The 57,243-nt window shown below is 63.5% G+C and carries 45 protein-coding genes and 3 tRNA genes; 32 read left to right on the top strand and 16 right to left on the bottom strand.

What is annotated here, in order from left to right; translation table 11 throughout:
- Nucleotides 1–107: 107 nt before the first annotated feature.
- Both RQH14_RS20650 and RQH14_RS20645 read right to left on the bottom strand, forming a co-directional pair.
- A tRNA-Ser gene (locus tag RQH14_RS20650) sits at nt 108–195 on the bottom strand.
- Nucleotides 196–348: 153 nt separating this feature from the next.
- Nucleotides 349–2,616: a prolyl oligopeptidase family serine peptidase gene (locus RQH14_RS20645; RefSeq protein WP_311214993.1), complete on the bottom strand. Its 2,268-nt coding sequence runs from the start codon at nt 2,614–2,616 to the stop codon at nt 349–351.
- A gap of 60 nt (nt 2,617–2,676) precedes the next feature.
- On the opposite strand from RQH14_RS20645, the gene RQH14_RS20640 reads away from it, so the two are divergent.
- Nucleotides 2,677–4,704 (top strand): FAD/NAD(P)-binding protein, encoded by a 2,028-nt coding sequence (locus tag RQH14_RS20640; protein WP_311214992.1) that lies wholly within the window; start codon nt 2,677–2,679, stop codon nt 4,702–4,704.
- Nucleotides 4,705–4,818: 114 nt separating this feature from the next.
- Here the strand turns inward: RQH14_RS20640 and RQH14_RS20635 are convergent, their stop codons facing one another.
- From RQH14_RS20635 to RQH14_RS20620, 4 genes are all read right to left on the bottom strand, one after another.
- Nucleotides 4,819–9,354, bottom strand: coding sequence for an ExeM/NucH family extracellular endonuclease (locus tag RQH14_RS20635; RefSeq protein WP_311214991.1), 4,536 nt, complete (start codon nt 9,352–9,354; stop codon nt 4,819–4,821).
- Nucleotides 9,355–9,536: 182 nt separating this feature from the next.
- Entirely contained in the window at nt 9,537–10,028 is a 492-nt protein-coding gene (locus RQH14_RS20630) for a septum formation family protein (protein WP_311214990.1), read from the bottom strand.
- A gap of 163 nt (nt 10,029–10,191) precedes the next feature.
- Complete coding sequence (locus tag RQH14_RS20625) at nt 10,192–10,977, bottom strand: VOC family protein (RefSeq protein ID WP_311214989.1); 786 nt, start codon at nt 10,975–10,977, stop codon at nt 10,192–10,194.
- A 202-nt stretch (nt 10,978–11,179) separates the two neighbouring features.
- A tRNA-Ser gene (locus RQH14_RS20620) sits at nt 11,180–11,270 on the bottom strand.
- A 102-nt stretch (nt 11,271–11,372) separates the two neighbouring features.
- Between RQH14_RS20620 and RQH14_RS20615 the strand changes: the two genes are divergently transcribed.
- The 8 genes from RQH14_RS20615 to RQH14_RS20580 all read left to right on the top strand — a co-directional run bounded on the left by RQH14_RS20615 (nt 11,373) and on the right by RQH14_RS20580 (nt 18,824).
- Nucleotides 11,373–12,356 carry an NAD(P)H-quinone oxidoreductase gene (locus tag RQH14_RS20615; protein ID WP_311214988.1) on the top strand — a complete coding sequence of 328 codons (984 nt, stop codon included), beginning with the start codon at nt 11,373–11,375 and terminating at the stop codon, nt 12,354–12,356.
- 30 nt (nt 12,357–12,386) lie between these two features.
- Nucleotides 12,387–12,929 (top strand): PadR family transcriptional regulator, encoded by a 543-nt coding sequence (locus RQH14_RS20610; RefSeq protein ID WP_311214987.1) that lies wholly within the window; start codon nt 12,387–12,389, stop codon nt 12,927–12,929.
- Between the two features lie 153 nt (nt 12,930–13,082).
- Nucleotides 13,083–15,368, top strand: a complete 2,286-nt coding sequence (locus RQH14_RS20605; protein ID WP_311214986.1) for a carbon starvation CstA family protein — start codon at nt 13,083–13,085, stop codon at nt 15,366–15,368.
- Nucleotides 15,368–15,559: a YbdD/YjiX family protein gene (locus tag RQH14_RS20600; protein ID WP_311214985.1), complete on the top strand. Its 192-nt coding sequence runs from the start codon at nt 15,368–15,370 to the stop codon at nt 15,557–15,559. The genes RQH14_RS20605 and RQH14_RS20600 overlap by 1 nt, the downstream gene beginning before the upstream one ends.
- Before the next feature lie 84 nt (nt 15,560–15,643).
- Nucleotides 15,644–16,297: a bacterial proteasome activator family protein gene (locus RQH14_RS20595; protein WP_311214984.1), complete on the top strand. Its 654-nt coding sequence runs from the start codon at nt 15,644–15,646 to the stop codon at nt 16,295–16,297.
- A gap of 8 nt (nt 16,298–16,305) precedes the next feature.
- Entirely contained in the window at nt 16,306–16,746 is a 441-nt protein-coding gene (locus RQH14_RS20590) for a hypothetical protein (RefSeq protein ID WP_089593773.1), read from the top strand.
- A 135-nt stretch (nt 16,747–16,881) separates the two neighbouring features.
- Nucleotides 16,882–17,721 carry an aldo/keto reductase gene (locus RQH14_RS20585; RefSeq protein WP_311214983.1) on the top strand — a complete coding sequence of 280 codons (840 nt, stop codon included), beginning with the start codon at nt 16,882–16,884 and terminating at the stop codon, nt 17,719–17,721.
- A gap of 149 nt (nt 17,722–17,870) precedes the next feature.
- Nucleotides 17,871–18,824 carry an AsnC family transcriptional regulator gene (locus RQH14_RS20580; RefSeq protein ID WP_311214982.1) on the top strand — a complete coding sequence of 318 codons (954 nt, stop codon included), beginning with the start codon at nt 17,871–17,873 and terminating at the stop codon, nt 18,822–18,824.
- On the opposite strand, the gene RQH14_RS20575 is transcribed toward RQH14_RS20580, so the two are convergent.
- Nucleotides 18,808–20,256 carry an amidase gene (locus tag RQH14_RS20575; protein ID WP_311214981.1) on the bottom strand — a complete coding sequence of 483 codons (1,449 nt, stop codon included), beginning with the start codon at nt 20,254–20,256 and terminating at the stop codon, nt 18,808–18,810. The genes RQH14_RS20580 and RQH14_RS20575 overlap by 17 nt on opposite strands.
- A 266-nt stretch (nt 20,257–20,522) precedes the next feature.
- Between RQH14_RS20575 and RQH14_RS20570 the strand changes: the two genes are divergently transcribed.
- From RQH14_RS20570 to RQH14_RS20555, 4 genes are all read left to right on the top strand, one after another.
- Entirely contained in the window at nt 20,523–21,272 is a 750-nt protein-coding gene (locus tag RQH14_RS20570; protein WP_311214980.1) for a DUF5058 family protein, read from the top strand.
- A 46-nt stretch (nt 21,273–21,318) separates the two neighbouring features.
- Entirely contained in the window at nt 21,319–22,059 is a 741-nt protein-coding gene (locus RQH14_RS20565) for a hypothetical protein (protein ID WP_311214979.1), read from the top strand.
- Between the two features lie 49 nt (nt 22,060–22,108).
- Nucleotides 22,109–23,347, top strand: coding sequence for an amidohydrolase (locus RQH14_RS20560; protein WP_311214978.1), 1,239 nt, complete (start codon nt 22,109–22,111; stop codon nt 23,345–23,347).
- A 75-nt stretch (nt 23,348–23,422) separates the two neighbouring features.
- The gene (locus RQH14_RS20555) at nt 23,423–23,854 is read left to right on the top strand and encodes a DUF3592 domain-containing protein (RefSeq protein WP_311214977.1); all 432 of its coding nucleotides are present in this window, start codon (nt 23,423–23,425) and stop codon (nt 23,852–23,854) included.
- 54 nt (nt 23,855–23,908) lie between these two features.
- On the opposite strand, the gene RQH14_RS20550 is transcribed toward RQH14_RS20555, so the two are convergent.
- Nucleotides 23,909–23,981, bottom strand: a tRNA-Thr gene (locus RQH14_RS20550).
- A gap of 216 nt (nt 23,982–24,197) precedes the next feature.
- Between RQH14_RS20550 and RQH14_RS20545 the strand changes: the two genes are divergently transcribed.
- Nucleotides 24,198–24,929, top strand: a complete 732-nt coding sequence (locus RQH14_RS20545; RefSeq protein ID WP_311214976.1) for an HAD family hydrolase — start codon at nt 24,198–24,200, stop codon at nt 24,927–24,929.
- Here RQH14_RS20545 and RQH14_RS20540 read toward each other — a convergent pair.
- Genes RQH14_RS20540 through tmk form a run of 3 tightly spaced genes read right to left on the bottom strand, consistent with a single transcriptional unit; the run spans nt 24,926 to nt 28,337 of the window.
- Complete coding sequence (locus RQH14_RS20540; protein WP_311214975.1) at nt 24,926–26,521, bottom strand: alpha/beta hydrolase; 1,596 nt, start codon at nt 26,519–26,521, stop codon at nt 24,926–24,928. The genes RQH14_RS20545 and RQH14_RS20540 overlap by 4 nt on opposite strands.
- Nucleotides 26,522–26,529: 8 nt before the next feature.
- Nucleotides 26,530–27,681 carry a DNA polymerase III subunit delta' gene (locus RQH14_RS20535; protein ID WP_311214974.1) on the bottom strand — a complete coding sequence of 384 codons (1,152 nt, stop codon included), beginning with the start codon at nt 27,679–27,681 and terminating at the stop codon, nt 26,530–26,532.
- On the bottom strand, nt 27,678–28,337 hold the full coding sequence (gene tmk, locus RQH14_RS20530) for a dTMP kinase (RefSeq protein ID WP_311214973.1): 660 nt from the start codon (nt 28,335–28,337) through the stop codon (nt 27,678–27,680). Before tmk ends, RQH14_RS20535 begins: the two co-directional genes overlap by 4 nt.
- Before the next feature lie 82 nt (nt 28,338–28,419).
- Between tmk and RQH14_RS20525 the strand changes: the two genes are divergently transcribed.
- Together RQH14_RS20525 and RQH14_RS20520 are read left to right on the top strand one after the other, a co-directional pair.
- On the top strand, nt 28,420–29,604 hold the full coding sequence (locus RQH14_RS20525) for an aminotransferase class I/II-fold pyridoxal phosphate-dependent enzyme (protein ID WP_311214972.1): 1,185 nt from the start codon (nt 28,420–28,422) through the stop codon (nt 29,602–29,604).
- 10 nt (nt 29,605–29,614) lie between these two features.
- Entirely contained in the window at nt 29,615–29,956 is a 342-nt protein-coding gene (locus RQH14_RS20520) for a DUF2516 family protein (RefSeq protein ID WP_311214971.1), read from the top strand.
- A gap of 32 nt (nt 29,957–29,988) precedes the next feature.
- Here the strand turns inward: RQH14_RS20520 and RQH14_RS20515 are convergent, their stop codons facing one another.
- On the bottom strand, nt 29,989–30,810 hold the full coding sequence (locus tag RQH14_RS20515; RefSeq protein WP_311214997.1) for a class I SAM-dependent methyltransferase: 822 nt from the start codon (nt 30,808–30,810) through the stop codon (nt 29,989–29,991).
- Between the two features lie 70 nt (nt 30,811–30,880).
- Between RQH14_RS20515 and RQH14_RS20510 the strand changes: the two genes are divergently transcribed.
- Nucleotides 30,881–31,627, top strand: a complete 747-nt coding sequence (locus RQH14_RS20510) for a phosphoglyceromutase (RefSeq protein WP_311214970.1) — start codon at nt 30,881–30,883, stop codon at nt 31,625–31,627.
- A gap of 79 nt (nt 31,628–31,706) precedes the next feature.
- Here RQH14_RS20510 and phoU read toward each other — a convergent pair whose 3' ends face one another.
- Nucleotides 31,707–32,360 (bottom strand): phosphate signaling complex protein PhoU, encoded by a 654-nt coding sequence (phoU, locus tag RQH14_RS20505; protein WP_026548399.1) that lies wholly within the window; start codon nt 32,358–32,360, stop codon nt 31,707–31,709.
- A 199-nt stretch (nt 32,361–32,559) separates the two neighbouring features.
- Here phoU and RQH14_RS20500 point away from each other — a divergent pair, with 199 nt between their 5' ends.
- Nucleotides 32,560–33,885 (top strand): ATP-binding protein, encoded by a 1,326-nt coding sequence (locus RQH14_RS20500; RefSeq protein ID WP_311214996.1) that lies wholly within the window; start codon nt 32,560–32,562, stop codon nt 33,883–33,885.
- The gene (locus tag RQH14_RS20495) at nt 33,882–34,562 is read left to right on the top strand and encodes a response regulator transcription factor (RefSeq protein ID WP_020608526.1); all 681 of its coding nucleotides are present in this window, start codon (nt 33,882–33,884) and stop codon (nt 34,560–34,562) included. Before RQH14_RS20500 ends, RQH14_RS20495 begins: the two co-directional genes overlap by 4 nt.
- A gap of 93 nt (nt 34,563–34,655) precedes the next feature.
- Here RQH14_RS20495 and RQH14_RS20490 read toward each other — a convergent pair whose 3' ends face one another.
- Entirely contained in the window at nt 34,656–35,192 is a 537-nt protein-coding gene (locus RQH14_RS20490; RefSeq protein ID WP_311214995.1) for a hypothetical protein, read from the bottom strand.
- A gap of 293 nt (nt 35,193–35,485) precedes the next feature.
- Between RQH14_RS20490 and RQH14_RS20485 the strand changes: the two genes are divergently transcribed.
- The 6 genes from RQH14_RS20485 to rlmB all read left to right on the top strand — a co-directional run bounded on the left by RQH14_RS20485 (nt 35,486) and on the right by rlmB (nt 40,334).
- Complete coding sequence (locus RQH14_RS20485; protein ID WP_011690592.1) at nt 35,486–35,968, top strand: CarD family transcriptional regulator; 483 nt, start codon at nt 35,486–35,488, stop codon at nt 35,966–35,968.
- Between the two features lie 111 nt (nt 35,969–36,079).
- The gene (gene ispD / locus RQH14_RS20480) at nt 36,080–36,862 is read left to right on the top strand and encodes a 2-C-methyl-D-erythritol 4-phosphate cytidylyltransferase (protein ID WP_311214968.1); all 783 of its coding nucleotides are present in this window, start codon (nt 36,080–36,082) and stop codon (nt 36,860–36,862) included.
- Nucleotides 36,862–37,419, top strand: coding sequence for a 2-C-methyl-D-erythritol 2,4-cyclodiphosphate synthase (gene ispF / locus RQH14_RS20475; protein ID WP_311214967.1), 558 nt, complete (start codon nt 36,862–36,864; stop codon nt 37,417–37,419). The genes ispD and ispF overlap by 1 nt, the downstream gene beginning before the upstream one ends.
- Nucleotides 37,412–37,768 (top strand): hypothetical protein, encoded by a 357-nt coding sequence (locus tag RQH14_RS20470; protein WP_311214966.1) that lies wholly within the window; start codon nt 37,412–37,414, stop codon nt 37,766–37,768. Before ispF ends, RQH14_RS20470 begins: the two co-directional genes overlap by 8 nt.
- 35 nt (nt 37,769–37,803) lie before the next feature.
- Entirely contained in the window at nt 37,804–39,261 is a 1,458-nt protein-coding gene (cysS, locus tag RQH14_RS20465) for a cysteine--tRNA ligase (RefSeq protein WP_311214965.1), read from the top strand.
- A gap of 80 nt (nt 39,262–39,341) precedes the next feature.
- A complete protein-coding gene (gene rlmB / locus RQH14_RS20460) occupies nt 39,342–40,334 on the top strand; it encodes a 23S rRNA (guanosine(2251)-2'-O)-methyltransferase RlmB (RefSeq protein ID WP_311214964.1) in 993 nt (330 codons plus the stop codon).
- 799 nt (nt 40,335–41,133) lie between these two features.
- On the opposite strand, the gene RQH14_RS20455 is transcribed toward rlmB, so the two are convergent.
- Nucleotides 41,134–41,943 carry a carbon-nitrogen hydrolase family protein gene (locus RQH14_RS20455; protein WP_311214963.1) on the bottom strand — a complete coding sequence of 270 codons (810 nt, stop codon included), beginning with the start codon at nt 41,941–41,943 and terminating at the stop codon, nt 41,134–41,136.
- A gap of 238 nt (nt 41,944–42,181) precedes the next feature.
- Here RQH14_RS20455 and glgX point away from each other — a divergent pair, with 238 nt between their 5' ends.
- The 4 genes from glgX (at nt 42,182) to RQH14_RS20435 (ending at nt 46,313) form a co-directional block, all read left to right on the top strand.
- Complete coding sequence (gene glgX, locus RQH14_RS20450; protein ID WP_311214962.1) at nt 42,182–44,296, top strand: glycogen debranching protein GlgX; 2,115 nt, start codon at nt 42,182–42,184, stop codon at nt 44,294–44,296.
- A 26-nt stretch (nt 44,297–44,322) separates the two neighbouring features.
- A complete protein-coding gene (locus tag RQH14_RS20445; protein WP_311214961.1) occupies nt 44,323–44,769 on the top strand; it encodes a ribonuclease domain-containing protein in 447 nt (148 codons plus the stop codon).
- A 6-nt stretch (nt 44,770–44,775) separates the two neighbouring features.
- A complete protein-coding gene (locus RQH14_RS20440; RefSeq protein WP_311214960.1) occupies nt 44,776–45,135 on the top strand; it encodes a barstar family protein in 360 nt (119 codons plus the stop codon).
- 329 nt (nt 45,136–45,464) lie between these two features.
- Complete coding sequence (locus RQH14_RS20435) at nt 45,465–46,313, top strand: hypothetical protein (RefSeq protein WP_311214959.1); 849 nt, start codon at nt 45,465–45,467, stop codon at nt 46,311–46,313.
- Nucleotides 46,314–46,585: 272 nt separating this feature from the next.
- Here RQH14_RS20435 and glgP read toward each other — a convergent pair whose 3' ends face one another.
- A complete protein-coding gene (gene glgP / locus RQH14_RS20430; protein ID WP_311214958.1) occupies nt 46,586–49,210 on the bottom strand; it encodes an alpha-glucan family phosphorylase in 2,625 nt (874 codons plus the stop codon).
- A gap of 125 nt (nt 49,211–49,335) precedes the next feature.
- Here glgP and RQH14_RS20425 point away from each other — a divergent pair, with 125 nt between their 5' ends.
- From RQH14_RS20425 to RQH14_RS20415, 3 genes are read left to right on the top strand one after another with little or no spacing between them, the layout of a single operon-like run.
- Nucleotides 49,336–51,420 (top strand): alpha-1,4-glucan--maltose-1-phosphate maltosyltransferase, encoded by a 2,085-nt coding sequence (locus RQH14_RS20425; protein ID WP_311214994.1) that lies wholly within the window; start codon nt 49,336–49,338, stop codon nt 51,418–51,420.
- Nucleotides 51,420–53,216: a maltose alpha-D-glucosyltransferase gene (treS, locus tag RQH14_RS20420; RefSeq protein WP_311214957.1), complete on the top strand. Its 1,797-nt coding sequence runs from the start codon at nt 51,420–51,422 to the stop codon at nt 53,214–53,216. The genes RQH14_RS20425 and treS overlap by 1 nt, the downstream gene beginning before the upstream one ends.
- A gap of 1 nt (nt 53,217) precedes the next feature.
- Nucleotides 53,218–56,889 carry a 1,4-alpha-glucan branching enzyme gene (locus tag RQH14_RS20415; RefSeq protein WP_311214956.1) on the top strand — a complete coding sequence of 1,224 codons (3,672 nt, stop codon included), beginning with the start codon at nt 53,218–53,220 and terminating at the stop codon, nt 56,887–56,889.
- Nucleotides 56,890–57,243: the final 354 nt, after the last annotated feature.

The raw sequence follows: 57,243 nt of genomic DNA, 5'->3' as shown, positions 1-57,243 counted from the left end.
TGGGCAGGCCGCACATGACACACCCGAGATTTACACACGTTTTGGCCTATAACCCCCAAACGGGGTTAAACGCAAAAGGTCCCGGTTCGAAAACCGGGACCTGTTCGCGGAGACGGGGGGATTTGAACCCCCGGTGGAGTTGTGCCCCACACTTCATTAGCAGTGAAGCCCATTCGGCCGCTCTGGCACGTCTCCCTTTGCTATTGCTAGCCCACCAAGGATACGCAGAACGTGCCGTCGAGCGCAAAACGCGGCCATTCTCCCGCCCATTTCGCTGGTTCGCTGCGGGACGGGCCGTGCGAACGGCCTGGCAGGCAGCGAACCAGCGAATCGGGCGGGTCGGAGCTACTAGTTGCTTCCGGCCAGCGAACGCCACAGGAAGTGGTTGCTCCGCGCCTGCAACGCCGCCGCCTGCCTGTTGTCCGAGGCGCAGGCATGGCCACCTTCCAGGGCCTCGTGGAACCACACATTCGGGATGCCCATGGCCTGCATGCGTGCAGCCATCTTGCGGGCTTGGACGGGTCCCACACGGTCATCGGAGGTGGCAGTCCAGATGAACGTCTCAGGGTATTCCACGCCGTCGTGCAGCAGGTGGTACGGCGAGAAGGTGCGGATGAACTCCCACTGCGCGGGGACATCGGGGTCCCCGTATTCGGCAATCCACGAGTAGCCGGCCGAGAGCTTGGTGTACCGGCGCATGTCTAGCAGCGGCACGCCGCAGGACACGGCACCGAACAGTTCGGGGTACTGGGTGAGCATGTTTCCCACCAGAAGCCCGCCGTTGGAGCCGCCGACGCAGCCCAGACGCGAGCGGCTGGTCACGCCGCGGGAGATCAGGTCACGGGCCACCGCAGCGAAGTCCTCGTAGGCGCGGTGACGGTTTTCCTGGAGGGCAGCCCGGTGCCATGAGGGCCCGTATTCGCCACCGCCCCGGATGTTGGCCACTACATACACGCCGCCGCGCGAGTGCGTGCCGGAGCCGTCCTCGGAGGAAACGCCCACCGTTCGCCGCTCAAGCCACGCCCGGCCGATCGATCCGCTGTAGGCCGGGGTCCGGGAGATCTCGAACCCGCCGTAGCCGGAGAGCTGCGTGGGGTTTTGGCCATCGAGTACCAGATCCCTGGACGCCACCTGGAAGTATGGAACCTTCGTTCCATCGGCAGAGACGGCAAAGTGCTGCTGGACCTCGTATCCGGCTTCGTTGAAGAACGACGGCGACCGCTTCACTTCTGCGTGCCGGCTCTCCACGCCGCCGGACTGCTCGCCATCGGCGTCGCCCGCACCACCGGCGGACTGCCCGTCACCACCGCGCGTAAGCGCCCCCCGCGTGAGAGTAGTCGGAGTGGTGAAGCCGGTAGCCACCAGCCAGAAATCGTTGCCGGCTGCGCCCTGGTCCTCGTCGTCCACGGCATAGGCATTGACATCGTGCAGCGGCGGGCACGCATCCAGGAGGGTGGATGCCCACGCACCAGCCGAGTCGACAGTGGACGGGTCCAGCACCCGAATCTCCGAGGAGACGTCGCGCAGGAGGTTCAGCAGCAGGTAGTCCTTGGTCCAGCTCCAGGACTGCAGCGACGTCTGGGTGTCCGGAGTAAACAGGACCAGCAGCGAACTGGACCCCGCAAGGTAGGACTCGAAATCGGCCGCCAGCAGGGATCCCGCCGGGTACACGGAGCCGTCAACATCCCAGTCTTTCTGCGGACGGAACAACAGCCAGTCGCGGTGGGCGCTGATGTTGACGTCGGTGGGAACCTCGATTGCCACCCACGAGTCCTCGCGCAGCAGCCAGGTGCTCCGGTTGTAGAAATCGATGTAGTCCACGGCGAAGGTCCGCTCGTAGCCCGGGGTCGAGTCATGGGCCACCATGGCCAGCATGTGGTCCTCGGGAATCTCAAAGAGCCGCTCGGCCTGGGCCAGTGTCTGTCCGCGTCGCAGCTTCACGCCGGTCCGTGCATAGGAGGACGTGGTTGCGGGCAGTCCCTCCGCAGTGCTGGACACCAGCAATGTGTCGGCGTCGAACCAGCTGACGTTTCCCTTGGCGGTGGGGAGGTCAAAGCCGCCCTCCACGAAGGTGCGGGATTCGACGTCGAACTCGCGGTGGCGGTCCGCGTCGCCGCCGTCGGGGGAGAGCGAGACCATGGCCAGGCGGTATTCGTCGCCATCGGCCGGCCGGAGGAAACCGGCGCCATGGAAGACCCACTCCACACCTTCGGCGGCGGCAAGGGCATCGATGTCCAGCAGGACATCCCACTCGGGTTCCTCGGTGAGGTAGCTTTCCCAGGTGGTACGGCGCCAGAGGCCTTTGGGGTGTTCCTGGTCCTTCCAAAAGTTGTAGTAGTAGCCGCCCCGCTTGGAGACCATGGCGATGCGGTCTGTTGAGTCAAGGACTTCAAGGATGCCGGCTTCAACAGCGGCGTACTCGGCGTCCTCGAGCAATTCCTCGGTGCGGGCGTTTTGTTCGCGGACCCATGCCAGCTGTTCCTCGCCGTGGATCTCCTCAAGCCAGACGTTTTCATCCGTGGGCTCAGGCGACACGTCCGCAGCGTGGCGCGGCCCGGAGGGGCTGGCGGTGTCATTCTCGGGAAGTGGCGTCTGATCAGCTTCTGTGGTGGTCATCGCCCCATCCAAGCAACACTGTTCTGCCGTAAGCAAGTCACGCAGAAGTTAGGCTTGAGCGTGGCTAAATCGCAAACCAACCGTGTCGCCCTGATTGGGGCCGGCCCTCGGGGTACCAGCGTCCTGGAGCGGTTGCTTGCGAATTGGGCTGCCGGGCGGCCTCCGGGCACCACCCTGCACCTTGATGTGGTGGATCCTTTCCCGGCCGGATCGGGCCACGTGTGGCAGCCCGAGCAGTCGCGGTTGTACCTGATGAACACCCAGTCTTTCTATCCGACGCTCATCCCCGAAGACCCTATGTTGGCCGCGCCGCTGGCAGGTGGTTCCTTCGACCAGTGGCGTGAGGCCCGGCGTCGTGATGGCGCTGGACTGAACGACGCTGAGAAGGCCGAGTTGGCCACCCTCGAGTCGAACAATTTCCCCAGCCGCGCGCTGTACGGCAGGTATCTGCGCCAAACCTTGGCGGCGTTGCTCGAACGGCTTCCCGACGGCGTCGAGGTCACCTTCCATGAGACGACCGCCGTGGCGGCTCGCCCTCGGTTGGAGGGCACGGCCAACAGTGCGGAGGGCAGGGCCAACAGTGCGGAGGGCAGGGCCAACCGCGCGGGGGACGGCGCTGCGAACGCTATGGCGGACGGGTTCGACGTCGAACTCGCCAACGGCGTCACCCTCACGGTCGGCTCCGTCGTCCTCGCCCTGGGGCACATTGAGTCCCGGCTGAATCCGGAACAGCGCTCATTCAAGCGCGCCGCTGACGAGCAGGGCCTGCGGTATTTCCCGCCCGCACCGCCGGCCGACGTTGACTGGCAAACCGTGCCGGACAACGAACCCGTGCTGGTCCGTGGCATGGGATTGAATTTCTTTGACGTCATGGGCCAGTTGACGGAGGGGCGCGGTGGCAAGTTTGTTGATGCAGGTGCGCCGGGAGCCGGGGTATTGGAGTATCGGACTTCGGGGCGCGAGCCGAAAATCATCGCCGCCTCCCGCCGCGGCACGCCGTACCGGGCCAAGGCCGGCCTGGACGGCTACTATCCGAGCAGCATCACCATGCGGTACCTGACCGAAGACGCCGTGGACGTGTTCCGTGCAGCGGGAATCCAACCTGGTTTTGACCATGATCTTTGGCCGCTGTTGCACCGCGACGCTTTGTGGGCATACTACTCAACGCTGGCCCGCTCCCAGCCGACGGCCATCAAGGACCCTGCGCAGTTCCTCGCTGATCTTGAGGACGCGCTCCAACCGCACGCGCACACCACCACGCACTGGGAGTCCAGCGTGGGTGACCTCGTGGAAAAGCACGTTGTGTCCTCCCGCCGGCTGAACCTCCGCGGACTTGCCGCTCCATTGGCAGGACGCACCTTTGCCTCCCGACGTGAGCTGGACTCGGCCATCACGGCCTACCTGGATGATGATGCGCGGCGATCCGCCCTCGGCGAGGCGGACCCCGTCAAGATGGCCATTGGTGCGCTCCACACCGGCCGGGCCATCCTCAAATCGGTGGTGGCCGATGGCGGCATCACGGACGAATCGTGGCTCTCAGGGTTGCGTGGCTGGTTCGAGTCCTTTGTCGAAGGGCTGGCCAGCGGGGCCCCTGCATTGCGCTCGGAGCAGCTGGCCGCTTTGGCGCGTGCCGGCGTCGTGAGTTTCGTGGGACCCGACCCGGCGTTCAGCGTGGACCGGGCAGCCAAGGTATTCAGGGCGGTTTCACCGTGGGTGCACGATGCCCCGGCCGAAGCACCTACCTTGATCGAGGCGATGTCGCCGGCTAACAGGGTGGGCAGGAACGTGTCCCCGCTGCTGGAGCAGCTGATGGCTGATGGCCTGGTGCGGACCAAGATCATGATGGGCGGCGAGGGCGCACCTGTACAGACCACGGGCCTGGACGTTGAGCCGCATCCCTACAGGCCCTTGGCGGCGAACGGGTCCGTCACCAAGAACCTGTACGTTTTGGGTCTTCAACTTTCCGCGGTGCAGTGGGGCACCGCCATCGCGGCGGAAGCCCGGCCCCGGACCGGGCCGGCCTACGCCAGCGGACAGCGGACCCTCCGGGATGCCGACGAGATTGCCCGCAGCATTCTGGCCCGCTGAGCCGCACACTGCTACGGATCGACACAACGCGCACAAAGATCAGCGAGCACAAAGGCAGGGCCCTCACGAAGGGAAAGTTCGTGAAGGCCCTGCCTTTTGGCGTTCACGGGGTTGCTAGCCCCGCAGGCACCTCTGGTACTCCAACCAGGCGAACGCGTACCGCAGCCACCCCACAATGTCGTACCACTTGGACGGCTTGGCAGGTGCGGTGCACTGTGGCGGGTTCGGGCCGCTCTCAGCAACCGTCACCAGCGCCTTCACCACGGTTCCGCTTTCGACGGCGGTGAGCACCAACGTGCCGGTGCCGGCCGCTGCCGAGGCGGGAACCTTGAGGTCCACCGTGGCTGCGCCCGCTGTTACTGGAACGGGCCCGAGCGTCACTGCCGCACCCTTGCTGTCAACAAAGACGGCGTTGAGGGTGGCGTTGGCAGGGCTGCCGATGGATGTCAGGTTCAGCTTGGAGACAGCCAGTGCGATGGGTTCGCCTGCCTTGACCTCGGCTGCGGTGGAGTTCGCCACAGCGACTGAACGACGGGCAAAGTCCGGCGACACCGGCTTGTGCTCCTGCAGGTATTTGATCCAGGCGTCGCGATCCACCAATCCGGTGTCCTTGGTGTTGCTGCCTTCCTTGAAGACCCGGAAGTTGTCGCCACCGGTGGCAAGGAAGCTGAACGTGCCGATCTTGTACTGCTTCGCGGGATCGATGACGGCGCCGTTCACCCAGATGCCGGTGATCCGGTCGCCTGCGGGACGGGCGGCGTCGTAGGTGTAGTTGACGTTCTTGGACAGGCCAAGCTGCTGGTAGGGGCGGCTGGGTACAGTGCCGTCAGCGTTGGTCTGCCACTGCTGCTCCAGGAGTGTCTTGAACTGGGCACCTGTCAGTGACGTGGTCCACAGGTTGTTCACGAACGGCAGGACCGCATTGGCTTCGGCGTAAGTGACGGTGCCATCCGGGGCGTAGTAGAGCTCGTTACGCAGGCCGCCGGGGTTCACGACGCCGATCTCCGCCGCACCCAGTTCGGGTGCCTTGAGCGTCTCCACCAGGGAATCCGCCACCAGGTTGCCCAGCGTGGATTCGTTCGCGCGGTCGTCCCGCTTGGGGGCGCCGCCGGCAGGATCCGGGGTGAAGGCGGTGGTGATATCGGCGGTCACTGCGCCAACGGGCTGGTTGCCGATTTCAGCAGCTTGGGCCAGCGCCTTGTCCACGATGGTCTTCACTGCAGCCACCCGCGGGTAAGCAGCAACCAGGCTTTCGGCGGTCTCGGTGGTCCGATCCACGATTGCGGCCTTGTACGCCGTCACCGACTTGCTGGCGGTGTCCACTGTGAGCGTCACGCTGCCCACGTTCTCGCCGTAATTTCCGGTCTGCACAATGGGACGGGTCTTGCCGGTCGGCTGGCCGTTGGAGTCCAGCACGGGTGCGTCCCAGGCGTATTCCTTGTGGGTATGTCCGGTGAAGATGGCAGCAACGTCTGGAGTGGTTTCGTTGACCAGCTTGGCGAAGGGCCCGCCGGCGGCAACTTCCTGCTCCAGCGTGGCGCCCTCAGGAGTGCCGGACGCGGCGCCGTCGTGGTTTTCCACGATGATCAGGTCGGCCAGATCGTCACCCTTGATCTTCGCTGCAACTCGGTTGATGGCCTCCACAGGATCCCCAAATTCGAGGTCCGTGATGCCTGCCGGCGTTACCAGGGAAGGAACTTCCTGGGTGACCGTGCCGATGACTGCTACCCGCATCCCGTTCATGTCCAGGACCTTGTACTCCGGCAAAACTGGAGTGGTGGTGCCCTTCTGGTAGACGTTCGCACCGACGTACGCGAACTTTGCGTTGGTACCTCCGGCGACGACGCGGTCGCGCAGGTCCTGCCAGCCGCCGTCGAACTCGTGGTTGCCCACAGCGGAAGCCTGGAGCTCCAGGGCGTTCAGGACGTCGATGGTGGGCTGGTCCTTCGCTACTGAAGAAGCGAAGAGCGAGGCGCCGATGTTGTCGCCGGCCGAGATGAAGGCCGTAGCGCCGGGGGCAGCTGCCGCGCGGAGCTTCTCCACCGTTCCGGCAAAGAGCACGGTGTTGGTGTCAATGCGGCCGTGGAAGTCGTTGATCCCCAGGAACTGCAGGTCAACGCTTGCGGGTGCTTCCGTGGTCAGGTTCAGGCCCACCACCACAGGATCGTGGTCGCTGGCCCGGAACTCGTCCGCGGCATAGTAGTTGGTCACATTGTTGTTATACCTGCTGTACTCCAGCGCGACGGACTCCACGGAGTTGATGTTCCAGATGTCGGTGCCAGTGACGGCCTTGGCGGCAGCAGGGGAAGCGAGGATGTGGTCCAGGGAACCCACCATGCCGCCGAACAGGTAGGAGTGCTTGCCGGTGCCCACCTCAAGGTCGGAATAGCCGGCGGCGGTGAGGACGTTGATGGGGTCTTCCTTGGCGTAGGCGTTGAAGTCACCGATCAGGAAGACCTTGTCCGTGCCCTTGGACGCCTGGAGATCCTTGGAGAAGGCAAGCAACGATTCAGCCTGCTTGGTGCGGGCAATGTTCGAGGCGCCCTGGCCCTTGTCGGTATCGTCCGGAGTAGCGGCGGAGCCCTTGGACTTGAAGTGGTTCACGATCGCGATGAACTTCTTGTCATCGGCTCCGCCAACCGGTTTGAAGACCTGGGCCAGCGGCTTGCGTGCGCTGGCGAAAGCCACGGTGTCGTTGTGGATGATGGATTCGCCCACGGGCTCAGCCACGGCCTTCTTGAAGATGAACGCAGTGCGGATCATGTCTTCATCGCTCAGCGGGGGAGCGTTGGCGGGCGTGCGTACGTAGTCCCACACGCCAGGTGCCTTGACGTTGAGGGCCTCTACCAGCTTGGACAACGCGTAGTCGCGCTCCTTGCCGAACTGTGCGGAGTTCTCGATTTCCTCGAGGGATACGACGTCGGCACCGGACTTGGTGATGGCCGCTACGATCTTGGCCTGCTGGCGCTCGAAGTTCTCCGCATTGGCAGCACCGCGGGCGTTGCAGCCTTCCTTGACCGTGATCGGGTTGCCCTCGCGGTCAGTGTAGAAGACGCAGCCTGCCAGCTGGTCACCGGTGGTGGGGAAGTAGTTCAGCACATTGAAGGACGCCAGTTTGAGGCTGCCTCCCACATCAGCGGGACCTTCGGGCCGGGTGGCGGTGAAGCCGGCCGGTTGGACCGAGTCCGCGTTGTCCGCGTTGAGTGCGGTGAGTGGCTGGAACTTCCAGGAGTTGTTGCCGTAGCCCAGGATGACGTCGGTCTGGAACTGTGCGGGCGAACCCACGCGGACAGGATCCGAGGTTGTCAGATATGGCAGTTGCTGGGCCTTGGTGGTGGCGTCCTTGAGGAAGTTGGTGGACGCGCCGTCGTCGAGCTTGATGCCGCGCAGCGCGTTGTCCGCCACCACGGCGGCGTACTCCGGTGACCCGTAAACCGCCACTGCGGTGGGCTGGACCAAAGGCGAGGTCCCGGCTGCGAGGCCGATTTCGCCGTATTGGTTCAGGGAGTAGTTATCCGTGACAGTGAAGTCGCCCTGGGGAGCCACGAGCATGCCTTCGAGGCTTTCCCTCGCGGCCTCATTCGCCGGCAACGCAAACGGCGTGGACTTGACCTCGGGGGCCGCTTCAGTGAGCTTCGTCAACCCTGCAGCTTCAACGGTGAGCTGGGTCTGGTTGGCGAATTCGCTGACGACACCTGTGAGTTCCAGATAGTCGCCCTGCTGGACGGTTCCGGTGGTCGAGGGTGAGTAGACGAACAAAGCGTCCGACGACGTCCTGGCCGCCCCGGCAGTATCGCCGCCGGTTCCGGGGGTCTGGACGTAGTAGCCGTTGAACCCGCCGGTTGCGTACAGGGCGGTGACCTTGCCGCGGGTGGTCACGGTGCTGCCGGCCAAGGGGCTGACCGTACCCGTTCCCTGGATTTCGGCAATGGTCTTGACGCCGGGCTCCGGCTCCGGATCCGTGGGCGGCGTCCCGCCGCCATTGGAGGCCGTGGGCGTAATGGTGGCGTTCAGGCTGAAGTCTGTGGCGTTGGAGTCTGTATCTGCCCCGTTGGTCCGGTTCAGGCTCTTGACGTCCGAGTTTCCACTGGGCGCAGTTGCCGCAGCGGTCTCGAAGGTGTTGGAGGTGCCATAGCCAAGGAGGTCGGCGATGGCGGCGTTGCCCGTCACTGATCCAGCCGGCAGCGGGGACACAGCGGTGGCCTGCTTGGCCAGGACCAGCGTTCCCGTGGTGCCGCTGGGGTTCAGCGTTCCGGTGGCCTGGACATCGGCCGTGGGTAGTGCCGGGGCGGTGGAGGTTCCGCTGTTGGTGGCTCCCTGGACCAGGAAGTAGCCCTTGGCGGGGATGCTGCCGGTCAGGGGAGTGATCCCCGTGGGTGCGGCGGTGGCTGTTCCTGAACGGTACTGCAGCGACCAACCTGCCAGGCTGACGGGTGAATCCGAGGAGTTGTAGAGCTCAATGAATTTGTTCTTGAATGCGGCGCCGGCACTGCCACCGCTGAGGTAAGCCTCGTTGATGACTACCGGCGATGAGCCGGCAGGGGCGGACGGATCATCCGCTGCCATGGCAGGCGCGGCCGTCAGCGGGGCGGCAAGCAACCCCGCTGACAAGACCGTTCCTGCCAGTACTTTCCAATGTTGTTGTTGCATCCGCTCTAACTTTCATTAGGGGACCCTGTGGGGCCCTTTGGACGACGCCCGCAATCTTGTGAAGTGGGCGCTGTTCCGGAAGTTACTCCGGGGTAAACCTGGTGCTCGGGCATAGCAGAACACGATGGAATGAATGGGAGGTGGACCGAGGGTGGCCGCAGGGTTCCCTCGGTGCTCCCGCGTTACTTCGCGGCGCCCTTGAGGGTCCCTGCGGTGGCGGCTCCTGCTGCGCCACCGATCAGGCAGACGATCTCCCGGTCTCCGTTTTTCCAGGAATCACCGGTGGGGTGGAGGAAAGTGACGTCCAGCTCGGATTCCTCGAACGGCAAGCCAACGAACGGCGCGAACTGGGCTCCGCAGTACTCTTCAGCCTTGGCACCCACCTCAGCGTCGCCGGGGAACGTGGACGCGTCCATGTTGGTCAGCGCGTAGGCCTCGAGGTCGTGGCTCTGATCGCACGGAATGATGGTGACATCCATAACTTCCTGGCTGTCCGGATTGGCGATGCAGTCGCCCAACTTCACTTTGAAGGCATCGGCCTTGGACGATTCCGTAGGCTTTCCTGATTCGTCCCGCTTGGCGTCGCCGCTGCTGATCAGCGAGCAGCCCGCCAGGGCGATCGAGGCCATGCCCAGAACAGCGGCAGTCCTGAGTGGGCGTGAAAAGTGGTGCATGTGGGTCCTCATTCCCCGGGGGATAGCAGGCAACAGGCCTGCGATCAACAGTGGGGGACCAGACAAGGACCCACGCCGGCTGATCCCCCAACGCCGGCAATGAGCGGATCCGGCCGGCCACCCCTGGGTAGGGGGCAGCCGGGCAGGCCCGATGTGATGAAACCTAGGCCGTTTGGCCCAGGTCCTGGATAACTTTGAAGACAGCTCCCGTGGGGTCCTGCAGCGTCGCCAAACGACCAAACGGAGTGTCCTCTGCAGGTTGTGTGATGGTGGCGCCCAAGGCCGTGGCTTGCTCCACGGTGGCGTCCGTATCCTCCACAGCGAAGTAGACGCTCCACATGGAGGGGACCTGTTCCGGAAGGAAACCGGAGGCATCCATGATGCCGGCCTTGGCGTCGTCTCCGGCGCCAAGGGTGGTGTACCGGAACTCCGGAGTATCGCTCATGACGTCCGTGTCCCAGCCGAAGACCTTTTGGTAGAAGGTGACTGCTGCCTCGTAGTCCTTGGAAAGGAGTTCATGCCACGCGGGAGCACCGGCCTCAGCCGCCAGCTCGTAGCCCGTCATTTCACCGAACTCCCAGGCGCCGATGGACGCGCCCGAGGCATCACCGTACATGGCCATGCTGCCCTGCTCCGGGACTTCCATGGGTTCCAAATACACCTGGCCTCCGTGGGCGGCGGCTGCCTCGGTGGTTGCCTTGATGTCATCGGTGCGCAGGTAAGTGGACCAGACATCCGGCATGGCACCCATGTCAGCCTGCTTCGCCATGATGCCTGCCACCATCCGACCGTCCTTCAATGCCGTGATGTAGCCGCCGTACTTTTCCTCATCCCCGGTCTCATACGTCCATCCGAAAAGCGCGTTGTAGAACGTCTTCGCTTTCTCAGTATCGGACGTCATCAGATCAATCCAGCAGGGTGCACCGGGAGTGATGTCAGGCTTAGGCATGGGTCAGGCTCCTGTTGTTATTCCGCGGCGAAAGCTACGGCATATGTCAATGGTGTGGAGACAGACAGAACACTATGCGGGGGGTCTGACACTTTCAATGATCTTCCGGGTGTCAGTTCTCAGTTGCGCGCTCCTGGCGGCCCTGCGGAACAGCATCTAAACAACAAAGATGCCCCGGGTCCTGGAACCCGGGGCATCTCATTGGCGGAAGGTAAGGGATTTGAACCCTTGGTACGGGGTTACCGCACACTGGTTTTCAAGACCAGCTCCTTAGGCCGCTCGGACAACCTTCCTCGCCTAGTAGTGTTTCATAGGGAGTTGGCTGTTCCAAAACATCACCTCCTCCAACCCCTGCCCCGGGGGCCCGAGGACCAGCAAGAAACCGGGAGTTCGTCATGAAAGCCGTCTACATCTCAGAGCCAGGCGGGCCCGAAGTCCTCGAAATACGCGAGGTCCCCGCACCGGTGCCAGGCGCCGGCGAGGTCCTGATCGACGTCGTGGCTGCCGGCCTGAACCGTGCGGATGTCCAGCAGCGGCGCGGTTTCTACCCGCCACCGCCGGGCGCATCCGACATTCCCGGGCTTGAGGTCTCCGGCCGCATTGCAGCCTTTGGTCCCGGCGTCACCAAGGCGTTCTCCGTGGGGGACAAAGTCGTTGCGCTGCTCTCCGGCGGCGGCTACGCCCAGCAGGTGGCCGTCCCCGCGGAACAGGTCCTGCGGATTCCCGAAGGCGTGGACCTCATTACCGCCGCGGCCCTGCCTGAAGTTGCTGCCACCGTCTACTCAAACCTCATCATGACCGCGCAGCTGCAGCCCGGGGAGACAGTACTCATCCATGGCGCCACAGGCGGCATCGGCACCATGGCCATCCAGTTGGCCAAGGCCCACGGCGCAACGGTAGCCACCACTGCCGGAACCGACGAGAAAGTGGGAACCGCCAAGGCCTTCCTCGGGGCCGACATCGCCATCAACTACACCGAAGAGGACTTCGCTGAAAGCCTCAGGGCGCAAAACGGGGGCAAAGGCGCGGACGTGATCCTCGACGTCGTGGGTGCCAAGTACCTCCGGCAGAACGTCGACGCGCTCGCCGAATACGGCCGCCTGATCGTCATCGGCCTGCAGGGCGGGACCACCGCAGAGATCAACCTGGGCCAACTCCTCAGCAAGCGGGCTGCCGTGATAGGTACAGCGCTTCGGCCGCGGTCTGTGGCAGAAAAAGGCATCATCATGTCCGCCGTCCGGGAGTCTGTGTGGCCGATGCTCACCGACGGGAGGATCAGGCCACTCGTGGCCAAATCCTTCCCGCTGGACCACGTCCGGGAAGCCCACCAATATTTCGACTCGGGCGAGCACGTGGGCAAGGTCCTGCTGCTCCTCTGATCCGTCCGTCCAACCGCAGCGAGGAGCCATATGTCCATCCGGCACAGCCTGCTGGCCCTGCTCCAGGACCAGCCCCGGTACGGCTATGAGTTGCGCGTCGAATTCGAGGACCGGACCGGTGCCGCCTGGCCGCTGAACATCGGACAGGTCTACACCACCCTGGACCGCCTTGAGCGCGACGGCCTGGTCAGTAAAGACGGCGACGACGGCGGCGGCCACGTCATCTACAGCATCACTGACGCTGGTGCTGGGGAAGTCGAGGCTTGGTTTGGCGGCGCCGTGGACCGTGGCGCCCCGCCGCGAAACGAGATCGCCATCAAGCTGGCCCTTGCCGTGACGCTGCCCGGTGTGGATACCTCCGCGGTGATCCAATCCCAGCGTGAGGTGTCCGTCAGGGCGTTGCAGGAACACACGCTGGCGAGGAAGGCAGTGTCAGCCAACCAGCGTTCCGTGGACACCGCCGGACTTCTGGTGCTCGATTCCCTGATTTTCCAAGCGGAAGCCGAAGTGCGCTGGCTGGATCTGTGTGAAGCCCGCATGGTGCAGGCGCAGGCCAACGGGGGAGCGGGCTAGCCAACCAGCTGCCACGCCCACCGCACTAATACCACCGCTTACCGCACCCACCCCCATGTTCCGGCGTGGGCAGATCTACTGTTTCTGAGCTCCCTGTTAGCGTCCTCCCTGAATATTCAGTGCCCCGACGCCAGCAGTTCTCAAGGAGGAGACATGGGCAGAGCCCCTGACCAACAAGGACTTGACCTCAGCGAATTCGAGGAGGAGCTTGATCCGACGCTGCCTTCCCCGGCCGTGGATGACTCCGTCCGGGAGGCTGAAGAGAGTAAATGGACTCCGGCCAAGATCGGGCTGTGGGTGGCGATCTCGTTGCTGGGAGCGGTGGCGTGGTTCATGCTGGCGCTGGTACGCGGCGAAACGGTGAACGCCATCTGGTTCGTTTTCGCCGCGGTATGCACCTATCTGATTGGCTACCGCTTCTATTCCAAGGTCATTGAGCGCTACTTGCTCAAACCGGATGATCGCCGCGCCACTCCTGCCGAGTACAAGGCTGATGGCAAGGACTATGTCCGTACTGACCGCAATGTGCTGTTCGGCCACCACTTCGCCGCCATTGCCGGCGCGGGGCCGCTGGTGGGACCTGTCATCGCAGCCCAGATGGGCTATTTGCCAGGCACTATCTGGATCATCATCGGCGTCGTTCTTGCCGGTGCCGTGCAGGACTACCTGGTCATGTTCTTCTCCATGCGCCGCGGTGGCCGTTCCCTGGGCCAGATGGCACGGGAAGAACTTGGCGTTATTGGCGGCACGGCGGCCCTCGTGGCCACCCTGCTCATCATGATCATCATCGTGGCCATCCTTGCGCTCGTCGTGGTCAACGCCCTTGGCGAGAGTCCGTGGGGTGTCTTCTCTGTGGGAATGACCATCCCCATCGCACTGTTCATGGGCATTTACCTCCGCTTCATCCGGCCGGGCAAGGTGATGGAAGTGTCCATCATTGGCTTCGTCCTGCTGATGGCGGCCATCATCGGCGGCGGCGCAGTGGCCGGAACCGAATGGGGTGCAGCCTTCTTCCACCTGGACAAGGTCACCATCGCCTGGGGCATCATCGTCTACGGCTTCATTGCTGCCATCCTGCCGGTCTGGCTGCTCCTGGCGCCGCGTGACTACCTCTCCACGTTCATGAAGATCGGCGTGATCGTGATGCTGGCCTTGGCCATCATTGTGGTTCGTCCGGAAATCACTGTTCCCGCGTTCAGCGAGTTCGCCAGCCGTGAGAACGGACCCGTCTTTTCCGGGGCGCTGTTTCCTTTCCTCTTCGTCACCATCGCCTGTGGTGCCTTGTCAGGATTCCACGCCCTGATTTCCTCCGGCACCACGCCCAAGCTGATTGAGAAGGAACGGCAGACGCGCTTCATCGGCTATGGCGGCATGCTCATGGAGTCCTTTGTGGCCATCATGGCCCTGGTAGCTGCCATCTCGATCGACCGCGGCATCTACTTCGCCATGAACGCGCCTCTTGCCCTCACGGGAGGAACGGTGGAATCCGCAGCGCAGTGGGTGAACAGCCTCGGCCTGGCCAATGTGAACATCACCCCGGACGTGCTGGCCCAGACGGCCAAGGATGTGGGCGAGGAGAGCATCATCTCCCGATCCGGTGGTGCACCTACACTGGCGGTTGGCTTGGCGCACATCATGCAGCAGTTCATCGGCGGACCCGGCATGATGGCCTTCTGGTACCACTTCGCCATCATGTTTGAGGCACTCTTCATCCTCACCGCAGTGGATGCCGGCACGCGTGTTGCCCGGTTCATGCTGCAGGATTCCATCGGCAACTTTGTGCCCAAGTTCAAGGAAGCCTCCTGGCGTCCCGGCGCCTGGCTGTGCACCGCCATCATGGTGGGTGCGTGGGGCGCGGTGCTCCTGATGGGCGTTACCGACCCCCTGGGCGGCATCAATACGCTCTTCCCGTTGTTCGGCATTGCCAACCAACTCCTGGCGGCCATCGCGCTGGCGGTGTGCCTGGCCATCACTGCCAAGCGGGGAGTGTTCAAGTGGCTGTGGATTGTGGCGCTGCCGCTGGCCTTTGCGGCAGTAGTGACCATTACTGCCAGCTTCCACAAGATCTTCTCGCCGGTTCCCGCAGTGGGCTACTTCGCCAACAACCAGGCGTTCTCCAAGGCCTTGGCGGACGGCAAGACGGAGTTCGGCACGGCGAAGACCGTTGCAGCCATGGAAGCGGTGGTCCGCAACACCATGATCCAGGGAGTGCTTTCGGTCATCTTCGTGACGTTGAGCATCATCGTGATTGTCGCCGCCCTGCTGGCAACCATCAAGGCCATCCGTGCCGGCGGCGGACAAGACCATGAGGACCCGGCCGTGCCATCCAAGGTGTATGCCCCGGCCGGACTGATCCCCACTTCCGCGGAGAAGGCCCTGCTGGCGGAGTGGAATGCCCTGCCTGCGGAGAAACGCACGCAGAACGCCGGGCATCACTGATGAATGCCGTGGCTAAAGGGCTTCGCGGGTTCGCCGACTATATGGGTTCACTCATGGGTGCTGACGCCTACCGCAAGTACCTTGAACACTTCAATGCCTCGGGCCATGCCGGTCCTGCCATGACGGAACGTGAGTTCTGGCGGGACCGGATGGACCGGCAGGACAGCAATCCCCAAGGCCGCTGCTGCTGAAGGAGAACCAAGTTTCGCTACGAACGAAGTCCAAAATGAGGGACTGGACGGGGGTTGGCGTGAACCCCATGAGAGTATGAACGAATGAGCGATCTGAACGACATTCAGCCCACGGATGAGGCTTCGGACGACAAACCCGTGGAGGGAACCACTCTGGACGAGGGCCTTGAGAATCCCGATGGACAGCAGCCCGGCGGGGGAGAGTCCGGGAAGGATGCCAAACCCAAGGGCGGTAATCTTCACGAACTTGTTGACGAGCCAGCCAAAGTGATGCGAATCGGCACCATGATCCGCCAGCTCCTGGAGGAAGTAAAAGCCGCGCCCCTGGATGACGCTGCACGCGGGCGCCTTGCAGAAATCCATGAGCGCTCCATCAAGGAACTCGAAGATGGGCTCGCCCCTGAACTCATCGAGGAGCTGGAACGCATCAGTTTGCCTTTCCCCGATGAAAAGGCGCCCTCCGATGCGGAACTTCGCATTGCCCAGGCACAGCTGGTGGGTTGGCTGGAAGGCCTGTTCCACGGCATCCAGGCAGCCATCGCCGCCCAGCAGGCCGCCAAGGAACATGCCGCCGCGCAGATGCAGCTTCGTCAGCTGCCGCCAGGAACTGTCATCGCGCCGGGCGTCGTCATTGGCGAAAACGGCCAGCCACAGCGTGCCGCAGCGCCGGGAGCTCCTGGTGCTGCTGCGCAGGGCCGGCCGGAAGACCCCGACCACGGTCCGGGTCAGTACCTCTGAGTTCGCACGTGGGTTTCTTTGGGGCCGTCCGCCAAGGACGGAAAGACGATCTGGAGCTCGGCAAGGGGTTGTGGCGACGCGCCCACGACCGTTTCCACCGTGGCCTGGACCGGTACCACCAGGTTCTTGAAGGCGTTGACGATGACCAGTTGTACAACGAACTTGTACAGATCGCCAACGAGCTCGCCGAGTTGTCTCCGCGCGTGAGGACCATTTGCGTGGAGGCGCAACGGCGCTCCCCGAGCGATGGCCTTGATGTTCCGGGGGCGCTGGCAGGTGTCCACCGGGCGTTGTCCAAGGCTGGAAACTCCCTTGCCACCACTGCGGAGGCGGCCGCAATGTTGAGGTTGGCCGTTGGCCCGGTTCCTGTGGGGGCGCTCTCTGTCCGGCGGCGCTCGGAGTCTGTCTTCGAGCAGGTGGCTGACGCGGAGCGTCAGCTCGGAGCCTAACGAACCGACAAATATGCAAAGCGTGCGCAACTACACGCGCACGCTTTTATTCCTCCCGCGCAATAAGTTAAGCGCATAGCTGATCTCCGTAACATTCCGGGCTTTTCACAGGTTTGTGCTGGCAGTATGGCAGACATGACTTCGTCACCAACACTTACTTTCAACGACGGCAACACCATCCCCCAGCTCGGCTACGGGGTGTGGCAAGTTGAAGACGATGTAGCCGAAAAGGTGGTGCGCCAGGCTTTTGAAGCCGGCTTCCGCCACATCGATACCGCCAAGATCTACGGCAACGAGGCAGGCGTCGGTCGAGCCATTGCCTCCTCCGGCCTTTCCGCCGAGGAAATTTTCATCACCACCAAGCTGTGGAACGCCGACCAGGGCTACGAATCCACGCTTGCAGCGTTCGAGGAGTCCATGGACCGCCTCGGCCTCGAGACCCTGGATCTGTACCTGATTCACTGGCAGCAGCCCAAGCAGGAAAAGTACGTTGACACCTGGAAGGCGCTCATCGAGCTCAAGAAGCGCGGCCGCGTCAAGTCCATTGGTGTCTCCAACTTCACCAAGGAAGGCCTGCAGCACATCATCGATGAAACCGGTGTTGTTCCGGCCATCAACCAGGTTGAGCTCCACCCGTTCTTCAACCAGGCCGACCTTCGCGAGTTCAACGCCTCCAAGGGCATCCTGACTCAGGCCTGGTCCCCGCTGGGCCAGGGTGGCGAGCTGCTTGAAAGCGCCACGGTTGCTGAGATCGCCGCCAAACACGCTGCCACGCCTGCCCAGGTAGTCATCGCCTGGCACCTGGCCATCGGCAACGTGGTCATTCCCAAGTCCGTCACCGAGTCCCGCATTCAGGAGAACTTCGCGGCGCTCAACGTCACTCTGGACGCCACCGACATCGAGGCGATTAACAGCTTGGACCGCGGTGCCGAAGGCCGCATCGGACCGGACCCGGCAGTTTCCGACTTCGCCTAAGTCTGAAGCCTGGGTTAGGTGCCCCGTCCCCTCCTTGGGGGCGGGGCACCTGCCGTTAAAGCGCGACGGCGGCATCCGCCGTCGTGACGCAACGCACCTCAGTCCGTGGTGAAATTGAGCAACCCCAGCGGACAGAGGACGGAGCTTGCATGGTGGTGTTTGACGCATTGGAGCGGCAGATCGTTGCCGCGCTCCAACTGGATCCGCGCTGCCCGTGGCGGAAGATGGCGGCGGTCCTTGGCGAAGCAGAACGAACGGTAGCCCGCAGGGGTTCACAGCTTGTGGAGTCCGGAGCCGTCGCTGTAGTGGGCATCCGGCCCCGGCCGGCCGTGGTGCTGGTGGAGATGAGGTGCCTGCCCGGCACAGTGCGGGCCGCGGCCCAGGCGCTCTCGCAGCGGACTGACACGACGTTTGTCTACACCACTACCGGAACGGGCGATTGCGTGGCGGAGATCCTCACCGAGCCGTCCCGTATGGCCGATGTGCTGTCTGATGAATTGCCGTCCACCATAGGCTTGCGCGACGCCACGAGCTACCCGGTCCTGCGGTACTTCCGGACTATCCGTGGCTGGCGACCGGAAATCCTCACTGCCGATAAAGCGGAAGCGCTCCGCTCCAGTCTCACCCCCGACTCCGGCGCCCTGGTGCCGCCGCAGGATTTGAGCCGCCAGGACAATGAGCTCGTCGACGCCCTCTGTGCCGACGGTCGGATGAGTTTTGAAGCGTTGGGTCGCCGTGTTGGTGTTTCGGAGGCAACGGCAAGGCGACGCAGTGAGTGGCTGCTGGGAAACAACCAGATCCACTTGCGGGCAATCGTCGAGCCCGCATCCTTTGGTTTGGGAGTCGAAGCTCTGCTCTGGATCCGGGCCTCGCCGCAGCATGTAGAACAGGTAGGAAAAAGCCTGGCAGAGCTTCCTACTGTCCGTTATGCGGCGGCTATCGCCGGCGACTACCAGATCATGGCCGACGTCACGGTAGAGGACATGGCAGCCCTCTACCGCTGCATCACGGATTCGGAGTGGGCACACAACGCCGTCACCGTGGATGTGTCCATCCTGCTGGACGCCCGAAAGCGTGGCGGTCGGGTTATGCGCGGACGGTAGTCAGCGGCTCTCGGGCTGACGTGACAACCGGAGCGACGGCGGCGTACCCGGTTTGCTGTTCGAAGGCGTGGCCGTAACGGAGCAACTGCATGTCCGTGTAGTGGTTACCGGCGAGCTGCAGGCCGATGGGGAGGCCTGCGGAGCTGAAGCCAGCCGGGACGCTGAGCACGGGCAGCCCTGTGGCGGACAACAGGCAGGCTGAGCGCATCCAGTCGAGGTAGGTCTCGGAGGGAACGCCGGCAATGTCCGCGGGATAGCGCAGTGCGGCGTCGAAGGGGAGTACCTGGGCGCAGGGGCTGGCGAAGAGGTCGTAGCGCCCAAAGAATGACTGGACGCTGCGTTCCAGGCGAGTGCGGGCTGCGGCTGTCTCGATCAGGTCGCGCGCGGTGAGGTCGAAACCCTTTTGGACGTTCCAGTGCACTTCCGGTTTGATGACGTCTCCAGCGCGCTCCAGGATGGGCCCCAGTCCTGCGGCGAAGTCCATGGCCCGGGTGTTGCCGAACACCAGGTCGGCCTCGCTGAAATCGGGAGTGGCTTCTTCCACGGTTGCGCCGAGGCCTTCGAAGACCGCGAGCTGCCGTTCGAGGTGCTCCAGGATCTCAGGGTCCACCGGCACCCCAATGCCAAAGTCCCGTGACCAGCCAATCCGGACCCCGCGCATGTCGGCCTCTAGTCCAGCCTGGAAGGCCTCCGGATCAAGGCCTGCAGGATACGGCACCCGGGGGTCCTCGCCTGCCGTCACGGACATGAACAGGGCAATGTCCTTCACGCTTCGGGCCATGGGACCGGTCCTTCCCAGCCACGCGTAGGCGTTGACGTCGGACGGCATGGGGATCACCGCCGTCGACGGCCTGAAACCCACCACGTTGCAGAATGACGCCGGGATGCGGAGCGAGCCGCCCATGTCGCTGCCGTCGCCGATGCTTTGGACGCGGGAGGCGACGACGGCGGCCACCCCGCCGCTGCTGCCGCCGGCGCTGAGGGTGGGAGCGTACGGGTTGGTGGTGGTCCCGAAGAGGTCGTTGAACGTGTGGGGGCCGGCACCAAACTCGGGAACGTTCGACTTCCCGGTACTGACCACCCCGGCCGCCTTCAGCCGGGCAATGATGAGGTCATCGGTGTCGGGAACAAAGTCACGCAGGGCAAGCGAGCCCTGGGTGGTGCGCATCCCGGCGGTGTTGTTGGTGTCTTTGTGTGTCATGGGCACGCCGTGCAGGGGCGGGAGGTCTGCCCCCGATGCCGTCATTTGGTCCGCGCGGTGGGCCAGGGCCTGGGCACCTTCGGCGTCGAGGGTCACTACTGCGTTGATCACAGGGTTCACATCGGCGATGCGTTCCAGATGGTCGGCCAGGGCTTCGCGCGCAGAAATCTTCTTTTCCCGGATCGCTGCGGAAAGTTCGACGGCGGACAGCTCGCCAATGGTGTCAGGCATGGTGCTCCTTTGCTGGATGTCTACAGCTTGAAGTGTGCCGGGTCACATCCAGTCGCGGAAGTCTGCACCCGACGAAAGCAAGCTATGACGGATTCGGCCTGGATCCCGGCTGATTCCGTCAGCTATTGTGTGTGATCCGGCTCATAGTGAATGGTGTTGGTAACCCCATGGCCGATCTGGTTACTGGGTATGGATTTGCCCCACAGCACCAATGCCGCACAGCGTCGTCCGGTCGCGGACTGGGGGGCTCACACCCGGAGGTTTCCATGCACCAACCCCTGGCACTGCAACCGTTCGCCCCCACCGATTCGACCGACATCATGGCTATCGCCAACAATCCTGTCCTGTGGATCTGCGTGGCCGGCGTCTTCGGCGTCATCATCATCCAATCCGTGATTTTCATGAAGGCTGCCCGACGCGCAGCGCCATCCGTTGAGATGAGTCCGCAGGACATCAAGACCTCGTTCCGTTCCGGTGCAGTCTCCGCAATCGGACCGTCCTTGGCCGTATCACTCGTAGCCATCGCTTTGCTGGGCCTCTTCGGCGCACCGGCTGTGCTCTCCAGAATTGGTTTGATCGGTTCCGCTGCATACGACGTCTCCGCAGCCGGCATCGCCGCAGGCTCCATGGGCGCGAAGCTCGGCGACGCCAGCTACACGCAGAGTGTCTTTGCCGTCGCGTTCTTCGCCATGAGCATCGGTGGTGCCATGTGGATGCTCGCTACCTTGATCCTGACTCCGCTGCTCCGCAAGGGTGATGCCAAGATCCGCTCCGTGAACCCTGCGGCCATGGCTATCGTCCCCGCGGCTGCCCTGATCGGTGCCTTCTCCTGCCTGGGCTTCACCGAACTCCCCAAGTCCGGCGTTCACGTGGTGTCCTTCCTCATCTCCGCCGCAGTCATGGGGTTGTGTCTGCTGCTGGCCAAGAAGCTCGGCAAGAGCTGGCTGCGCGAGTGGGGGCTCGGCTTCTCCATCGTCATCGGGCTGGGCGCCGCCTACCTCGCCGTCGGCGCCTGATCCCCACTCCCCGCCCCTGTCTTTGAGCACGAAAGGAACACCCCGTATGTCTTCCACTACTTCCGCTCCCATCACCACCGCCAGCAACTCCTCCATGGCTGAGTTCGGCCGCACCACATCCCGCTGGGGTCAGATCACCATGATCTGTGGCCTGCTGATCTCGGTAGCCGGTCCACTGTTCCTTGTCTTCACCAGTGGCCTGGACATCGGCGCCGCACAGCTCTGGATCGCCTTCGCTGCGGTGGCCGCAACTTTCGGCATCATCTGGATCGTGGAGCCACTGACGTACTACCCGATCCTCGGGCCCGCCGCGATGTATCAAGCCTTCATGATCGGCAACATCTCCAACAAGCTCCTTCCGGCCGCTCTGATCGCGCAAACCAACATCGGTGCCAAGCCAGGCAGCAAGCGCGCCGAGCTGGCCGCCGTCGTCGCCATCTGCGGGGCCGCAGCAGTCCACTTGATCTCGCTTGCGATCTTCGTAGGGCTTCTGGGGAGCTGGCTGATCAGCGTCATCCCGCCGTCGGTGCTGCTGGTGACCCGCCTGTATGTGCTGCCCGCCGTTCTTGGCGCAGTGCTGGTACAGGCCATCGTGTCCATGAAGCAGCCCCGCACCACGGTGTTCGCGCTGGTGGTCTCGGCCGTCGTCGTGTTTGTTGTGCTGCCCCTGGCGCCGTCGCTCGCCATGGTGTCCACCGCGATCGCCGTGCTGGGCACCATCCTGCTGGCATGGTTCTTCCGGGGTAAGACCACCATCACCGAAGCGAAGCCGATCCACATCGAGTAGCCGGCCCCAACGCCTCCCCAGCACCCACGACCACCAGGAAGACAGGCCCATGACCCACACCGCCACAGCCCTCCACCTCGACGCCCAACAAACCTCCAAACTGCATTCCCTGTACCGGCACCTCCACGCACATCCGGAACTGTCCATGCAGGAGTTCGCCACGGCCTCCCTCATCGAGGAACAACTGGACGGTTTGGGGATTGAGCACTTCCGCTGCGGCGGCACGGGAGTCGTAGGTGTTCTGAGGAACGGTGACGGTCCCGTGGTGGCGTTCCGCGCCGATTCGGATGGCTTGCCCATCGAGGAAGCCACCGGGCTGGACTATGCCAGCACGGATACCGGCACCCTTCCAGACGGTACGGTGGTCCCCGTCATGCACGGCTGCGGCCATGACACGCACGTGGCCAGCCTGCTGGGCGCCGCCGAAGTGCTGGCAGGGAATCCGGATGCTTGGTCCGGAACCCTGGTGCTGATCTTCCAGCCGGGCGAAGAGACTGCCGCCGGCGCGCTCGCGATGCTCCACGACGGTCTGTGGGACAAGGCGCCGCGGCCGGAGGTGGTCTTCGGGCAGCATGTCATGCCTCGGCCGGTGGGTACTGTTGCGATTTCCAGCGGGCCGGTGGCTGCCATGGCGGATTCGCTGCGGGTCACCGTGCACGGCCAGCAGTCGCACGGTTCCCAGCCGCAGGATTCCATCGATCCCATCGTCATGGCCGCGCACATGGTCACGAGGCTCCAGGGGATAGTGTCCCGCGAGCTGGATCCGCGCAAGTCCGCCGTCGTCACCGTGGGAACCTTCCACGCGGGACTCAAGGAGAACATCATCCCGGCCTCGGCCGAGTTCACTCTCAACATCCGCACCTTCGACGACGACGTCCGCGGCCAGGTCCTCTCTGCCGTTCGCCGCATCATCGAGGCCGAGGCCGCTGCGTCGGGGGCGCCCGCGCCGGTCATCGAGGAAATGTACCGCTTCCCGCAGTGCTTCAACGATCCCGACGCCGTCCTTCCCGTCATCGAGGCACTGCGGCTGGCGTTGGGGGCTGAGGCAGTGGAAATCACCCCGCCGATGATGGGCAGCGAAGACTTCGGGCACCTGGGCACCGCGATCGGAGTGCCGTCCGTGTTCTGGATGTTCGGTGGCACGCCTGCCTCCGGGCATAAAGGACCCGGTCCCGTCCCCGTCAACCACTCGCCGTTCTTCGCACCCGAGCTGGAAGGTGCTCTGGCCGGGGGAGTCTCGGCCGCCGTCGCCGTGATGATATCCCGGCTGGGTGAGCATCGCGGGTGAGGACCTGTGTGGCGCTTGCCGGCCGCCCATCGCTGACCCCTGACATAATCGTGGGGACTCAACTGGGGGAACTACGTGAAGATTGTTCTGTACATCGTGTGGATGCTGTTCGTTGCGGGCGTCATCTGGGCCTTGGTCCGCAGCTACCGGAAATCCCGCGAGAAGGAAAAGCTGATCACCACCTGGCCCAAAGCCCTGGCCACAGTGACCGGGAGCCGGGCCGGGTGGACAAGTGGAGTAGGCAACAGCAGCCGCAACCGGCGCTTCTGGCCCCGCTATGAATTCCGTGACCCGCGTGGGGTGGTCTACTTGGGGGAATCCGAGGTGTCTTTGGCGAATGAGCCCTTGCCAGGCTCGCCGCTCCAGGTGGCATACAACCCGGAGGATCCCAACCAGTCGTTCCAGCCGGTAAAGGAGTCCCGACTGCTTATCGGCTGCCTGGCACCAGTCTTTGGACTGTTGGCCCTTGGCTCATTCTGGTTTATTGGCGTCTTCCCGCTGGGGTGAAGCCGGGCAAGCAAAAACCCCGCTGGTTCAACGAACCAGCGGGGTTTTTCTCTGAGCTTCCTATCAGAATCGAACTGATGACCTTTTCATTACGAGTGAAACGCTCTACCGACTGAGCTAAGGAAGCACCGCGTTCATCACCGGTTTCCCGGGCGATCACGCAAGACATAACTGTAATAGAGGCACCGTACCCGGGTCAAAACGAGCGCGGCGGCGGCCGTTGCGGGGATGTTCACCCCTGCGTCGGGCCGGGTTCAGGCAGGCGTTTCCCGGCCGCCGGAAGCTGGGGAATCAACTGTGGCGGGCTGCACCCGTTACACGGACAAGCCGAAGGAGCCGCCCAATGACCGGGGACGCATTGAAAAGGGACGCCAGCCACACTTCCAACCGACTGAGGCTGGCGGTGGTGGACATGGTGGGCACCACCATCACCGATGATGGCCGCACGGAGCGGGCCATGTCCCGGGCGCTGGTAGAGCACGGCATCGAACCCGGCAGCAGCAGGTTCGAGAGCATGTTGGGTTACGCCCGCGACACCATGGGCTTTTCGAAGCTGACCGTGTTCAGCCACCTTTTCGACGACGCAGAGGTTTCAGCCAGCGCCAACAAGGTCTTTGAGAAGGCGTACGACCAAATGATCGACGACGGCGGTGTCCGCGCGGTTCCGGGCGCGGAGGACGCCATCCTGTGGATGCGTGAGTCCGGCATGCGGGTGTGCCTGGCCACCGGCTTCGGCCGCCACACGCAGAACATGGTGCTGGAATCCCTGGGCTGGATGGGCTTGGCAGACCTCAGCCTGTGCCCTGCCGACGCCGGACGTGGACGGCCTTACCCGGACATGATCCTGACTGCCGTGCTCGCCCTGGACCTTGACGACGTCCGCGAAGTAGCGGTGGTCGGCGATACGAGCTCGGACATGTTGTCGGGCATCCGTTCAGGTGCCTCCCTCATCGCCGGCGTGCTGACGGGCTCGCACTCCGAGGCGACGCTACGCGCAGCCGGCGCCACGGTCGTGGTGGATTCCATCAAGCAACTCCCACTGCTGGTGGAGAAGCGCGAAGCCAGGCATCTTTAGCACATGAGGCCGTCCTGCGGCAGCTTGCCATCAACAAAGTACTCGTCGACGGCGGTGCTGACGCAGGAGTTCGACCGGCCGTAGGCGGTGTGCCCCTCACCTTCCCAGGTGACCAGTGAGGCGTTTTCCAACTGCTTGCGCAGCGACTGGGACCACTCGAGGGGAGTGGCGGGGTCGCCGGTGGTGCCCACCACCACGATGGGAGCGGACCCGTTGTATTCAACAGGTGCAGGCGTCCGGGTGTTCTTGTACGGCCAGTCCTTGCAGTTGACTCCGCCGTAGGCAAAGAAAGAACCGAACGTGGGGGAGTCCTGGATCAGGCGGGCTTCCTCGGCCCGCATGCCCGCGGTGTCAGTGACCATGGGGTAGTCCAGGCAGTTGATGGCTTGGAACGCGAAGGCGGAGTTGGAGCTGTAGCTGCCGTCGGCCTCACGGTCAGCGCCGAGGTCGGCAAGCCGCATCATCTGCGACACATCCCCGGAAAACGCACTTTCCAGTGCCTGTGTAAGGGCGGGCCAGCTTTGGTCGTTGTACAGCGGCAGGATCAGCCCGTTGACGAAGTCATTGCTGGTCACCAAACGGCCGTCCTTGGCGGTCTGGGGGTTCTGGTCCACGGCGTTGATGAGGTCCCTGATCTCCTGGACGCCGTTATCTACGGATCCACTGAGCGGGCACTGGTTCTGGCCTTGGCAACTGGCCACGTAGGTACGGATCGCCCGTTCGAACGCCCGTGCTTGTCCGGCAGTCAGTTCCTCGTTGCTGATGGACGGATCCACGGCACCATCCAAGACAAGACGGCCCACGTTGTCCGGGAAGAGGGCAGCGTAAGTGGATCCCAGGAAGGTGCCGTAGGAGAAGCCCAGGTAGTTGAGCTTGGCGTCGTTGAGCACGGCGCGAAGGACATCCAGGTCCTTGGCCGCGCTGACGGTATCGATATGCCCCAGGACATCCCCGGTCTGCTCTGAGCACTGCTCAGCGAAGGACTTGTTGAAGGCCAGTGCGGCTTCCAGTCCTTCGTCGGTGTTCTTCCGGAACACTTTTTCGCGGGCAGCATCACGTTCGGCGTCTGTCATGCAGGTGACGGGAGCGGAGCGTTTCACGCCGCGGGGATCAAAGCCCACCAGATCGAAGTTGTTCTTCAGCTTTTCGGTGAAATTGGTGTTGCCTGCATCCTTGATGTAATCCACCCCGGAGCCGCCCGGGCCGCCGGGGTTGACCAGGATTGATCCCTGCTTGTTGCCGGTGCTGGGCAACTTGATGACGGAGAGCGTGATTTCACCGGACCCCGGGTTGGCGTAGTCCTTGGGCACCTGGACTTTGCCGCACTGGAAGCCATTCTCGCAAGAACTCCACTCCACCGGCTGCGAGTAGAACTTCTCCAGGCCCTTGGGCGCCGAGGCTGCTATGGAGGGATCCACAGTGCTGGTGGAGGGCTTGGCAGTGGGGGCCGGCAGGAACGGCACAGTGCAGGCGCTCAGCACCAGAGCGGCAGCTACGGCAACACAGGCAGCCACGAAGCCGCGACGGGCCCCACGCTGGGCGGACCGGTCCCTTGAAGGGGCACCGGCGGGCCGGCGGGGTGCGGACGTCATGGGTTCTCCTATTGCTGGATGAGGCTCGTGGCCATGGACTCGACCGCCAACAGGGGAGCCACGTTGGTGGTGGTGATTCGGACACGGGCTTTGTTGATGGCGTCCATCCGGGCCAGGGTGGTTTCCGGGGTTGAACTGCCGGCGTAGTCTTCCAGTTCGCTCTTGAGCTCAACGTTGACCAGTTCCACCGCGTTCCCCAACTGAATGATCAGTACGTCCCGGTAGAAGGACAACAGATCCGTCAGAGTGCGGTCCAGAGAGTCGGTGATGGACCGCTTGGCCCGCCTTTTCTGGTCGTCCTCAAGCTGCTTGACCTGGCTGCGCATGGAGGGCGGCAACGTGCCGGACTCGGGGGCGCCGAGGCTTGCCAACAGGGCAATTTTTTCTGCCGCATCGCGCTCGTCATTGGAGCTGTTGGCTTCTTCAGTGGCGATTTTCACCAGCTTCTCGGCCATCATCACAGCAGCAGTGACGCCGCGGAGGCCCAGGGGAATCCGTACGGTATCCAGACGCCGCTGCCTGGCGTCGGAGTCGCGCGCAAGCCGCCGGGCAATACCGATGTGGCTCTGCGCAGCACGTGCCGCGCGGTCAGCGAGTTGGCGTTCGACGCCGTCGCGCCTGACCAGGAGATCGGCGACGTCGGAAGCCGGCGGAAGCCGAAGGCTCACCGGACGGCACCGGGAACGGATGGTGACCAGGACGTCGGCGGGGGAGGGGGCACACAACATCCAGATGGTGCGGGGCGTGGGTTCCTCGATCGCCTTCAACAGGACGTTGGTGGTCCGCTCGGCCATGCGGTCCGCGTCCTCCACCACGATGATCCGCCACCGGCCAGTGGCAGGCCGGTCACCTGCTTTGGAGACCAGTGCACGGGCCTCGTCAATGGTGATGGTGACTTTCTCGGTCCGCACAAACGTCACATCGGAGTGGGTCTCGCCGAGAATCGTGTGGCAGGCCGCGCAGTCACCGCAACCGCGAAGGGAGACGTCGTCCTGCTCGCAGTTCAGCGCAGCAGCGAAGGCCTTGGCCGCGTTGGAACGGCCGGATCCCGGAGGACCGGTGAACAACCAGGCATGGGTCAGGCCGGTTTCGCCCTGCGCCGCCTGTTTCAATTGCGCTACAACGGGTGCCTGCCCTTGGAGGTCGTCCCAGACACTCACGGACGGTCGCCCGCAACCCGTTCGGCCAGCAAGGACTCCACCCGCTCCAGGATCTGGGCGGCGAGGGCCTCAACGTCGGCATTGGCCGGGAGGACCAGGTAGCTCGACGGTGCAGCCTCGGCGAGTTCCAGGAAAGCATGGCGGATGGCGGAGTGGAAAGCATCAGGCTCGGACTCCAGCCTGTCCTCCGCGGCGTCCCCGGCAGTCCGGCGCCGGCGGCCATCTGAGGGATCGACGTCGAGCAGTACGGTCAGGTCCGGGCTCAGGCTTTCCGTGGCCCACTGGTTGAGCGTCAAGACACCCTCGGCACCCAAGCCGCGTCCGGCACCCTGATAGGCCACTGATGAGTCGATGTAGCGGTCAGTGATGACCACCATTCCCTCGGCCAGCGCAGGGCGGATCACCTGGCTCGCGTGGGCGGCCCGGGCCGCAGCAAACATGAGCGCTTCCGTGCGGGCATCGATGGTTCCGTGTCCATGGTCCAGGACCAGGGAACGCAATTTCTCGCCAATGGGGGTGCCCCCGGGTTCCCGTGTGCGCAGCACGGAACGTCCCCGCGACTGAAGGGCGTCAGCGAGCCGGGCTGCCTGCGTGGACTTGCCCGCTCCGTCCCCGCCTTCGAAGGCGATAAATAGACCTGGGCTCTGAATACTCACGCGTCTAGCCTACCGAGCTTCACTGACATCAAGACGCGTAACGCCTTTCATCCACAGCCTCGCCCGCCACTAGGCTGAAACCATGAGCCTTTCCGATCAGCACGCCGCCGATTTGTCTCCGGAAACCGTTGTAGTTGCTGCCGGACGCCCCGAACGCGCCCACGATGAGCCGGTGAATCCGCCCATCGTCCTGTCCTCCACATACTTCGGCACGGGTTCATTAGGCGACGGGGACCGCGGCTACGGACGGTACGCCAACCCCACATGGGACCCGTTCGAGGACGCACTCGCCAAGCTGGAGGGCGCTACCCTCCCGGGCCTGCTGTATGCCTCCGGACTCGCAGCCGTCAGTTCCGCGCTGTCCCTCGTTCCCGCCGGCGGCGTAGTTGTCATGCCGTCCCACAGCTACGCAGGTTCCCTGGTCATGGCCACGGAGTTGGCCGAGAAGGGTTTCCTGGAGCTGCGCACGGTGGACATCACGGACACGGATGCCGTGAAGGCCCTCATCAGCCCGGACAAAGGCAAGAAGGCCGATCTCCTCTGGCTGGAGAGCCCCACCAACCCCATGCTCGGAATCGCCGATATCCGCGCACTGACCGACGCCGCGCACGCAGCGGGCGCAATCGTGGTCACGGACAACACTTTCTCCACGCCCCTGGTGCAGCAACCGCTCAGCCTGGGTTCCGACGTCGTACTTCACTCGGTGACCAAATACCTGGCCGGACATTCGGACGTCGTCCTTGGCGCGCTGGTGACCTCCAACCCGGAGCTGCGTGCCACGCTGCTGCACCACCGCATCATCCATGGTGGAATCGCCGGCCCGTTCGAAGCCTGGCTGGCGTTGCGTGGCCTGCGCACGCTGGCGCTGCGGATTGAGCGCTCGCAGGCGTCCGCGGCAACCCTTGCCGAACGCCTCAGCAGCCACCCCCGGGTAGAAAGCATCCGCTACCCGGGCCTGCCCACCGATCCCGGACACGAGCGCGCCAAGGTACAGATGAAGGGCTTCGGCTCCATCCTGTGCATCCAGATTGCCGGAGACGAACACCGCACCGGTGCCGACGCTGCGGATGAACTGGTCCGTGCGCTGCAGCTGTGGCTGCCCGCAACGTCGCTGGGTGGCGTCGAGTCACTGATTGAACGTCGACGCCGCCACACAGCCGAGCCACTCAGCGTTCCAGAGAACCTGGTCCGCTTGAGCGTCGGAATCGAAAACGTGGAAGACCTTTGGTCCGACCTTGAGCAAGCGCTGAAGTCGCTGGACGGCTAGGCTAAAGGGCGTGGACGGAAAACTCTTGATTGCCTTTGTCACCAGCGGGGTCTACTTGATCCTTGGCCTGGTGGCCCTCGCCCTGGAAGTGTGGGCCTTCGCTGACTGCCTGCGCCACCGCCCGACGCTCTTCGTGGCCGCTTCCAAGCGGACCAAGACGTTCTGGACTGCCCTCACTGGCATTGCTTTTGCCATCGGCGCACTGACGGTCTTCACCGGCGGAAACGGCTTGGGCCTCTTCGGCATCGCTGCTGTCACCGCAGCCTGCGTATACCTCGCCGATGTCCGTCCTGCCCTGCGCGAGGCCGGCAGCGGCGGCAACCGCAACGTCGGCCCTTACGGTCCCTGGTAGGCACTGCCCCTGATAAGCGCTGCAGGAAAGCGTTACCTGGGCGCCACGGCGTCCCACGCCACTGTCACTTCACCGAGGCGCCACCGCGCCGGTCCGTCCTGAAGCGGCCACCCGGCGTCGCGCAATGAACGGCACATACCTGTCCACCGTTGCCGGTTTCCGAACGACGCCAAGGGTGCCGCCTCCAGCCAGGCCTTGTCCATCGCCTGCAGGAACGCGTGAATTGGTTCGCCGGGAACATTCCGGTGAATCAGGGCTTTTGGCAGTCGCTCAGCGATCTCCGAGGGCAGCTCGAAACTGCCGAACCGTACCGAAAAACTAAGGCTCAACGGGCGCTGGGAATCCAATGCCACCCACGTCACCCGGCGGCCGATCTCATCACACGTACCGTCAATGAACAGGCCCCCCGGCGCCAGCCGCGACTGCACCAGCCGCCAAATCCCGGCAACGTCGGCTTCCTCGTATTGGCGCAGCACGTTGAAGGCACGGACCAGCACTGGATTTCCGGGCACGGGAACCTCAAAGCCCCCAACGTGGAAGCTCAGGCCGGGCCGCTCCAGTGCTTTGGCGGTCCTGACGCGCTCCGGTTCGATCTCGATGCCGCAGACGCGCACGTCAGGCCTTACGGCCTGCAGGCGTTCGAAAAGTTCGACGGCGGTGGTCGGCGATGCGCCATATCCCAGGTCCACCACTAAAGGCTCGACGGCGGCGCGGAGCCGCCACGCCTGCGGCCCGGCCAGCCAACGGTCCAAGCGGCGCATGCGGTTGGGATTCGTGGTGCCGCGGGTGATGTTTCCGACAGGCTTTCCGCCCCGACTGCGGGGAGAGCCCACCCGTTCCGCTTTTTGCACCACGGCCACCACTTTATCTCGCGCGGACGTAATGCCGGGCAGGCAATGGAGCCGCTCAGCTAGGATGAAAACCATGACTTACAAGCTGATTCTGCTGCGCCACGGCCACAGCGACTGGAACGCCAAGAACCTGTTCACCGGTTGGGTGGACGTTGACCTGAACGATCAAGGCCGCCAAGAAGCAGTGCGCGGTGGAGAGCTCCTGGTTGAGAACAACATCCTCCCGGACGTCCTCTACACCTCGCTCCTGAAGCGTGCCATCAACACCGCCAACATGGCGCTGGACAAGGCCAACCGCGGCTGGATCCCGGTCAAGCGCGACTGGCGCCTCAATGAGCGCCACTACGGCGCCCTGCAGGGCAAGGACAAAGCCCAGACCCTGGCCGAGTTCGGTGAAGAGCAGTTCATGGAATGGCGCCGCAGCTACGACACCCCGCCGCCGCCCCTGTCCGACGACAGCGAATTCTCCCAGGCACACGATCCCCGCTACGCGGACCTCGGCGACGCCCTCCCGCGCACCGAGTGCCTCAAGGATGTCCTGGTCCGTCTGCTCCCTTACTGGGAATCGGACATCAAGGAAGACCTCAAGGCCGGCAAGACCGTCTTGGTCACCGCGCATGGCAACTCGCTGCGCGCGCTGGTCAAGCACTTGGACGGCGTCAGCGACGAAGCCATTGCCGGCCTGAACATCCCCACGGGCATCCCGCTGGTGTATGAACTGGACGAGGACTTCCAGCCCATCAACCCCGGCGGAACGTACCTGGACCCCGACGCCGCTGCCCAAGCCATCCTCGCGGTAGCCAACCAGGGCAAAAAATGACGCTGTAGTTACACCAACGACGGCGGCCGGTCACCTCAGGTGACCGGCCGCCGTCGTTGTTTCTGCGGTATGAAAAGGGCTAGAAGCCCTCAGGCTGCCATTCGCCCGTCACCAGGTAGGTGACCTTCCGGGCAACGGAGACGCCGTGATCGGCGAAGCGCTCGAAGTAGCGGCTGGCCAAGGCGACGTCCACGGTGGTGGACGGGCTTTCGCTCCACTCCGGGGCGGCGATGGCCTTGAAGACGCTGAGGTGGAGGTCGTCCACGGCGATGTTGATCTTGAGGATGTCGCGGGCCACCTCGAGGTCGCGGGTCTCAAGGAGTTCGATCACCTTGGCGGTGATCTCGATGTCGTGCTGCGCCATGGCCTTGAAGGTCTGGGTCAGTGACGCGGGGATCACGGTGGCCGGGTAGCGCAGGCGCGCCAGCTGGGCTACGTGGCGGGCGAGGTCACCCATGCGTTCCAGCGACGCACTCATGCGCAACGAACCTACGATCATACGGAGGTCGCTGGCCACGGGGCCCTGCAAGGCAAGGATGTCGATGGCGCGCTCGTCGAGGCTGTTCTGCAGGAAGTCGATCCGTGCGTCTGCCGCGATGACGTCCTGGGCAAGATCCACATCTGCGCCTTCGAAGGACGTTGTTGCCTTCGTGATTGCTTCGTGAACCAGCTTGGAGATCTCGATGAGGTCGTCACCTACCTGGGTGAGCTCCTCCTGAAAAACCTTGCGCACTAAGGCGTCCTTTCCTTGGAAATCCGGTTCCCTCGATGCGGGCCGGACTTCAAAACCATTGGCAGTCCAACCAGTAACTGTGTCAGGACCCAGTGAACTGTTCGGCACCTTTAGATGAACGTTAGTTGAACCGTCCGTGTTTGGCGCCGGATCACTGCTTGCCCGTCTTTCCACAGCATAAGCTGGAGCCGTGGATCCATTGCTCATAGGTGTCGTCGCCGGCCTCGTTGGCCTGTCGTTGGGCGTCTTTGGCATGCTCGCGTTCAGGATCAGCGAGCGGCAGCGGAGCATCGTGGACCTGGACGTTACCGAGCCCCGCCTTCCTGACGGGGCCGCGGAGGTGCTTGCCGTCGTCGGGCGTGCGTTCGTTGTGGTGGACGTGATCGACGGCGTGGTGCGCGCCAGTCCCGCTGCGTACGCCTACGGTCTGGTCCGCGGACATACTGTGGTGCACAAACAACTCTTGGACATGACTGCCAAAGTCCGCCGCGACGGCGTGATCCTGGAGCAACAGTACGAGCTTCCCCGGGGTCCATTGGGCAAGGGCACCATCGTGGTGCAGGTGCGGGCCGCCATGCTGGGCCAGGAATACATCGTGCTCCTCGCGGACGACCGCACGGAAATCACCCGCACCGAAGAGATCCGCAACGACTTCGTGGCCAACGTGTCCCACGAGCTCAAGACTCCCGTCGGCGCGATCTCGCTCCTGGCTGAAGCCCTGGAAGCCTCGCCGGATGACGAGGAAGCCGTACGCCGCTTCGCCAAGCGCATGCACAAGGAATCCGGCAGGCTCGCAGCCCTGGTGCAGGACATCATCGAACTCTCCCGCCTGCAGGGCGCCAACGTCGCCCAGCAAGGGCACACTGTGGACATCAACACCGTGATCACCGAGGCAGTGGATCGCTCGCAGCTGCCGGCGGAGAGCAAGAACATCCAGATCGTGGTGGGCGGCCACTCAGACTCACTGGTCTTCGGCGACCGGGACCTGCTGGTGACTGCGCTGCGCAACCTGATCGACAACGCCATCCGCTACTCGCCCGAAAACACGCGGGTGGGAGTGGGCATCCGAACCCGGGAGGGCGTAGTCGCCATCTCCGTGACGGACCAGGGCGAGGGCCTGACGCCCGAGGATCAGGAACGCGTCTTTGAACGCTTCTACCGCGTCGACGCCGCACGTTCACGGCACACAGGCGGCACCGGTCTTGGCCTGAGCATCGTCAAGCACGTAGTCTCCAACCACGGCGGCGAGGTGACCGTCTGGTCCCAGCCCGGCCAGGGATCCACGTTCACCATCCGCCTGCCCGAGATGGAAGGCCAGGACGACGACGACGCCCTGCCGGCTCCCGCTGCTGCAGCGGACGCGCCCGGGGAACGACGTAAGGCGCCTGCCGCCGCCGTCGAAACCCGCCAGGCGGTTCACCAAGCCAACAATGCGATTCAACAAACCGCTGTCGCGGGTACACCCCGGATCGCGGGTCAACAAGGGGGCGCCAGCGGCGCCCAAGAGCAAGGAGCCAGCGCTTGAGCCGGATTTTGATTGTGGAGGACGAAGAGTCCTTCAGCGACCCCCTGTCCTATCTCCTGGGCAAAGAGGGCTTTGACGTCGAGGTAGTGGACAACGGCAGCGATGCCCTGGTGGAGTTCGACCGGAACGGTGCGGACCTGGTCCTCCTGGACCTGCAACTGCCAGGAACTCCGGGAACGGAGGTGTGTCGTCAGCTGCGCCAGCGATCCAGCGTGCCCGTCATCATGTTGACGGCCAAGGACTCGGAGATCGACAAGGTAGTTGGCCTGGAACTCGGCGCCGACGACTACGTCACCAAGCCCTACTCTTCCCGCGAGCTCGTGGCCCGTGTCCGTGCGGTCCTTCGCCGCCAGGGCGAGCCGGAGGAACTCATCACGTCCACCGTGCAGGCTGGTCCTGTCCGCATGGACATTGAACGGCACGTGGTCAGCGTCAACGGCGAACAGGTGTCGCTGCCGCTGAAGGAGTTCGAGCTGCTGGAGATGCTGCTCCGCAACTCGGGCCGGGTGTTGACGCGCGGCCAGTTGATTGATCGTGTGTGGGGTTCGGATTACGTTGGCGACACCAAGACGCTCGACGTTCACGTGAAGCGCCTCCGCAGCAAGATTGAGCCCGATCCCTCAGCACCCCGCTACCTGGTGACGGTGCGTGGGCTTGGCTACAAGTTCGAGCCGTAAAGACTTCGCGGCAATAGCAGCGGTAATGACAAAGGAAGGGTCCCGCCTCGGCGGGACCCTTCCTTTGTTGTATGGCTTGTAGCGTGCTGCCTGCTAGTGGCCGGCTGCTGCAGACTCGGTGGACGTCGACGTCGACGTCGGCGTTGCCGTAGGGGTCGGTGTGCTGGGCAGGTACTTGCGGTACTCGGCCAGCGTGCCGTCAACCACCGGAACGTTGATCGTGGCGGAGTCCGAACCGTTGCGGATGGTGACCGGAGTCAGCCCACCGGGGATCACGCCCGCGGTGCTCAGGATGGCGGCGTCCGTGGTGTCGTTCAAGAACGTTTCCGAGTTCGCCTTGACGGGAACCTCGGTCTGGGCGCCGTTCGCACCGCTGATGGTGAGCGTCGCGTCCGTGCTGGACTGGTTGAACACAGCACCGATCACACGGCCGGGCTCGTTCTCACCGGAGGCAACAATCAGGATGTTGCGCAACTGCAACTGACCGAGATCAGCTTTGATCCCGTCCGATGCCGAGTACTGGTGGGTAGTCTGCTGGGCGTTGACGAATCCGCAGCCGGTGACGGACAGAAGACCGACGCCGATTGCAGCCGCCGCAATTGCCAGCTTGCCGCGCTGGACAGGGTTCATCGCAGTATTGCGCACGACACCTACTCCTCAAGAGTCATTGGAACACTTTTCAGCCATAGCCTATCGGCAAACCCGCCAAAAAAAGGATTCGGGAGGCCATTATGGCGCCGGCGCGGGAGGAGATCTTGGTCGCACGTTGCTTGCTCGAAGCATCTTTCCCGGATTACGTCAAGACCATGGAGGAAGTCGTTTAAGGCCTTTTTCCCTGTATTGGCGCGGTAGAACGGCCTGCTGGGTGCCAGTCGTATGCCTTAATCGTGATAGACTAATCTGCGGGAAAGGGGAAAGTCCACATGGTTTTTGAGGTCGGCGAGACAGTAGTTTACCCTCACCACGGTGCAGCAAAAATTGAGGAAATCAAGATGCGCACCATCAAGGGCGAAGAGAAGATGTATCTCAAGCTCAAGGTGGCTCAGGGTGATCTGACCATTGAAGTTCCAGCAGAGAACGTTGACCTTGTTGGGGTCCGGGACGTAGTGGGCAAAGAAGGCTTGGAGCACGTATTTGACGTTCTCCGCGCCGAGTTCACTGAAGAGCCTACCAACTGGTCACGTCGTTACAAGGCGAACCTGGAGAAGCTTGCTTCAGGCGATGTCATCAAGGTGGCGGAGGTCGTTCGCGATCTTTGGCGTCGTGATCACGATCGCGGCCTTTCCGCAGGCGAGAAGCGGATGCTGGCCAAGGCGCGGCAGATTCTGATTTCAGAACTGGCCCTGGCTGAGAAGACCGACGAAGAGAAGGCTGCAAGCGTTCTTGACGAGGTCTTGGCTTCCTAAGAATTGAGCCCCGGTGGTGCGAAAGCGCCGCCGGGTTTCTTTTTGCCCAAATACGGTCGGAGGTACTTGAACATCAAGTATCTTCAAGTACTTCCAAGTAACCTTGGGCGCATGAGTAATCCTTCCAAGCGCGCCGTTACGGCCGTGATCGTGGTTGCCGCCGGTTCCGGTGAGCGCCTCGGCTACGGCATGCCCAAAGCCCAGGTTCCGCTGGGCGGCGAAGCCATCCTGATGCATGCCCTCCGCGGGGTGGTCGCTGCGGACGTCGCACGCCAGATCTGCATTGCGGTGCCTCAAGGCGACACGGAGCTCCGCGAACTGATCGCCGACTTCACCATTGACCTGGTGGATGGCGGCCCGGAAATCTCAGTGGTCGACGGCGGAACATCCCGCGCGGATTCAGTCCGCGCTGCTTTGGCTGCTCTGGAGGACGGCACGGAATTCGTCCTCGTGCACGATGCCGCCCGCGCACTGGCCCCTGAGCGCGTTTTTCAGCGGGTAGCCGACGCCTTGGCCTCCGGCGCGAAAGCCGTCATTCCCGCCATGCCGGTGGTGGACACCATCAAGACCGTCGCCGAGACGACGGGCACGGACTCGTCCATTGCACCGGAGCTAGTCACGGGAACGGCGCCGCGCGAACACCTCAGGGCCGTGCAGACGCCGCAAGGCTTCGAGCTGGCCACCCTGCGCCGCGCCCACGAGGCTGCTGAATTCTTTGACGACAAGCAAGCCGCAGCCGTGACGGACGACGCGATGCTGGTGGAGCTGGTGGGCGTTCCGGTCCACGCCGTCCGCGGGGCCAGCCAGTCCCTCAAGATCACCACTCCGCTGGACCTCATCATCGCTGAAGGCCTCCTGGAAGGTCCGCTGGGGATTCGCTGGGTGGAGGGCTGATGACTTTGAGCCAGGACATGATCCTGCCCCGCACCGGTGTTGGCATCGACGTGCACGCTTTCGCCCCCGCCGACGACCCCCAGCCGCTGTGGTTGGGCGGGCTGTTTTGGGAAGGCGAACAAGGACTTTCCGGGCATTCGGATGGCGATTGCGTGGCCCACGCGGCAGCCGACGCGCTCTTCTCCGCCTGCGGGATCGGCGATCTCGGCACGCACTTCGGTACGGACCGGCCCGAGTTCGCTGGCGCCTCCGGAGTCAAACTCCTGGGTGAAGCGGCCCGCATCGTTCGCGCGGCCGGCTTCGAGATCGGCAACGTTGCAGTGCAGTTCGTGGCCAACCGTCCCAAGTTCGGCCCCCGCCGGGAAGAATCCCAGGAGGTCCTGACCGAGGCCGCGGGCGCGCCTGTCAGCGTCACGGCCACTACAAGCGACGGCCTCGGCTTCACCGGCCGTGGCGAAGGAATTTCCGCTGTTGCCACCGCACTTGTGTACCCGGTCACCGGGCATAAGGTACAGGCGTCCGAGCCGGGTCCCGCGAAAGGTGCGCCGCATGCATAAGCCACGTACCGGCGTCGTGCGTTCCGCAGTGGCGCTGTCCGCGGGCCTTGCCGCTGGGATCCTGCTGGGCGGTTGTGCGGGGACACCGAAGATGGACGTGGCGGCCAGCTGCGAATTCCTGAACAACGACACCTTCAAGCCTAACGGCAACCAACAGCAGCAGTCCAAACAGATCGCCGCGCACTATCACGAGATCGCTGACAAGCTGGCTCCGGAGATCGGCAACCCGATCAAAGACATGGCGGCGATCATGGACGAAGCTGCCGCTTCATCGCTTGGCGCAGCCACCAAGGACCAGCAGGAGAAGCTCACGGTCCAGTTCAATAAGATCGGCGAATACTGCAAGTAGGCAGGTCACGCCGCGTCATCGGCTAATCTGGAGCGGTGACCCTGCGCTTCTATGACACCGCCTCCGCCGAAGTCCGCGACTTCGTTCCCCTCGAAGACGGCAAGGCCAGCGTGTACTACTGCGGGGCCACCGTTCAAGGAATGCCGCATGTGGGCCACGTCAGGTCGGCCATTGCCTTCGACCAGCTGACCCGCTGGCTTGAATTCCGTGGCCTCCGCGTCACTGTGGTGCGGAATGTCACGGACATCGACGACAAAATCCTTGCCAAGTCCGCCCAGTCCTTCGGGCCGGACTGGGACGCCGAACCCAGCGCGCACCAAGCTGAAGAGTGGTGGGCGTTGGCCTACCGCTACGAGCAGGAGTTCGAGGACGCCTACGACTCCTTGGGGGTCCAGCGGCCAACCTACGAGCCCCGCGCCACCGGCCACATCCCGGAAATGCACGCGCTCATCCAGCGCCTCATCGACCGCGGCCATGCCTACCCCGCGCTGGACGATTCCGGCGATGTCTACTTTGATGTCCGCTCCTGGAGCAAGTACGGCTCGCTGACGCGGCAAAATATCGATGACATGCAGGGAGCCCCCGACGCCGACCCGCGCGGCAAGCGCGACCCGAGGGACTTCGCGCTGTGGAAGGGATTCAAAGACGGCGAGCCCGTCACCGCCAAGTGGGAGTCTCCCTGGGGTGCGGGACGTCCCGGCTGGCACCTCGAATGCTCTGCAATGGTCACCAAATACCTTGGCCACCGGTTCGACATCCACGGTGGGGGACTGGATCTTCGTTTCCCGCACCACGAGAACGAGATGGCCCAGTCCCAGGCTGCCGGCGACGGGTTCGCCAACTTCTGGATGCATAACGGCATGGTCACCTTCGAGGGCGAAAAGATGTCCAAGTCCATCGGCAACACGGTGAGCCCTGCCGAAATGCTGGAGCTCGCATCGCCCCGCGTGGTCCGCTACTACCTGGGTCAGGCGCACTATCGATCCATCCTGGATTACCGGCCCACCTCGCTGCAGGAGGCTGCGGCCGCCGTCGAGCGTATTGACGGTTTCATTGCCAAAGCGTCGGCCAGGATCAGCGGCGGCTCCTCCTCGGAGGTAGCACCGCAGGCCAACATGCCGGCTGCTTTCATTGCCGCCATGGATGACGACCTCAACGTTCCGCAAGCCCTGGGCGTGCTCCACGAGACCGTCCGGGCGGGCAACACTGCGCTGGCATCCGGCGACCTCGATGCCTCCAAGGCTGCCCTCTACAGCGTCCTTTCGATGACCGAAGTGCTGGGCTTGGATGCGGTCAAGCGTCCGGAAGCTGTGCAGGGACGCGAGCACGCCGCATTGGAAGTGCTGATCAACGCCCAACTCGCAGCCCGTGCTGCCGCCAGGGCCAACAAGGACTGGGCCGCATCCGACGCGATCCGCGACACCCTGGCTGCCGCGGGCGTCGTCGTCGAAGATGGTGCGGATGGGGCCACTTGGAGCCTTAAGCGCGACTGATATACCGGCGCGGCGGCCGAATTGCATCGGGTCAGTAGACTTGATTCCAGACTTACTCACAAAATCAAGGATGGAATCTCATGGCCAACAATGGTCGCCGGTCGGTCAAGCAGAAGAAGGGCCCCACCACCGGAACCGGTGGCCACGGCCGCAAGGCCCTGGAGGGCAAGGGTCCCACGCCCAAGGCGGAGGAACGCACCTACCACAAGGCATACAAGAACAAGCAGCTGGCGGAACGCTCAGCTGCCAAGCGCGGACCGGGCACCCGCCCCGGTGGCGCCGGCGCACGCTCCGGCCCCAAGGGACGTGCAACGGAAGAATTGGTCACCGGCCGTAACTCGGTGGTCGAAGCCCTCCGCGCCGGCATCCCCGCCAAGGCGCTGCACGTCGCCATCCGTATCGAGATGGATGACCGCGTCAAGGAATCCCTCAAACTCGCGGCCGAGCGCGGCATCCCCCTGCTCGAAACCGGCAAGGTCGAGCTCGACCGCATGACCGAGGACGCTGTCCACCAGGGCCTCGTCCTGCAGATCCCGCCGTACGAGTACGAGGACGCCTACGACCTCGCCGAGACAACCCTGGCCAAGTGGAAGAAGGGGCACATCTCCAACGCCCCCATCTTCGTTGCCCTGGACGGCATCACCGATCCCCGTAACCTCGGTGCGATCATCCGCTCCGTGTCCGCGTTCAGTGGCCACGGCGTGATCGTTCCCGAGCGTCGCTCCGTGGGCGTCACCGCGTCCGCATGGAAGACCAGCGCCGGTGCCGCTGTCCGCGTACCTGTGGCCCGCGCGTCGAACCTCAACAACGCGCTGAAGCAGTTCAAGAACATGGGCATCTACGTCCTGGGCCTGGACGGCGACGGCGACGTTTCACTGCCCGACCTCAGCGTTGCCACCGAACCCGTGTGCATCGTGGTGGGCTCCGAAGGCAAGGGCCTCAGCAGGCTCGTCCGCGAAAACTGCGACCAGATCGTCTCCATCCCGATCGACTCAGCCATGGAATCGCTCAACGCATCCATGGCCGTCGGGATCTCGCTGTACGAAGTGTCGAGGCAGCGCGCCGCTAAGTAGTCCACGCTCAGGCGCCGCAGGAGCGGGGGTCGCAGCTGCGGCGCCCGCCATCCTCGCTCAGGCGCCGCAAGGGCCATCCTCCGCATGCTCGCTCGTTCCTCGCTTGGAATCATGCTTCCGGATGGCCCTTGCGGCGCCTTTCGTGTGCCTGCAGTGCCGCCGACGGGTACCAACGCTATCTCACATCCCTCGGGCTTGATCCGCACGCTCTCTCACGTCCCTCGGGCTTGGGGCGGTCGCTCTTTCATGTCCCTCGGGTTTGGGGCGGTCGCTCTTTCATGTCCCTCGGGTTTGGGGCGGACGCTCTTTCATGTCCCTCGGGTTTGGGGCGGACGCTCTTTTCATGTCCCGCGGGTTTGAGCCGATCGCTCTTTCAAATCCCTCGGTATTGAGCCGGACGCTCCGAACTCTTCGGAGCGGCCTACTTTTGGTTCGCGGTAAAGAATGCGTTGACTTTCCCAGGAACTCGACCTCGGCCGTCAACTGCATATTTTCGGCAAGGGGTTCCGGTGCCCGATGCCTGGAAGCCAGTTCCCCACCTTGCTTTCCTCTATTCCGATCTCCTCGGCGACCTGTTTCATCGACCGATCCGTAGAGAGAACCAGCCGTCCTGCCTCTCACGGAACGCGGCCTCATATTTACTTCTGGGCGTGACCATACGGCCGCAAAGGGCTAGTGACGTGAGAGAGGGCCGGCCGGGAGGGCTAGGGATGTGAGAGAGCGCTGGCGGGGAGGGCTAGTGACGTGAGAGAGCGCTGGCCGGGAGGGCTAGGGATGTGAGAGAGGATCGGTGGGGGAGCTAGAACTGGCGGCGGTTGGCCAACACAGGGAGTTTTTGGCGGGCTTCCTCCACCACGGCGGGGTCCAGGTCGTGGAAGATTAGGCCGGGTTCGCCGTCGAGGGCCTCCAGGACCTGGCCAAACGGGGATACGACGGTGGAGTGCCCGACTCCCGTGGGCGCGGCACCTTTGGGCTCAACGCCCTGGGTAGCTGGATCGCCTTGGCCGCATGCGAGCACGAACGTGGTGGTGTCCACGGCGCGGGCACGGGCGAGAAGTTGCCACTGCTCGGCTTTGCCCGGCCCGGATCCCCAGGACGCCGAGACGATGTTCACCACCGCGCCGCGATCGGCGTTGGCCGTGAACAAGGCAGGGAAACGGATGTCGTAGCAGGTGGCCAAACCAAAGGTGAGGCCGCCGGCGTCGAACGTCACGGGGTCTGTACCCGCCTCAACGGTGTCCGACTCAGCGAAGCCGAACGCGTCAAAGAGGTGGATCTTGTCGTAGCTCGTTTCGACGCCAGGGCCGGTGGCCAGCAGGGTGTTCCGCACGCGACGCGCCCCTGACTCCGAAGGAGCGCCGGGGGTGAACATGCCGGCCACGATCACCATCTGCAGTTCGTCGGCGATGGCGCGCACCCGGACGGCCCAGGGGCCATCCAGAGGTTCGGCGATGTCCAGCAGCGAGTTCCCGAACGCGCGCATCATGGCCTCGGGGAAGACCACCAAGTCGGCGCCGCCGTCTTTCGCCAGACGGGCGTACTCCTCGAGGAGCCGCAGGTTGTCGGCCAGATCCCGGCCGGTAATGACTTGGGCGAGTGCCACACGCACGATAGAACCTCCAGTTGTCTCCGTCCCAGTATGCCAAGCGGGCGGGACAACAGCCGGTCCAGGCGACTTATTCACGTAGCCAACCGACCGGGAAGGCGGCTCCCGAACAGCGTTCCAGCACGTGAGCGGCCCAAGTAATCCGGCCCTCAGCAGGCAAGTAATCAAATTGCGATGTGGAACGTCGTCACATGCGCGGCCGGCGCGGCACATACTTGGCGTGGAACTAAACTTGCAAGCAATGGTTATGCCTATTTTTGACACAGCAGCCGCCGTCGACGCCTCGCGGCCACGGCCCCTCGGACTGAGCGCACCCCAGCCCGGCCTTGACGATGCCGAAATAACGCAGGACCACCAGGTGAACGTGGCAGTTTTCGCGCCCGACCTGAAAGAGGTGGAGATCGCCTTCCAAGCTCCTGGAGAGCCGTGGCGTGCCCACATCCTTCCCAACATTGAAGACGGCGTGCACTTCGGGCTGGTCAGCGGAATGCCGCCGGGCACTCGCTACGGTTTCCGTGAGGCATCGTCCGAGCGCGGCTTCCCCGTGTCCTTGCCGGCTGTGGACCTGGACGACGACGGCGAACATCGCCTGTTGCTCGATCCCTACGGTCGTGCTGTGGACCAGCGGGGCGAGTTCCTCACCAGCGTGCACGTGGAAACAGGTTTTGACTGGGGCGACGACCGTCCACCCCACATCCCCTTGCGGACTTCCGTCATCTACGAAGCACATGTCCGCGGCCAGACCATGCTGCACCCGGACATTCCGGAGCACCTCAGAGGTACCTACGCCGGTATGGCCCATCCGGTAATGATCCAGCACCTCACTGAGCTCGGAATCACGGCCGTCCAGCTCCTGCCCATCCATTTCCACCTGGATGAGTCCCACCTCCAGGACCTTGGCATGACCAACTACTGGGGCTACAACACGGCCGCTTTCTTTGCACCGCATTCGGACTACGCCACGGAGTCAGCGCGCAACGCCGGCCCCCACGCGGTACAGGACGAGCTCAAGGGCATGATCAAATTGCTGCACGCGGCGGGCATCGAGGTCATCCTGGACGTGGTGTACAACCACACCGCCGAAGCTGGACCGGATGGACCGCCCCTAAGCTTCCGTGGGCTCGCAGAGAAGCGCTACTACCGGCACGATGCCCATGGGCGCTACCTGGACACCACCGGCTGTGGAAACACCTTGGACTTCAGCGATCCCGTGGTGGTGGACCTGGCCTTGGATTCGCTTCGGTACTGGGTGAACGACTTCCATGTGGACGGCTTCCGCTTTGACCTTGCTGTGACCTTGTGCCGGGACGCGGGCAACACCTTCGACCCCCAGCATCCCTTCCTGCAGGCCATCGCGGAGGACCCGGTATTGTCCGGGGTCAAGCTCATTGCAGAGCCCTGGGACGTCGGTTACGGCGGCTGGCAGACAGGCCGTTTCCCCCACGGTTGGTCCGATTGGAACGACCATTTCCGTGACGGCGTCCGCAGCTTTTGGCTGTCCGACCGCGCCGCCATCGAAGCAGGTGGCCAAGGCGGTTCCGTGGCGTCGTTGGCTGAACTCATGGCCGGTTCCGCGAACCTCTTCGCATCGTCCGGACGGACCCGGCTTGCATCGGTCAACTTCATCACGGCCCACGACGGCTTCACGTTGAAGGACCTGGTGAGCTACGACCGTAAGCACAACGAGGCCAACGGTGAGCAGAACCGCGACGGCCACGGCGATAACCGCAGCTACAACCATGGGGTGGAGGGCCGGAGCGAGAATGAGGCCATTGTGGCCGCCCGCGCCCTGTCCATCCGCAACTTGATGGCCACCCTTCTGTTGTCCTTCGGCGTCCCCATGATTACTGCCGGCGATGAACTCGGCCGGACCCAGCAAGGCAACAACAACGCCTACTGCCAGGACAACCCCACGGCATGGCTGGATTGGAGCCGCACCCAGGAAGCCAACGCCATGTTCCGGACCACACGTGAGCTGGTTCGGCTCCGCCGCTGGTTCCTGCGGCACCAGCCTGAGAGTTTCCCCGGCAACGCGAACAACTCCAGCCTGCAATGGTTCGACGACAAAGGTCAGCGAATGACTCCCGCACGCTGGAACGATCCCAACGTGCGCTCTGTCCAACTCCTGATGGGGCATGAGGACAGCGAAATCCGTGGCTTGATTGTGGTGAACGGAAGCAACCAGGATGTGAAGATGGTGCTGCCGGAGATTCTGAGTGAAACCGGTATCGGCAAGCGCATGTTTGAGCTCCGCTTCACGACTTCGGTGTTGCACGAGCGTCGGAAGGGCGCGTTGGTGGCCTCAGGCGAGCGGGATATCCTGCAAGCCAACACCATCAACATCTACCGCACGTAGGCACACAGACATCAGGAGCTCTCCGCATGAACCGCAGCCGCAGCAAACTGGTGGCGTTCGCGGGTCTGGTGATCGCCGTCGTCGTGCTGGTGGTCGCCATGGTGGGCGGTGGTGGGCTCACGGCACCAACTACGACGCCGGAACCTGGCTTCGCGACGTCGTCGACGGCTGCAGTGGCAAACCCTTCGACGCTGCCCACCATCAACGCATCGCAACTGCCCAAGGAAGCCCGCCAAACGCTGGCCCTGATCGCCAAGGGCGGCCCCTATCCGTACGACCGTGACGGCGTGAATTTCGGCAATTTTGAAGGCCTCCTACCCAAGAAGTCCGGTGGGTTCTACAAGGAATACACGGTGCCGACGCCGGGAGAATCCGATCGTGGAGCCCGCCGCATCATCGTGGGCAAGGATGCCGCCAAGTACTACACCGCGGACCATTATGAGTCGTTCAAGTTCATCGTCGAAGGCAAGTAGGAGCCCATGAAGATCTATTCTGCAGACACCTGGACCCTTGAAGAACTACGGGAGCAGATTTCCGACGCCGGCCGCAGGACCGTGATGGTCCCCCCGGCAACCACCAAGCAAGCGGTCCTGGAAGTCTTCGCCCAGGTCCTGGACTTCCCTGAGTACTACGGTGTGAACTTGGACGCCCTGAACGACTCCCTGCACGATTACGCCGACGCCCTCTCAGAGGACGACGGCGGACCCGTCACCATGATCTGGCAGGTCCCGGCCGTTTACCGCACAGACCGGTCCTTCGGGGTAGTCTGCGAAGTCCTCCAGGACGCAGAGCGCTACGCCGGCCGCGACCTCGCAGTCATCGCCGTTTTCGAGAATTAGTCGCTCCAACGTCAGACCCGTGGGGCAAGCCACGGCGCAAACAGCGACTTGAGTGCTCTGACGGAGAGTTGAGGCGTGGCCCAGCATTGATCCTATGCGTTCGTGATTCCCGCCGAAGCGCTTAAGTGGTGCGTGCCACCCAATCGTGATGCGAGAATCTAAATATTTCTGCGCTTTTTCCGTTTAATTCCAAGGTTTGACGCTAAATGTGTCGAGCGATACATTTCGGAGGGGCCTTTAGGCTCTACGTCATGTGCGTATTGGGGATTGGAAGCGGGATAGTGTTGAGAAGAACTCCTGGACGAAGGGCACGCTGGACAAGGTATTTCGTGGCCTCGCTTGCCACAGGCGCAGCGTTGGCTATTTCATCTTGTTCGGGGAGTGCGGACAGTTCAATCACGCCGGACTCATCGGGAAAAGTGAATCTGGATTACGAGAACTCTCTGATCGTATTCCCAGTGGACGCATATAGAATTTCTGTCCGTGATCGCTCTCAGATTCTTCTGGCGAGGGAAGTCATCATGACCACGTGCATGAAGAAGTTTGGCTTCATCGATGATCCGAATGCTGCTTATCCGAAGGCAGAGAACCGGAACTTCGGCGTGTGGAACGTTGATCGCGTGAGACAGCACGGCTTCCGGCTTATTGGAGAAGACGCTCAATCGAACCAGAAGCACGACAAGGCAGGCGCGTGGGGGGATGCCAGGTACAAATGTCTTGCCAGCGAAAAGAGCAAGATTGATGAAATCACTCCACCTGATGACCTGATGAATGGTGGTGCTGCGGCGGAAATTGCTGTGAAAAGTCTCGGTAGGGCATCAGAGACTGACGCTTGGAAGAATGCCAAGGGCGACTGGGACAAATGCATCTCAGCGGCTGGCTTGACACCGGGGCGGTATGCCGCCAACGCCAAGTGGTCGAGCCAGCAGTCCTTTGACCTGCAGGTGAGGACAGATCAGCAAAACCCGTCGAAGTCGGACATGGCCGAGGGCGTCCGAATCGCCACGATTGAGGCCGAATGCAACCAGGAAGTCCGGCTCACCCAAACGCTTGGTGATATTCAGGCAAGCTACCAGCTGCCGCTTATCAAGCAGAATGAGGCAGTTCTTGCCGCGCTTAAGACAAAAAGCCAGAACTACGTAGATGCCGCCGAGAAGTTACTGAAAGAGACGCAGTGATTGATGAGCAGCCTCGGCAGAGAGCTGCGGCAGCTGTTGGATTGAGTCGACTCTCGTCCTTGTGGGTGCGACCACCGGTATTGTGAGCGCCATTTACCCTGCCTGGGTCGCCAGCCGTAAAGATCCCGCTATTGCACTTCGCGCGTAGAAATCCCGCGGGAGTTCCCCCGAACCAGCCTCATAGATGCAAAACAGCACCCTCCACGGGCGGCCGCCCGCTTTTCCGTCGTTGAGCAACAAACGGAAAAGCGGGGCCTTACACCTTCAAGGGCCTAGGCGTTCGCGATCAACCCCAGCTCAGCCTTGGAAGCCAGCGCCGAGTGCTTCGGGAACACCCGGACGGTGTAGCCGAAGGAGCCGGACCGGTTGATGACCACGGAGCCGTTGAACAGGTGTCGTCCGTTGCCGAGGTCTTCCAGGGAGTCCAGTTCGGCCACCACGATGTCCTCGAGTTCGTCGGATTCCTCGGCCCGCCCAAAGGCTACCTCGACGGACACATCGTCCGGGGTGAGGCTGTTGAGGGCTACGTAGGCGTTGACCTGGAGGCTGTCGCCCACCTGGGGTTCCTCGGAGACCCCCACGGAGTCAACGTGTTCCACCACTACCTGGGGCCATGCGTTCCGGACCTTGGTGGTCCAGGCGGCGAGTTCCTTGGCTTCCTTGAAGGCTCCGGCAACGGCCCTGCGCCCGGAGACAGCGGCCGGGCAGTAGAGGTTGTTGACGTAGTCGTGGAGCATGCGTTCCGCGGAAACGGCGGGGCCGAGGTTCGCCAGGGTGTGCTTGATCATGGACACCCAATGGGTGGGCACGGTCTCGCGGCTGGACTCGGACGGTCCTGCAGCTCCGGCGCCCTGTGCAACGGTGGTGCCGTAGAAGCGCGGAGCTACCTGGTTTTCGAGGAGCTCGTACAGTGCGGACGCTTCGATGTCGTCGCGTTCGTCGGCCGATGCGCCGTTGTTGGCGGTGGGGATCGCCCAGCCGTTTTCGCCGTCGTACATTTCGTCCCACCAGCCGTCCAGGACGGACAGGTTAAGCGAGCCGTTGATGGCGGCCTTCATGCCGGAGGTGCCGCAGGCTTCCAACGGGCGCAGCGGGTTGTTCAGCCACACGTCGCAGCCAGGGAACAGGGTCCGCGCCATGGCGATGTCGTAGTTGGGCAGGAAGACGATCCTGTGGCGGACTTCGGGATCGTCGGTGAAACGCACCAGGTCCTGGATCATCTTCTTGCCGGCGTCGTCCGCGGGGTGCGACTTGCCGGCGATGACCAGTTGGATGGGGTGTTTCGGATCCAGCAACAGGGCCTTCAAGCGTGCGGGGTCGCGCAACATGAGGGTGAGTCGCTTGTAGGTAGGCACGCGCCTGGCAAAGCCGATGGTGAGCACGTCCGGGTCCAGCACGGAGTCGGTCCAGCCGAGCTCGGCGTCGGCGGCGCCGCGCTTCTTCCACGAGGCCCTGAGCCTGCGTCGGACGTCGTCGATGAGTTGGGCGCGCAGCTCCCGGCGGAGCGCCCAGACGTCTTCATCGCTGACATTGTAGGCAAGGTCCCAGCGGCCCAGCGCTTCAGCCTCGGCACCGAACTGGTTCCGGGCCAGGGTGGAGATGCGGGGGTCCACCCAGGTGGGGACGTGGACGCCGTTGGTGACGGAGGTGATGGGGATCTCGGAGTGGTCGAATCCCGGCCACAGGCCGGCGAACATTTCGCGGGACACCACGCCGTGCAGCTTGGCCACGCCGTTGGCACGCTGCGCCAGGCGCAGGCCCATGACTGCCATGTTGAAAACGGAGGGGTTTCCGCCGTCGAAGTTTTCGCGGCCGAGTTCCAGGATGCGGTCCGTGGGCACGGCAGGTGCCAGCCCGGCTTCGAAGAAGTGCTTGATCTGGACGGTCTCGAAGCGGTCGATGCCGGCGGGGACGGGCGTGTGCGTCGTGAAGACGGTGGATGCGCGACCGGCTGCGAGGGCCTCGTCCCAACTGAGGGGCACGGTGGGATCGGACATGGCTTCCTGGATGCGTTCGATGCCCAGGAAACCTGCGTGGCCTTCGTTGGTGTGGAAAACTTCCGGCGCGGGCGTGCCGGTGAGTTCCTGGTAGACGCGGAGGGCTTTGACGCCACCCATGCCCAGGAGGAGTTCCTGCTGCAGCCGGTGGTCGCCCCCGCCGCCGTACAGGCGGTCCGTGATGCCGCGGGCGGCTTCATCGTTGGAGGGAACGTTGGAGTCCAGCAGCAGCAGCGGAACGCGTCCGACGTCGGCACGCCAGACGTGCGCGTGGAGCTCGCGGCCGTTGGGCAACGGAAGGGAGATGTGGACGGGCTTGCCGGGCATGCCGTCCTTGCCGGGGTGGCGAAGAAGCGTGAGCGGCAGGCCGTCGGGGTCCAGCACCGGGTAGGTTTCCTGCTGCCAGGCATCCCGGGACAGGGACTGCTTGAAGTAGCCGGCCTGGTAGAGGAGCCCAACACCGATCAGCGGCACGCCGAGGTCTGAGGCGGCCTTGAGGTGGTCTCCGGCCAGGATGCCGAGGCCGCCGGAGTACTGCGGAAGAACTTCAGTGATGCCGAATTCGGGGGAAAAGTACGCAATGCAGGCGGGAGCGTCTTCGCCGAGGCCTTGGTACCAGCGCGGTTCGCTGAGGTACCGGTCCAGGTCGGAGGCAGCGGCCTGAACGCGCTCCACCACGTCGCCGTTGTTGGCGAGGTCCTGCAGTTGTTCGCGGCTGATGGACCCCAGAAGGGCAATGGGGTCGTGCTGCGACGCCTCCCAGAGAGCCGGGTTGAGGCTCGCGAAAAGTTCCCGTGTGGGCCGGTGCCAGGACCAGCGCAGATTGGTCGCCAATCGGGCCAGGGGCCGGATGGGCTCGGGGAGGACGGTACGGACTGTAAACCTTCGAATAGCCTTCACGAGCGCCACACTAACGGACGGACATGGCAGTCGGAACCGGATTGGGTTTCTTTTAGGTAAAAGTCATCTTGCGTCGAGTAGATAGGTCGTGTGCTTAGCATTCTGTGATTTTTGTCGCTAACGTCGTGGTTGTGACGAAAACCGCGCGAACCATCACCGCTCTGAAATCCAAGACGACTACGGACATCACCCAGGGACTGCGCTTCGGCCGGTTCCCCATCACTGCCGTGCAGCCGGTGGTTGAGGGTGGCCGTTTCCCGGCGAAGGCCTTGCCGGGCGAGGACCTCGTTGTTGGCGCCACGGTCTTCCGTGAGGGTCATGACCAGCTCGGCGTGTCCGCTGTACTGCTCGATCCCCGGGGCAAAGAACGTCAGCGCGTCCGCCTGACCCCTGCAGAGGGCGAGAAGTGGAAGGGCCTGGACCGCTGGGAGGGCCTGATCACGCCCACCGGCACCGGAGCCTGGTCCTTCGTTATCGAAGCTTGGCACGACCGTTACGGCACCTGGCACCACAACGCCGAGGTCAAGGTAGGCGCCGGCATCGACGTTGAGTTGATGCTCGCCGAGGGCGCTGCCCTCCTCGCGGAAGCAGCCGACGACGCCGGACGCAGCGCTGTGGAGAAGCGCACCATGCGTGCCGCTTCCGTCGTGCTGGCCGATACCACCAAGACTGCCGAGGAGCGCCTTGGCGCCGGTTTCAGCCCCGAGGTGCTGGCCGCCGTCGTACGTGTTCCCATCCGCGAACTGGTGACCGTTTCCGAACGATTCCCGCTGCAGGTGGAGCGCGACCTCGCGGGTCGCGGTTCCTGGTACGAGTTCTTCCCCCGCTCAGAGGGCGCTGTGCTGGATCACTCCACCGGTGTCTGGACCTCCGGCAACTTCCGTACGGCAGCCAAGAGGCTCGACGCCGTGGCGGAGATGGCCTTCGACGTCATTTACCTGCCGCCCATCCACCCGATCGGTTTCCAGCACCGCAAGGGCCGCAACAACACGTTGACGCCGGGACCGCAGGACCCGGGGTCGCCGTGGGCCATCGGTTCCAAGGACGGTGGCCACGACGCCATCCACCCTGAACTGGGCACTTTTGAAGATTTTGACGCCTTTGTGGCGCGCGCCAACGAATTGGGGCTTGAGGTCGCCCTGGACCTTGCCCTGCAGGCAGCCCCGGACCACCCGTGGGTGACGTCCAATCCTGAGTGGTTCACCACGCGGGTGGACGGTTCGATCGCCTACGCAGAAAACCCACCGAAGAAGTACCAGGACATTTATCCCCTGAACTTCGACAATGACCCGACGGGACTGTCCAAGGAAATTCTGAGGATCGTGCAGTTGTGGATCAGCCACGGCGTAAAGATTTTCCGCGTGGACAACCCGCACACCAAGCCTGTCTGGTTCTGGGAATGGCTGATCGGCAAGATCAACAAGAAGAACCCCGAGGTTGTCTTCCTGGCGGAAGCCTTCACGCGCCCGCCGATGATGCACGCCTTGGGGCGTGCGGGCTTCCAGCAGTCCTACACCTACTTCACGTGGCGGAACACCAAGACCGAGCTGGAAGAGTACTTCCACGAAGTCAGCCACGAGAGCCCGGCGTTCTTCCGTCCAAACTTCTTTGTGAACACTCCGGACATCCTCACCGAGTACCTGCAGTATGGCGGGCCGGCGGCCTTCCGCATCCGGGCTGCACTGGCCGCAACGGCCAGCCCGCTCTGGGGTGTCTACGCAGGGTACGAGCTCTACGAGCACGTGGCCCGTCCGGGTGCCGAGGAATACATCGACAACGAAAAGTACGAGTTCAAGGCGAGGGACTGGGAAGGCGCAGCCGAATCCGGACGCACCCTGGCGCCGTATATCACCAGGCTCAACACCATCCGCAAGAAGCACGTGGCGCTGGGCGACCTGCAGAACCTGACGCTGCACAGCAGCACCGATGATGCGACGATCGTTTACTCCAAGCACAAGACGCTGCCCGATGGCACCAAGGACACCTTGATCATTGTGGTCAACGTGGATCCGCACAGCACCCGCGAGAGCACAGTCTCCCTGGACCTAGCGGCCCTGCAACTGGACCCACAGGACCTTAACGACGACGGCCGGTTCCGGGTGGATGACCTCATCAGCGGCCAGAGCTGGGAGTGGGGCGAGCACAACTACGTCCGGCTGGATGCACACGTTGAGCCGGCACACATCCTGAGCATCCGGAGGCAGCCTTAGTGAGTTTTTCTCCGCAGAACCCGAGCCAGTACTTCACTCCGAAGAACACCTTCGAGTTGAACGCCCCCGGTCTCCAGCATGATCCACACTGGTACCGCAAGGCAGTCTTCTACGAGGTACTGGTGCGGGCCTTTGCGGATGCCAACGGGGATGGCTCCGGTGATTTCCACGGGTTGATCGAGAAACTGGACTACCTCCAATGGCTGGGCGTTGACTGCCTCTGGTTGCCGCCGTTCTTCCATTCACCGCTGCGCGATGGCGGCTACGACATTGCGGACTACACATCCGTGCTGGATGAATTCGGCACCATCAGCGACTTCAAGCGGTTGGTTGCCGAGGCACATGCCCGGGGCGTGCGGGTGATTATCGACCTCCCGCTGAACCACACCTCGGACCAACACCCGTGGTTCCAGGAGTCGCGGAAGGACCCCACGGGTCCCTACGGCGATTTCTACGTATGGAGCGATACGGATGAGAAATACCAGGACGCCCGCATCATCTTCGTTGACACCGAAGAATCCAACTGGACGTTCGATCCCATCCGCCGGCAGTTCTTCTGGCACCGCTTCTTCAGCCACCAGCCGGACCTGAACTTTGAGAACCCCAAAGTCATCGAGGCCCTCTATGACGTGATCCGGTTCTGGCTGGACCAGGGGATTGACGGGTTCCGGGCAGACGCTATTCCGTACCTGTTCGAGGAAGACGGAACCAACTGCGAGAACCTGCCGGCGACGCACACTTTCCTGCAGGACCTTCGGCGCATGGTGGACGCGAACTATCCCGGTCGGGTGATCATTGCGGAGGCCAACCAACCGCCGCATGAAGTGGTGGAGTACTTCGGCACCGAGGAAGCGCCCGAGTGCCACATGGCGTTCCATTTTCCCATCATGCCGCGGCTTTACTACGCACTGCGGGACCAGAAGGCCGCACCCATCATCGAGACCCTGCGGGAGACTCCGGACATACCCAAGGGTGCCCAGTGGGGAACTTTCCTGCGCAACCATGATGAACTGACCTTGGAGATGGTCCCGGCTGAGGAACGCGCCGCGATGCTGGGTTGGTACGCCCCTGATCCCCGGATGCGGGCCAACATCGGCATCCGCCGCCGGCTCGCGCCGCTGCTGGACAACTCCCGGTCCGAAATTGAGCTCATCAATGCACTGCTCCTTTCCCTGCCCGGCAGTCCCTTCCTGTATTACGGGGATGAGATCGGAATGGGCGACAACATTTGGCTCGATGACCGTGATGCTGTCCGCACGCCCATGCAGTGGAACCCGGACCGCAATGCAGGTTTCTCCGGAGCAGATCCGGGCAAGCTGTACCTGCCGGTCATCCAGTCGCTGGTGTACAACTACGGCATGGCCAACGTTGAGGCCCAGGCCGCGCACTCCGGTTCGCTGCTGCGCTGGACCCGGCAGATCCTCAGCGTCCGCAAGAACCACCCGGTGTTTGGCCTGGGCGGCTTCCGGCACATCGAAGCCGATCATGAAGTGGTGCTGGCCTATGTACGGGAATTGCCGGCAGGCAACCCCGAGGGCGAGGACGCCGAAACCATTCTGTGCGTCTTCAACCTCTCCCAGCACCCTGTAGCGGCAACGTTGGACATCCCTGAATTCGCGGGCCGCGGCCTGCGCGATATTTTCGGCGGTCAGCCATTCCCGGCCGTCGGCGACAACGGTCATCTGACCGTGATGCTGGGCAGCCACAGCTTCTACTGGCTGCGGGTGCGCTCGGCCTTTTCCAATCCCTCCTCGCCTTTTACCCAGGCGATTCCCGTGGTGACCTCCAAAGGATGAGATGAGCAAGGCAAACTTGAACCCCTCCGTTGAAGGACTTCTCCGTCACTGGCTGCCAGGCAAACGCTGGTTCCCGGTCAAGAGCCCCGACTTTGCGCTGGAGCAGGTGGGCGCTGTGAGCCTCCCTGGCACTGGCGGCGGCACTGCTTTTGAGGTGGTGCTGCTGGCGGTGACCCACCGGACGGCCGACGGCGGTCCCCGGACTGACGTGGTGCAGGTTCCGTTGAGTTATCGGAGCCAACCACTGGTGGACGCCCCGGCGGCCTTGTTGGGCGAGTTCACGGACGACTCGGGCCTCCGGCTGGTGTACGACGCCGTCTACGATTCGGATTTCGTCACCGCCTGGCTGGAGCTGATGCGGAGCGAAGGCAGCGTGGGAGGCGCGCGCGGACACCTCACGCGTGGCCGCGTCGCGCTCCCGGAAAACCCCACTTCCGTACGGGTACTGTCCGGCGAGCAGTCCAACACCTCCGTCATCATCGACGACGGCGATTCGGCCGCGATCGTGAAGATCTTCCGCGTGCTGGCGGCAGGTAAGAATCCCGAAGTTGAGCTTGGCGCCGCACTGACCGCCGCCGGGACCACCGAGGTTCCTGCGACGCTCGGCTGGATCAGCGGCTCGTGGGAGGGGCCGGCATCGAACGGATCCGCGCCGGCCACCGGCGAACTGACTGTTGCACATGAATTCCTGCTCGGAGGTTTGGACGCCTGGCGGTTGGCCGTGGAAGCAGCCGCAGCCGGCAAGGATTTCACGGCTGAGGCCCGCGGGCTCGGGGCAGCGACTGCCTCGGTTCACGCAAGGCTGGCGGAAACATTTGGCACCCAGGACGGACAGGAGCAGGGCTCCGGCATCATCGCGACCGTGGCCCGGCGCGTCCGCCAGTCGTGGGCAGAGGCCGCATCCGCCGTCGGGCCCTATGACGACAACCTCGAGCAACTGCTGGCAGCGCTGGATCCCGGAGACGTGGGACAGTTGCAGCGCGTCCACGGAGACCTCCACCTGGGGCAAATCCTGCTGGTGCCCGGCAACGAATCGCTGCCCGGCAGCGCCGGGCAGCCGGGGCGCTGGGCCATTCTCGACTTCGAAGGCGAGCCGCTGCGGACCATCGACGAGCGCAATAATCCCGACCTTCCCCTGCGCGATGTCACGGGCATGCTGCGCTCGTTCGACTATGCAGCGGGTGCCGCCACGCGCGAAAATTCCCTCGCCAAAGTGCCCGAAACCTGGGTGGATGACTGCGCTGCAGCGTTCCTTGAGGGGTACAGCGACGTCACCCCCGGAACCATAGACCGCCGCTCGCCGCTCTTTGTGGCATTGTGGCTGGACAAGGCCTTATACGAGGTGGTGTACGAGTTGCGGAACCGGCCCGACTGGCTGTCGATTCCGGTCAACGCATCACGACGAATCCTCGACAATACAAGCCGCGGCAAGCATGCGGCAGCTACAGCGGAAGGTAATGACATGACTGGCTCTGCACGCACCGAACGGCCCCGAGTTCCCCTGCACGTGGACCCCGAGACCTTGGAACGCGTGGCAGCCGGCGCCTACCACGCGCCGCACTCGGTCCTCGGCGCACACTTGGACGACCACGGCCACGTCACCATCCGTACGGTGAAGCACCTCGCGAAGTCCGTGGCGGTGGTGACCGAACACGGCCGCACCGAGATGGCACATGAAACCCATGGAGTGTGGGCCGCCGTCCTGGAACCGCTGCAGGCCGGCCACGTGCCGGACTACCGTTTGGAAGTGGTGTACGACGTCGAACCCGTCACCATCGATGACCCGTACCACTACCTGCCTACCGTCGGTGAAGTGGACCTGCACCTGATCGGTGAAGGACGTCATGAGCGCCTGTGGGATGTGCTCGGCGCGCACGTGCAGCATTACCGTTCCGCGCTCAGCGAGGTAGACGGTGTCTCGTTCGCAGTGTGGGCCCCGAACGCCCAGGCAGTTCGCGTCAAGGGCGACTTCAACGGCTGGGATGGCCGTCAGCACGGCATGCGCTCCCTTGGTTCCTCCGGGGTCTGGGAACTCTTCATTCCGGGGGTTGTAGCAGGGGCGTGCTACAAATACGAGATCCTGACCAAGTCCGGTCACTGGATGGAAAAAGCCGACCCGTTGGCCTTCGGTACCGAGGTTCCGCCGCTGACGGCGTCGCGCGTTGTGGACGCCAGCTACCGGTTCAAGGACGCGGAGTGGATGGCAGCCCGCGCCCAGAAGGATCCGCACAACTCGCCCATGAGCGTTTACGAAGTTCACTTGGGTTCCTGGCGTCTGGGTCTTGGCTATAAGGAACTTGCCAAGGAGCTCGTGGATTATGTGAAGTGGCTTGGCTTCTCCCACGTCGAGTTCATGCCGGTGGCTGAGCACCCCTTCGGTGGTTCGTGGGGCTACCAGGTGACGTCCTACTTTGCTCCGACTTCACGGTTCGGCCACCCCGACGAGTTCCGCTTCCTGGTGGATTCACTCCACCAAGCCGGTATCGGCGTCCTCCTCGACTGGGTCCCTGCCCACTTCCCCAAGGACTCCTGGGCGCTGGCACAGTTCGACGGTCAGCCGCTGTACGAGCACTCGGATCCCGCATTGGGTGAACACCCGGACTGGGGAACCCTGATCTTCGATTTCGGGCGCAGCGAGGTCCGCAACTTCCTGGTATCCAATGCGCTGTACTGGCTGGAAGAATTCCACATCGATGGCCTGCGGGTGGACGCTGTTGCCTCGATGATCTACCTGGACTACTCCCGTGAAGAAGGACAGTGGAAGCCCAACAAGTTCGGCGGCCGCGAGAACCTCGAAGCCATTTCCTTCATGCAGGAAGTCAACGCCACGGTCTACAAGTCCCATCCCGGGGCCATCATCATCGCCGAGGAATCCACCGCTTTCCCGGGTGTCACGGCACCCACCAACCACGGCGGCCTGGGCTTCGGGCTCAAATGGAACATGGGTTGGATGCATGACTCGCTCAAGTACATCTCCGAAGACCCCATCAACCGCAGGTGGCACCATGGCACCATTACGTTCTCCATGGTGTACGCCTTCACCGAGAACTTCCTGCTGCCCATCAGCCACGATGAAGTAGTTCACGGCAAGGGCTCCATGCTCCGGAAGATGCCCGGTGACCGCTGGCAGCAGCTGGCAAACCTGCGTGCCTTCTTCGCCTACCAGTGGGCGCATCCGGGCAAGCAGCTCATCTTCATGGGCACCGAGTTCGGCCAGGAGGCCGAATGGTCCGAGCAATACGGGCTGGACTGGTTCCTCGCCGATATCCCAGCTCACCGTGGGCTGCAGCTTCTGGTTAAGGACCTTAACGAGCTCTACACCTCGACGCCTGCCCTGTACCAGCGGGACAACGAGGCCGGCGGTTTCCAGTGGATCAACGGCGGGGATGCCGACCACAACGTCTTGACCTTCATCCGCTGGGACCAGGACGGTAAACCGTTGGTCTGCGCAGTGAACTTCTCCGGCGGTCCGCACAAGGACTACATCCTGGGTGTGCCCGCAGCGGGGGAGTGGACTGAGGTCCTGAACACCGACTCTGAAACGTACGGCGGCTCGGGAGTGGTCAATGCAGGGTCACTGAAAGCTTCGGTGCCTGGCACCGACGGCCAGCCCGCCGCGTTGACCGTCACTCTTCCCCCACTGGGCGCCTCTTGGTTCGCGCCGGCTGAGTAGCGCGACCGCTCGCAGTAGTCACGTGAGGCAGTAATTTCCTCAGGCGGAGAGGGTCCGGACCTATGCTTCCGGGCCCTCTTCCCTTTGTTCCCGGGGATTTTGCTCGGTGCAGCGGCCGTGTCGTTGAGGGGTTTTGCCATCACGGGGAAGTAGGGGTATAGTTAGTACCCGCGCTGCTCCCCAGTGGAGGACGGTGAAGCTGACTAAAAACCCGCAAGGAAAATCAAGTCAAGTTCGCCGATTTGACCCGGAGGCAGGCAGCGTGTAAGTTTGAAAAGTTGCTCCGGAGCGATCCTGGACCCTTGTGGGTGTGGGTGGTGCCGGTAGTGTCTGTTGTTTGAGAACTCAATAGTG

It is taken from the genome of Arthrobacter sp. WCS2018Hpa-7 (genome assembly GCF_031843805.1).
Lineage (GTDB): Bacteria > Actinomycetota > Actinomycetes > Actinomycetales > Micrococcaceae > Arthrobacter.
Note: the sequence above shows the minus strand (reverse complement) of the source record. Positions and strands in the feature narration are given on the sequence as shown.

What these genes read in the sequence shown, in the direction of transcription:
- RQH14_RS20645 (WP_311214993.1), bottom strand. Translation starts at nt 2,616, where the DNA reads ATGACCACCACAGAAGCTGATCAGACGCCACTTCCCGAGAATGACACC.
- RQH14_RS20635 (WP_311214991.1), bottom strand. Translation starts at nt 9,354, where the DNA reads ATGCAACAACAACATTGGAAAGTACTGGCAGGAACGGTCTTGTCAGCG.
- RQH14_RS20630 (WP_311214990.1), bottom strand. Translation starts at nt 10,028, where the DNA reads ATGCACCACTTTTCACGCCCACTCAGGACTGCCGCTGTTCTGGGCATG.
- RQH14_RS20625 (WP_311214989.1), bottom strand. Translation starts at nt 10,977, where the DNA reads ATGCCTAAGCCTGACATCACTCCCGGTGCACCCTGCTGGATTGATCTG.
- RQH14_RS20615 (WP_311214988.1), top strand. Translation starts at nt 11,373, where the DNA reads ATGAAAGCCGTCTACATCTCAGAGCCAGGCGGGCCCGAAGTCCTCGAA.
- RQH14_RS20610 (WP_311214987.1), top strand. Translation starts at nt 12,387, where the DNA reads ATGTCCATCCGGCACAGCCTGCTGGCCCTGCTCCAGGACCAGCCCCGG.
- RQH14_RS20605 (WP_311214986.1), top strand. Translation starts at nt 13,083, where the DNA reads ATGGGCAGAGCCCCTGACCAACAAGGACTTGACCTCAGCGAATTCGAG.
- RQH14_RS20600 (WP_311214985.1), top strand. Translation starts at nt 15,368, where the DNA reads ATGAATGCCGTGGCTAAAGGGCTTCGCGGGTTCGCCGACTATATGGGT.
- RQH14_RS20595 (WP_311214984.1), top strand. Translation starts at nt 15,644, where the DNA reads ATGAGCGATCTGAACGACATTCAGCCCACGGATGAGGCTTCGGACGAC.
- RQH14_RS20585 (WP_311214983.1), top strand. Translation starts at nt 16,882, where the DNA reads ATGACTTCGTCACCAACACTTACTTTCAACGACGGCAACACCATCCCC.
- RQH14_RS20580 (WP_311214982.1), top strand. Translation starts at nt 17,871, where the DNA reads ATGGTGGTGTTTGACGCATTGGAGCGGCAGATCGTTGCCGCGCTCCAA.
- RQH14_RS20575 (WP_311214981.1), bottom strand. Translation starts at nt 20,256, where the DNA reads ATGCCTGACACCATTGGCGAGCTGTCCGCCGTCGAACTTTCCGCAGCG.
- RQH14_RS20570 (WP_311214980.1), top strand. Translation starts at nt 20,523, where the DNA reads ATGCACCAACCCCTGGCACTGCAACCGTTCGCCCCCACCGATTCGACC.
- RQH14_RS20565 (WP_311214979.1), top strand. Translation starts at nt 21,319, where the DNA reads ATGTCTTCCACTACTTCCGCTCCCATCACCACCGCCAGCAACTCCTCC.
- RQH14_RS20560 (WP_311214978.1), top strand. Translation starts at nt 22,109, where the DNA reads ATGACCCACACCGCCACAGCCCTCCACCTCGACGCCCAACAAACCTCC.
- RQH14_RS20545 (WP_311214976.1), top strand. Translation starts at nt 24,198, where the DNA reads ATGACCGGGGACGCATTGAAAAGGGACGCCAGCCACACTTCCAACCGA.
- RQH14_RS20540 (WP_311214975.1), bottom strand. Translation starts at nt 26,521, where the DNA reads ATGACGTCCGCACCCCGCCGGCCCGCCGGTGCCCCTTCAAGGGACCGG.
- RQH14_RS20525 (WP_311214972.1), top strand. Translation starts at nt 28,420, where the DNA reads ATGAGCCTTTCCGATCAGCACGCCGCCGATTTGTCTCCGGAAACCGTT.
- RQH14_RS20510 (WP_311214970.1), top strand. Translation starts at nt 30,881, where the DNA reads ATGACTTACAAGCTGATTCTGCTGCGCCACGGCCACAGCGACTGGAAC.
- RQH14_RS20490 (WP_311214995.1), bottom strand. Translation starts at nt 35,192, where the DNA reads ATGAACCCTGTCCAGCGCGGCAAGCTGGCAATTGCGGCGGCTGCAATC.
- RQH14_RS20485 (WP_011690592.1), top strand. Translation starts at nt 35,486, where the DNA reads ATGGTTTTTGAGGTCGGCGAGACAGTAGTTTACCCTCACCACGGTGCA.
- ispD (WP_311214968.1), top strand. Translation starts at nt 36,080, where the DNA reads ATGAGTAATCCTTCCAAGCGCGCCGTTACGGCCGTGATCGTGGTTGCC.
- ispF (WP_311214967.1), top strand. Translation starts at nt 36,862, where the DNA reads ATGACTTTGAGCCAGGACATGATCCTGCCCCGCACCGGTGTTGGCATC.
- RQH14_RS20470 (WP_311214966.1), top strand. Translation starts at nt 37,412, where the DNA reads ATGCATAAGCCACGTACCGGCGTCGTGCGTTCCGCAGTGGCGCTGTCC.
- rlmB (WP_311214964.1), top strand. Translation starts at nt 39,342, where the DNA reads ATGGCCAACAATGGTCGCCGGTCGGTCAAGCAGAAGAAGGGCCCCACC.
- glgX (WP_311214962.1), top strand. Translation starts at nt 42,182, where the DNA reads ATGGTTATGCCTATTTTTGACACAGCAGCCGCCGTCGACGCCTCGCGG.
- RQH14_RS20445 (WP_311214961.1), top strand. Translation starts at nt 44,323, where the DNA reads ATGAACCGCAGCCGCAGCAAACTGGTGGCGTTCGCGGGTCTGGTGATC.
- RQH14_RS20440 (WP_311214960.1), top strand. Translation starts at nt 44,776, where the DNA reads ATGAAGATCTATTCTGCAGACACCTGGACCCTTGAAGAACTACGGGAG.
- RQH14_RS20415 (WP_311214956.1), top strand. Translation starts at nt 53,218, where the DNA reads ATGAGCAAGGCAAACTTGAACCCCTCCGTTGAAGGACTTCTCCGTCAC.